The sequence below is a fragment of the Ruegeria sp. C10 genome (assembly GCF_056537805.1).
The window spans coordinates 285,768-343,438 of sequence record NZ_JBQFSC010000001.1 but is presented as its reverse complement, the minus strand read 5'-3'; the positions used below and the strand labels follow the sequence as shown (position 1 = coordinate 343,438).

Here is a 57,671-nt window from a genome sequence, read left to right as displayed (position 1 = left end):
GAGGCTACACCCAAGAGCAACCGTCCGCCCGAGAGCACATCCGCGCTCGCCGCCGCTTTGGCTACATGAGCGGGGTGACGCAATGGTAGGATCACGCTCGCAGTTCCAAGGGCAATTCGGTCCGTCACCGCAGCAAGCGCACCCAGATAGACAAATGGATCGAAAATCTGTCCTGCATCACCAAAGCTTGGAACGTTGAATGGCACGTCGCGCAGCCAAAGTGATGCAAACCCGAGGTTCTCCGCTTTCCGAGCCGCTTCCAGATGATCCCGAAGCGTCGGCTCTGCACCGACTGCATATGCTTCGAGCGGCAACACAAGGCCAACGCTCAGCCGTCCCGGTCGAAATACCCGGTTATAGGCCACGTTGATTTGGGCAAAATCAGCAGGCTGCATTTTATCCAACATGTCCGGCTCTCCTTTAATAGCGCACCAAGGTGCGGCTCTCGATGCTTTTGCGAATGGTGTTGACGTTTGAATCTTCGACCATATCAAGCGCACTATGCGCGATCGACGGAGCACCTTGATTGTCATAGATGTTGAAGATCGCGACCTCATCCGGCGTCATCTTCGATTGATAAATCCATTCATGCCTGGGGTTTCCTACCAGCCCCATTATTTGCCCATTGCGGTCGGGATAAATCAGGTCCAGCAAAATCCAATCAGACGGTTCAACTGATGACGGGCGAACAAAGCCCAGGGGTGCTGAGTTGATAGGATGATCCACAGGGCGCCACACATTAACAAAAGCATAGTGACTGCGCGCCCACTCCGCTGCGGCCTCGGCACCCAAAAGATCGACAAGCCGCTGTTCGGCTCCGTCCTTGCTATAGTCACTGTGGACGTTGCGCGCGGGTTTGCGCGTCGCTCCTGGGTCATCTATCCGAACCGTGTGATCAAAAACCACAACCTCGCGCGCACCTAACTTGTACGAGAGCATTGCCGTTAGTTCCGCATCGTATGTCGGTTTCCAGACCTCGCCGGTAAAATCTTGTACCTGCGTTTCCAGCAGCGCGAACTCAACAGCATCAGACGCAAATGTAACTGTGTTGCTCGTGGTGCGGGCATCTGTCAATGCAACAGCCGTGCTGGCCAGTTCGGGCGAAATCAAATTACCAGCAATCCCGCCTGCATCTAGTTCAAAGGCTTGCCGCCAGGGCTTGTGAACGTGGTAGTTGACTGTGGCTGTCCGCGTCATCTGCATCTCCTTCCCATGCCGAGTTGCATCCATGAAGGGGATTTAACGCTAATCTATTTGCGTATAAACTGCCCATTTATGGATTGATAATTCGGGTTTGCGATATAATGGGGCTTGATACAGACGCGCTGAGATTGTTTGTAGCGGCGGCAGAAAGGCTGAACATCAGTGCGGCGGGGCGCGCTTTGGGCATGGCTCCAGCTGTCTCGAGCGCAAAGCTTGCCAAGTTGGAGCAAAGCCTGGGTTCCGAACTGTTACATCGCACAACGCGCAAGGTGTCGCTGTCTGTTGAAGGTGCCGATTTCCTGCCCTTCGCCCGAGAGATTATTGCGCAGGAAGAGGCAGCACTTACGGCGTTGGGCAAACAAACAGCGACCATCCGCGGTACATTGCGCTTCGCTGCGCCCAGCACCTTTGCTCAGCTCTACATTGCTCCAATCCTGCCGAAATTTCTTCAACAGCACCCCGATCTGACGCTCGATTTGCGCCTATCGGATGTGCAGTTCGATCTTATCGAGGGGAGTTACGACCTTGCACTAAGAAATGCGCCGCTTGTCGACACCAGCCTGAAAGGCCGAAAATTGGCTGATGACCGACGCATACTGTGCGCCGCGCCGCACTATCTTGACACATACGGCACACCTAAAACACCTGCCGATCTGAAAAGCCACCACCTGATCGCTTTCCAAAATCGCCAATTGCGCACGCTAACGGGTAAGGCAGGTGAGAAAACCGCATTTGACCCAGCGATGGCTAAGGGTCAATTGATCATAGACGACGGCCAAAGCCAGGTCTGCGCCACTCTGGCCGGCGCCGGAATATCCCTAAACGCACTATGGAGCGTGTATGATTACCTGAAATCGGGCCGGTTGATGCAAATTCTGCCAGACTTTGAGGCTACGGAAGACAATGTTCTATGGCTTATCTATCCCAAGTCCAACGTATTATCTCCCAAAGTTCGGGTATTCATGGATTTTCTGATCACAGAGATTGGCTCAAATCCACCTTGGGAAACATGATCCCAATATTGGTCAAGCGCGCCTTAAGACATCACGGCGCCAGTTTGGAGAAATGCACGAGGCGGACACGCCTTTTACAATTGCAATAGCCTGATCTGTTCCGCGATTTTTGAGTTCCCGTGAATGCGGCCATCGCTCCCGTAGCGAGTGGCTAGTTAGACAGGCTGCATCGCAGCATCTAAACGGTTTATCCAAGGCCGGTTCCGGTCGTTCTTGCGTGAACCCAAAAGAGGGTTTCAAGACCTTAGTCGATCCAGCCGAAGCCGCGAGTGCAGGAAAGGTGTTTCTTATTCGCTCGCAGCGACGGCCTCGCCTGTCGAAAATAGCGCGGCAAGCATCGCCTCACTTCCAGCCAGAGCGCCCTTGCGCACGGTCGCAAGAACAAGTTTCCGAGCCGACGATTGTGGAAGACAAATACTTTTGACGTCGTCAGACCGATACCGCAAAACATCCGGGACAGGCAGAAGCGTAAAACCCAACCCTGCCGAAACACATTCCATAATCGCTTCAAGGTTATCAAGGACAATGGTTTCGGAACCCTTTGGTCTTTTGTGCTTAAGCATCTCTCCAGCAATGAGTTTTCCGATCCCGGTGTCGGGCATAAAGTGAAAGAAGGGCTGCGCATTCAATAAACCCGCGAGGCCGTCTTTCAGCAATTTCTCATGGGCTGCAAAGGCAAAGGGTTCCACTCGAAGCACCTTGTCCGCAAGCGTGTCAGGAACACCTTCTGCATCTGTAAGAAGGGCGGCATCAAGCTGACCGCTTACAACCTTTTCTTGTAGAACCTTGGACAGGCCGGTTTCGAATGAGAAGGACGCTTGCGGTGCTTGACGTTTTGCGTTGTTCAGGAAGTTCGGCAGCAAGCGAACGGCAGCAGTTGTGACAAATCCTATTCGGAAATGCCCGACAAGCGTGTCCGTCGGGCGACAGATATTGAGAAGGCTGTCTTCGTGCTGCAGGAGCGGGATCGATGCCTCGACGACGCTCCGGCCGATTGGCGTAAGTCGCGGTGGTCGTACGGTGCGGTCAAAGAGGTCGACGCCAAGCTCCGCCTCAAGCGCCTTCATCTGCATTGAAAGTGCAGACAATGTCATGTTTTGCTGCTCGGCCGCTTTCGCAAAGGAGCCGACATTCGAGACCCGTATGAGGGTTCTGAGAGAACGTGTCTGCATAACTTAAGGCATACTGGATTAGATATCCAATTTTATTCGATTGTGTTGTATTACTGCAAGCGTATTCTGTTAAGAAACAGAGACGAGGGACACGCATGCCGCATCCGCTTGTGAACGTTGCGAAAGAACTGGCCCCAGAATTTGAGAAACGTGCCGCAGATTGGGACAGATCACGCAGGTATTGCTGGCAGAATGTTGGCGAATTGGCCGATGCTGGCATCATGGGTATGACCATTGCAAAGAAATATGGTGGGCAGGGCGCGAGTTTTCTGGACGTCACCATGGTGGTCGAACAGATCGCGAAAGCCTGCACGCTGACCGCCCGCATCGTTGTCGAGGGCAACATGGGCGGCATCAGTGCGGTCATGGGGTACGGCAATGACGAGCAGAAGGCTTTTTTTGCTCAGCATGTCCTGGCAGGAGATAAGCCCGCGATCTGCATAACCGAACCTGACTCGGGAAGTGCCGCGACCGAAATGCAGACTACCGCGCTGAAACAGGGTCGCACATACATCCTCAACGGGTCCAAGCATTGGATCACTGGTGGAGGGGTCTCCAAGCTGCACCTGATCTTTGCCCGCGTGCTCGATGAGGCAGGCGTCGATCAGGGGATTGGCGGTTTCATTCTGTTTGCCGATCCGATGTCAGGTGATACGCCCAAGGGGTTCACCGTGGTGGGTCGCGAATACACGATGGGCCTTTGCGGTATGCCCGAAGCAGAATTGCGGTTCGAAAATATCGAGATCAACGAGAAATGGCTGGTCAAACCGCCTTCAGGATTGAAGCGTGGCTTTGCCGACCTGATGAACGCTTACAATTCGCAACGCGTCGGTGCGGGAGCAGTTGCTATGGGTGTTGCGGCAGGGGCACTTGAACGTGCAAAACGCTACCTCGTTCAACGTGAACAGTTCGGGCGCCCGCTTGCAGAATTCCAGGGGCTTCAATGGATGCTGGCCGATATGGACACGAAAGTTCATGCAGCTAGGCTGCTGCTCCATGAAGCGGCACGATCGCGTGGCCCAAACGGCAGTCAGTATCCCGATATGACCATGGCCGCCCGCGCCAAGCTTTTTGCGTCAGAGATGGCTATTAAGGTGGTCAGCGATGCACTGCAGATGTTCGGCGCGCGCGGCTACAGCGATCGTGAACCTCTGGAGCGGATGTATCGCGATGTGCGCATGTTCACTATCGGCGGCGGGACCGCACAGATTCTCCGGACCCAAATCGCCGGAAATATTCTAGGCATTAAAACACCACAGACGCGGGACGGATACACGCGCCTTGCCGACATGGAGCGTTACGCGGCTGAATAGAAGACCCTATGAAAATTGAAAAAGGACTTTCGGGCCGCCGACTTTCTTGTGCCGCAGCCCTACGCGGCTGCGTGCCGTCACGCCTTCGGCATGCTCGGCCGACGGTTTTTTCGCGTTAATCTAGTTGCCTATTTAGCCAACTTAGCTGCGCAAGAAAGGCGCTGCATTCATGCGCCAGAGAAGTTTGCGACCGAGCCAGCGAAACAAATGCAATTTTACGCTGCGTAAAATGGCTGAGCTATTTTTCGACAATCGTAAACTTACTAAATGAGATTTGCCTAGGCAGGCAAGTTTAGCGTGTACGCCAAGCAATTACTTCGATTCCCGAAAGGAAAGCTGCGATGAAAAAGTTCATTTTTGTTGCTCTCATCAGTCTCACCGCATGCACTCAGTACCCGATGCAGAAGCCACTGATGGTTGACGGAACCAGGAATGCGACCTTCTACACAGATGAGGCTGAATGCCGATTGATGGCCGCGAGTTTCAATCCCGGGCAGCGTAAAATGGATGCTACGTTCGGCGCTATTGATGGCGCGGTCACTGGTTGGGTTGTTGGCGAGAAGGAAGATGTCATCGGAGGTGCGATCGCAGGTGGCATAGTCGGATCTGTGCGCGGCCAGTACAATGACGAAATGGCGCGGCGTCATGTGCTTGTGAACTGCATGCAGGTGCGTGGTCACGGAGTGGTGGGCTAGTAATGGCTGCAGATTACTCAGTGGTTTATCGAAAGGGGCCTTGGCCGTGACTCAGAAAAGGGTCCGAACAGAGTTCGTAATTTGGGGCAAACTCTGACCAGAGAAGGAGTGCTCTGATGCCGAATAAACGTTTCAGTTGTAAAAGTTAAAGAAACCGGCCTGATTGGGTGGGTGAACTGTGTCGCGCAGATCTTCCGAAGACGCGTCTCGATTGCCTTGCATTTTGGCGCATCGAATTGACATATCCCACCCAGAAGCGCGCTTCTTTCAGGCTACAGGTAATCAACTTCCGCATGTTGAGCACCGATGAGCAAAGTGCTTTGCAATGCCGAAACTACGTAAAAGGCCGTCCCCAAAATGCGCCAACTCTGACAAACCATTCCAGACATGGACCGGCAGCGACCGTTGGCCCGCTTGCGTGAAAGCTAGAAAATCGAACGACGATCTGATGATTTAAAGTCAGCCATCTGACGTGGGTTGCTTATTGCTGCGTACAAGGGTGATGCGATTCCAGATAACAGTGAAGCCCACCGATGAATAGGTGTGCGGAAACTGGATAAGCCGGTCAAGAATCTGACAAACCAGCCTTCTGAAGGCTGGCCAACAGTTTCTCCTTAAAAGTGGCGTCAAGTTGCCAAATGGCAAGTATATCTGATGCAACAGATGAAAAATCTGGGCGTAGAACCAACAAGCTGCGTAGAGCCGCCTGGGCCTGTTCCCCATTTCCCAGTTTGCTGTGTAGCGCGGCCTGCCATAGATGGGTCCAGAAGAAACCTGGCATATCGATTTGTTCCAATTGTGCCAGCGCCGCTTCATAGTCGCCCCGGTCGAACTCGTAAAAAACCCGCGGAAACAGATACCACTGAGGATGCACAGGGTTCAGAGCGATTGCCCGGTCTACAATAGCAAGTCCTTTGTCCCATTCGCCACTGAACGCCAGACGCATCCCGTAATGGGCCAGAATGTCGGTGTCATTCGGATTCAGGTCAATCGCCCGTTGCCCGGCCTCGCGGAACCCGGCAAAATCGCCGAGCACGAACCGCATATTGGCCATCATCAGATGTCCCGCCGCCAGATTTGGGTCGATCTCGACCGCCCGGCGTGCTGCGGCATCGGCTGCGGCCAGAATCTGTTCGCGATTTCCGCCCAGCCTAAAACGTATCTGTTGCAGATACAGGTTCGACAGCACCGCCCAGGCCTCGGCATAATCCGGAGCCTTCTCGAGCGCGTTCAGGATGCAGGATTTGATTCCGGCATGGCGATCCAGATTGATGGTTACCTGATAGCTGTAATAACCAAGCACACAGTCATAAGCATCGCGATTGTTGGGTGGAATTCTATCGGCATCTCGCATCGCGCCAAGCGTCAGTAGCCCGTATTTCCCGGCCAGTTTACCCATTACATCTCGGATAATGCTGTCCTGTACCGCATAGATCTCCTTGGAGGTATCGCTGACCTCATAGCTTTGCGACCAGATATATCTTCGGTCTTTCAGATCAATGAGGCGTGCGGACAGGCGCAAGGTGTCGCCCCTGTCCATCACACTGCCTTCCAGCGCGAAATCAGCGTTGAATTCTGTACGCAAGCTCGCCGTATCAATCTCAGTTTCACCAGAATGCAGTGTGCTGCCAAGGGGCAAGACCCAGATGTCCCGGAACCGGATCAACTCGGTCGTCAACTGCCGGGTAAGACCATCGGCGAGGTACTCGGGGCCCTCTCCCAGAGTTTCAAAGGGCAGTACAGCCACGACGGGTCCTTTGGGCAAGCTGTGATTTGCCTGTTCCTCGGGCGTCCCTGAACGGGCCAATCCCCAGATCAGCCCAAACAATGCCAGGCCAAAGGCGACAGCCAGTCCAATCCCAGCGCGTCGTCGCCCTCTGAGCCCGGCATTGGGCCGGGCGTCAGCAGGTGCCGGAACAGGGCCGGGCAGTGAAGATTTTTCGAACCGCGGCGCGTATCCTCCTTTGGGCATGGTGAGGCGTATCGGATCGCCCCGACCGGGCCCGGCATAATAGGTGTCAATCTCCTGCCGTAGTCGCCGCGCCTCAAGTCGGACAATCGGATCGACCTGCTGGTCGAAGCTTTCGTCGCGGTCAAAGACCGACATGGCAATCGACACGCCTTTGATCTGATCTGAACGACCGGCCAGATATTCCTCGATGATATAGTTCAGAAATGCGCGGCGTTTGGGGCTGGCGGTGAAATCCGGATGATCCAGGATACGTTGCATCTGTACCCGAATTTCGCGCTCGGTAGTATCCACTTCAATATCCCTCTGCCTCGGGAAAACCAAGGAAAACCATTATGTTGGCCTCGTTGATACATGTGTTTTTCGACAGGTGGCAACATGTTTGCACTTCTCGGGAAAAATACTGCGGATAAGAGGGCCGCACTGCTGGTCGTACAGGCAGGCACCCGGCTTCCAAAAGATCGCGCATCTCGGCACTTCTGGACGTCAATGCACCGGCGGGACGAATTTCAACCTCGTGGTTCGTCCCGTCAGACCTCCTGCGCTGCGATCTCTTTTGAAGCGTTCATGATAGGAACCGATTATATATGCCACGTCGAACCACCTTACTCTTTACCGTCACCCTTTTGACGCTGACCTCAGGCCTTGCCGTCGCGCAGGATGATAGTCCTCAGCACTTTGACCCGAAGGGCAAGCTGCCCTCGGATTACACGATCGAATTCCAGCAAACCCAACGCAATAACCTGCCGTTCGATGACGAGCGTGACTTTGAAGAAAGCCGCAAGGGGCTAATTGCGGTTCCAGAATACCGCCAGATCAAAACCGAGGATGGCACCGTCGCCTGGGACATCGGCAGCTATGACTATCTGCTCGAGGGCAAAGAGTTCGACTCGATCCACCCGTCGTTGCAGCGTCAGGCGATCCTGAACATGAATTTCGGCCTGTACGATATTCTCGACGACAGCATCTATCAGGTGCGTGGCTTCGATCTGTCCAACATCACTTTTATTCGTGGCGATACCGGCTGGATCATCTTTGACCCGCTGGCCTCCAAGGAAACTGCCGCAGCAGCGCTGAAGCTGCTGAACGACACCGTGGGCGAACTGCCGGTCAAGGCGGTTGTCTATTCGCATTCCCACGCCGACCATTATGGCGGTGTGCGCGGAGTGATCACCGATGAGGACGTGGCCAACGGTGTGGAGGTGATCGCGCCCGAAGGTTTCATGGAACATGCGGTTTCCGAAAACGTCTATGCGGGCAACGTGATGAACCGCCGTCTGTTTTTCCAATACGGCGTATTGCTGCCGCGCAGCCCGTTCGGCCATGTGGATCAGTCCATCGGCAAGAACATCTCGACTGGCACCACGGGCCTGATCGAACCGACCCGCTATGTCTCGGACGCGTATGAAGAGATCATCGTAGACGGCGTGCGTATGATCTTCCAAAATACACCGGGTACTGAAGCACCTGCTGAGATGAATACTTATTTCCCCGACCTCAAGGCATTCTGGGCGGCGGAAAACATCACTGGCACAATTCACAACATCTATACCTTGCGTGGCGCACTGGTGCGCGATGCGCTGAGCTGGTCCAAGCATGTCAATGACGCGCTGTACAAGTTTGGGCAGGATGCCGAGTTGATGTTCGCCTCTCACTCTTGGCCCCGTTACAGAAATGAGCGCATTCAAGAAGTGATGCGTGCGCAGCGTGACACTTACGCCAATCTTAACAACGGGGTGCTGAATCTGGCCAACAAGGGCGTGACCATCAATCAGATTCACAACGTCTATGACGTGCCGGAAAGCCTGCAGCAGCAATGGGCCGCGCGCAGCTATCATGGCTCGGTCGAGCATAACAGCCGGGCGGTGATAAACCGTTATCTGGGCTACTGGGATGCCAACCCCACCACGCTCACACCTCTGTCGCCAGAAGACAGCGCGCCGCTGTTTGTCGAGATGATGGGCGGCGCCGAGCCAATCCTGTCGAAAGGGCAGGAATTGGTGGACACCGGTAAATATCTTGAAGCGACCGAGATTCTAAACAAACTGGTCTACGCCGAGCCACAGAACCAAGCCGCCAAGGACCTGTTGGCCGACGCGTTCGAGCAGATCGGGTATCAGAAGGAAAGCCCTTCGGTCCGCAACTCGTTCCTTGGTGCGGCGTTCGAACTGCGCAACGGTATTCCGCAGGGCGCTACCATCGAGACCACCGGTCCCGATACGATCAAGGCGATGCAGACCACGATGTGGCTCGACTTTCTGGCCATTCGCGTCAATAGCGCCAAAGCCGCCGATATGGAGTTCACCATCAACCTGTCGATCCCCGACCGGGACGAGAACATCGTTGTCGAGATGAGCAATGCCACTCTGACTCATATCGTCGATCAGGTGGCGGAAGACGCCGATCTTTCGATCAGTCTGAGCCGCACGGACCTGGAAAAGGTCATGACCGGTGAGCGCAGATTGACCGAGATGCTCGCTGATGGCACCGCGCAGTCTGATGGCAACGCCGAGATTGTAGCACAACTGGCCTCGACCCTGGATCAATTCGACTTGGGTTTCGAGTTGATGCCCGGCACCGGTGCGCAGGATTTGACACCACCCGCCAATGATTTTGCCCAGCCCGGGTTAGCAAACTCGAGTGGCGGCTGAGACGGGACCGTCCGATTGAAAGCTGGCTCAGGGTTTTGCTGCCCTGGGCCTCTCTCTTTCTGACTATTGGACCGGGAGAAGCTTTCGACCAGTAGTGCTGGTATCGGAGCAGCAGAATGCCCCGCCCGAACGACTGCTGGATTGTTACCGCCGTGCGTGGACTCTTTCATCCGTGGTGTCAATGCGGGATCAGAATCTTCAGCCTAAGAAAGCCAAAGCGCATGACGCAAAAATCAAACTGGGATGTTCTGAAACTTGCAATTTGTGAACATCAGCCAAGATATCAAACTACCTAGAGGTCCCGATCCGTAGATTTCAATTCACTCCAGGACCCCGTCCCGTACAACGATTCAAAGAACTGGCTGCTTAGCGCCGCGGGTCGGATGGGTATCTTCGAACTGGAGGAAGCTTCACAACCCAACTGTCGAATGTGAAGTGGTCAGACCTTAGCTGCGATATGCTATGATCGATTCCAAATTTCGATAAGACACTGTGTGTCGCAAATCGAAGTATTTAGTGTAATCATTAATGTCTTTGCGGAAACGGCAGCCTTCAAAAAGATCATACGTAAGACCGTTCTGAGAACTACCTTAGCGAAACGAATACCTCAACGGGCTGTTTGGTCAGCCCGAACCCATATCTTGCGACACTCCTCAAGTCGTGAGACGAAACTGTATTTCAGGTTCATTGGACCGAAAGTAGTAACCTGATGTTAGAACAGTGGGACGATTAACTGGGCCAGAAATGCTTGTTCTCTGAAGAAGCACCCGTCACACTGTATTTTTCTTCAAGCCAAGGTACTAAATTTGGGTTAGAACGCACATTCTAACCAACGCTTCGCGACATTCTACAAACAGGAAATTCCTTGCCAAGTGGACTAGCCCCTGCCGAACTGATCGCAATCCTAATCGCCGTGACTGATGATCAGCCGCGTGTCATGACCTTGCGTGGCGGTAACGCGCTACCTTCGGGACCGTTCGAATCTTCACACCGCAGCTTGCAAAGCGGCTTGCGGGCCTGGATTGAGGCGCAGACCGGCCATCCGGTGGGATATCTTGAACAGCTTTACACCTTTGCAGACAAGGATCGCGATCCACGCTCGGGTTATGCCGACAACTCTCAGCGTATCTCGATCAGCTATCTCGGTCTGGTGCGGGAGCAGGATACTACTGGTGCTGGACGTCCGGCATGGCGTAGCTGGTATCAATACTTCCCATGGGAGGATCATCGCGATCGCAGCCCCGAAGAACTACCACAAATTATCAAACGTATCTCAGCTTGGGCAGGGAGTGATCCGCTAAAACTGCAGCGTGTGGACTATCTGTTTGGTCTGAATGGGAAGACCTGGAACGAAGAGCTGGTTTTGCAACGTTATGAGCTTATGTACGAAGCAGGGCTTGTTGACACTCCTGAATTCGGTCGTCACATGGAAGCGGACAACCGTCGCATTCTCGCCACCGGCATATCTCGCTTGCGGGCCAAGATAAAATACTCTCCGGTTGTGTTCGAGCTCATGCCCGAAAGCTTCACCTTGCTGCAGTTACAGCGCACAGTTGAAGCGCTGTCTGGTCTACACCTGCACAAACCCAATTTTCGCCGCCAGATTGATCAGCAGGAATTGATTGAAGATACCGGCGAAATGTCCAGCGGCACCGGTGGTCGTCCGGCACGCCTGTTCCGATATCGGCCGGCCATTCTAGAGGCTCGCATGCTGTCGGGCGTCAGATTACCTCTCTCCCGGTCCTGAACCTCGCTTGACATAATCTCGAATCGAGAATAAGCATGACCTCAATATACTCGATTCGAGTATAAATGGAGAAGCCAATGAAAGATTTTCGCCTTCCAGACCTCTACGACCGGGTAAAGCAGATCATCCCGCAACCCGAATGGATGCTGTTTGAAGATGATCTGGAAGCCATCCTTGATCTCAAGCGTGAGAGGAATGCGGTCATCCTCGCCCACAATTACCAAACGCCGGAGATCTTCCATGGAGTTGCCGATATCGTGGGCGACAGCCTTGCGCTTGCGCGCGAAGCTGTCGAGGTTGATGCCGATGTCATTGTGTTGGCTGGTGTGCATTTTATGGCGGAAACTGCCAAGCTGCTGAACCCGGAAAAGACGGTGCTGATCCCAGATTTGGGGGCGGGGTGTTCACTGGCAGATTCCATCACACCCGAGGATATTGCGCTTCTGCGCGAAGCCCATCCCGGCGTTCCGGTGATCACATACGTAAACACGTCGGCAGCGGTGAAGGCGGCATCGGATATCTGCTGCACGTCGGGCAACGCAGTAAAGGTGGTGGAATCCCTCGGGGTGCCGCGCGTGTTGATGATCCCGGACGAGTATCTCGCCAAGAACGTCGCCAAAGAGACCGATGTCGAATTGATCGCATGGCACGGACATTGCGAGGTGCACGAACTGTTTACTCCAGCCGATATACGTGAAATGCGCGAAGCGTGGCCGGGTGTTACGGTCCTGGCCCATCCTGAGTGCCCGCCCGAAGTGGTTGCCGAAGCAGATTTTTCTGGCTCTACCGCAGTCATGTCGGATTTCGTCGGCGACAAAAAACCGACGCGGGTTTGCCTGTTGACCGAATGCTCGATGAGCGACAACGTGGCGCTGAACCATCCTGAGGTGGAATTCGTGCGCCCCTGTAACTTATGTCCACATATGAAGCGCATTAGTCTGCGCAACATTCGCAACGCATTGGAACTGGGCCATCACGAAGTCACTGTCGATCCGGCCATCGCCGAAGATGCGCGCCGCGCGGTAGAACGGATGCTGGCAGTGAAATGATCGGGCTCGAAGGGCTTCATGGTCGAACTGCCATCATCGGTGGCGGCATCGCCGGGCTGACGGCTGCGCTGGAACTGGCTCCACAACCCGTAGTACTAATCACCCGTGCAGGGCTGGGCCAGGAATGTTCCAGCGCTTGGGCTCAAGGAGGGATCGCCGCCGAACTAGGCACGGATGGTGATCCTGCGCAACACTTGGTCGATACTTTGCGGGCCGGCGACGGGCTGTGCGATGAAACCGTGGCGTCGGCCATTCTCTGCGAAGCGCAAAAGGCGATCACTGTATTAGAGAAACACGGCGCTCGTTTCGATAAAACCGCCGACGGCACATATGCCTTGGGGCGCGAGGCTGCGCATTCCCGCCGCCGAATACTGCATGCAGGCGGCGACCGCACCGGAGCCGAAATCACATCGGCCCTTGCGAGTGCCGTGTTGCAATGCCCATCGATCACTTGCTTGACCGGAGTCGAAGCCCGACGGGTGTTGACGCTAGACGGACACGTTACAGGCGTTCATCTGCAAAAAGATGCCCAAGCAGAGGTATTGCGCACATCTCAGGTCGTTATGGCGTCAGGCGGTTGCGGCGGTCTGTTTGGTGCAAGCACCAACCCTTCAGGTAATTTCGGCCAGGGCGTCATGATGGCCGCCCGCGCCGGGGCAGCCTTGCGCGATATGGAATTTGTCCAGTTTCATCCCACAGCGCTGGATATCAAGCAGACACCTCTGGCATTGGTCAGTGAAGCCGTCCGGGGCGAGGGCGCAATTCTGATCGACCAAACCGGCAAGCGCTTCATGTCGCATATTCCGGGGGCTGAACTGGCCCCGCGCGACGTGGTGGCTCGTGCCGTGCATCAGGTCATATTGGAAGGTGGGCGAGTGTTTCTTGATGTTCGTGCCGCGCTTGGTGCCGAATTTGTCCAGCGGTTCCCTGGCATCCATGCATTGTGCGCAGCAAGCGGAATTGATCCGGCGCGCGATCCCATACCGATACTTCCGGCTGCGCATTACCACATGGGCGGTATCGCCGTTGATGAGTATGGAAGAAGCACTCTGTCAGGCCTTTGGGCCATAGGTGAATGCGCGGCCACTGGCCTGCATGGTGCCAATCGCCTTGCTAGTAATTCACTGCTGGAGGCGGTGGTGATGGGATGCCGCGCCGCAAATGATGTTGCCAAGGCAGAAATGAGAAACCTGTCATTTGTTCCTACAGTTACCGCTCTGCCTCGTTCTGACCCTAGCTCTGTCCGGCCTTTGGCTACAAAATTTCTGGGTTTGATCCGCGACGAGGTGGGATTGCGTCAAGTCATTTCAAAGTTGTCTCCGTTGGTCGAAACCGCTGCCTGCGCTTCTGACCCGGCACTAGTCGCGCTTTCGATCGCGGTCTTTGCCGATCTGCGCCGAGAATCGCGTGGCGGACATTACCGAAGTGACTTCCCTAATCCTGAGGCGAACGCGCAATCTCTTTTGATGACTCTGACCGAAGTACTTGCTCATGCGAGTTTGACCAGTCAGGAACCCTTTTTGAGGACTGCTTGAGAAATGACTATCATGCCCCTAGCCCCGTTGCCCCGAACGATGCTGGAGCCGGTGATCCGCCGCGCACTTGATGAAGATTTGGGCCTCGCCGGAGATGTCACCTCCTCGGCTGTTATTCCTTCGGATCATGTTTCCGAAGTTGTGGCTTGCGCGCGTCAATCCGGATGTATTTCCGGTCTGGATTGTGCTGAATTGGCTTGTGAGCTGATAGATCCGGCGATCAAAGTAATCCGTCATGTCGAGGATGGTGGGACAGTCGCGCCCGGCACAGTGATCGCTACCTTCAAAGGACCATCGCGCAGTCTGCTGATTGCTGAACGTACGGCGCTCAACTTCTTGGGTCATCTATCGGGTATTGCAAGTGTGACAGCCGATATGGTTCGCCGCGTCGAAGGCACGCGTGCTGCCATCGTCTGTACCCGAAAAACAACGCCCGGTTTGCGGGCTTTAGAGAAATACGCTGTGCGATCAGGCGGCGGCATGAACCATCGCTACTCCCTAAGTGACGCGGTGCTGATCAAGGACAACCACATCGCTATAGCCGGGGGTGTCCGCCCAGCCTTGACGCGGGCCAAAGAGACAGTCGGTCATATGGTCAAGGTCGAGATCGAGGTCGACACGCTGGAGCAGCTGGCCGAAGTTCTGAAAATCGGTGTTGATGCGGTGCTTCTGGATAACATGGATCCAAGAACCTTAAGCGAAGCTATAGGCATGATTGATGGTCAAGCCATTGCCGAAGCTTCAGGCGGGATAACCCCAGATAATGTGCGGGCTGTGGCGAACACCGGTGTTGATTTGATTTCTATGGGCTGGATCACCCACAGTGCACACTGCCTCGATATTGGTCTGGATTTTGTGCTCTAACAGCACCAAGAGTAAACCAACAGTTACGACGCTCATTGCCCAAAATGTCGAAATCAACGGCCTTTCCAAAAGATTGCCAACGGCAAGAGCATCGCGCGCACCATAGGAATCAAGGCAATCAAAAGGTGCGCGGCGGCGCAGCCTGCCTGTTCAATCTTGTCACTCCGTTAGCCAGCTAAGCTGGGCAAGTTTTAAGTCGCATTCATTCGTCAGAGAGTTGGCGACCGAACCTTTCGTTCTCGCCCACACTCGATTTCTTATGCTGCTTAAATAAGCAGGCCATGACATCTCAATTCGGAGAAACCGCATCGTCGGCGTCATTGCCTCCGGACGTTTTACCCTCATGGCCGAAGAAAGTCGGATCAGTCTCAAAATCAGGCGCAAGGAACTCGGACATCTGGTCAGGGCTGTCTGTTTCTATATTATATATCAATAATTTATCCGGTTGGTCCTTAAAAAATTCGGGCACCTCCTGATGATGCCGGTCCCATTCTTCTGACCAATGATCAATTACCTGATCAACCGACTCGAAATTCATACCCTTACGATAACGCTCGGCATAAAACCCATTGCCATGGTTTCGGCGACTTGCGATCCACCTGTCTTTGTCTCGAGTGTTCAATATGAAATACGAATTGGGATAATATGCCGCGAGTTGACGAAAATAACGGCAACCTTCAATCACGCGTGACCCGCTCACCATCTGCATGTCGGTGTAGCCGACCCAACGGTCAATGCCATTGAGCGGCGCATAGCCATACTTAAGATTGTTAGCGAGCGCGCGGGCCAGATTGCCACGCTTGAAGTGAACCGTCGGAATGCCGTTGTTATCTAGAAAGGCGGAAATCGACCTTGTGCCGCACTTGTTGAAACCGACCTGAAATATCCGCCGCGTACGGCCTGCACGAGTAGACAGATATTCAGGATGGGTTTTTGATGATTGCGGCACGAAGGAAGGCTCCTACTCGGACTCTGCGGCGGCTTTCTGGTTCGCGCGCATGGCAACTGAAATAAGCTGACGGGCCGTATGCTCCGTCAGAGGTGTGGTTTGGCCAGCCATCATCAGGCGAGCAAAAAACGCGCGTTCAGGTTCTGACTCCAGAAGTTCCTTAAATCGCTTGTGCCGCCATTCGCAGGCCTTGTCATGTAGCTTCTTCAGTGTGGCATCTGATTTTAGCTCGGTAACCCGAGCAGCCCGTGCCGATTGGTAGCGGGAAATAGAGACGTCCTGATCGCTGTTAAAGTTGTAATCGACCCAATAATCCATGCCGATTTTCTCTTTGAAATGCACCCCACGTCCACGCGCACGTTTGAGCAGAAAGGAGTCCATCGCGCCCAAAGCATAATGGTTAAGCTGAACCCTCATGGTCGTATCTTGCGTATAGTTGGAAAATACCCGCTGGCGGCGATGATCGCCACCAAGCAAACGGCCTGATCCATCATACCAGCGCGCCTCATCCACGCGGGTCTGATCAGGCGAAATTGGCCGATGAATGCCTGGTTTATGGTAAATCCCGTTGTTGCGATAAAGCGTTTTGAACATCGAGGCGCGCCACGGCCAAAGGATGGGTTTGGGGGCGCACGAAGTGAACTGTTGGGTCACCGGCGCATCTTCAAAATAAACAATCCCTGCATTTCCGAATAGCCGCCAGGTGAGCGTGATCGCATCCGCCTCGGGGAGGCTATGGATGAGCGCGTTTAATGAGCCGTCGCCAATATGGATATTTACAAACTCATCAATATCGAGCGCCAGTATCCAGTCTGCTTCTTTCAATAGAGGATGTTTGGCGGCTTGTTTCATAGCCTGCCACTGTACGCTCTTATCGGGCTTGGCTTCATGGCTGACATGAGTGATTTGCCCCATCTCTTCGAGTCGGTGCAACATCAGATCGGTGCCATCCGCGCAATCATTCGAGAAGATCAGAAAATCAGTGAAACCAACCATCTGATGATGGGCGAGCCATTCCAACAGGAACGCGCCTTCATCTTTGAGCGTCAGGATCGCTAGCTTTCGTGTCATTCTATTCCTTTGATCCGACGCTTCAGTCTGGTGATCCGCCAGACCGTATGTCATGTGGTGCTCATTGAGAATAACGGTTTTGCAGATGTTCTGAACTGCGAATTTCGCGTAGGAACGAAAAAAGTACGGCGCGGCATCATGTTGCCAACTTGGGCGATTTCCAACTCGGTGGTAGGTGGATCTAAAAGGCTGAGAGTGAACCGGATAGATGCACTTATTGTTCAATTAGCCGTCTTAGCCCGACAGCTCCGTTTGCAAGTGCAGATCGGCGGTAAGACTTCAGTGCTACCTGCAGATCGCTGAGTTCTGCATCACTCGCCTCTGAAATGCGGGTCAGGCTTGCCTCCAACCCATTGTCAGCAATCAGCATTGGTGGTCGGTAACAGGCCTCTGACCAGCGGTCCATGACGATCGGCACACAGAATCCACCCGAAGAGGACAGGGCAGATGTGATCTTGATCCGTTGATATTGTTCATAGTCAAATGGCATGAGCGGATGTATCACCTGAGCGCCCGCCAGTGCGTCAAAATACGCGGCATGCCCGACCTGCCCGCTGTTGTCCAAAGGCAGGCACGTAAAGCGGGCGTCAAGCTTTCGGTCCTGGATCTCACTTTCAACCTTGGCGCGATCTCCGCCTCCTGACGGCAGGATGAAATGCAGATTCTGAAAGGCGTCCGGTCGATTGCCAAGAAGATCCAGCAGGCCAGGGTAATCACGTGTCCGCATGTTAACGTTGCCGGGGATCACGACCTGACGCGGCTGGCCCAACTTTGGTTCCGGATCATCGATCCAATAAAACGGCTCCAACGTCGCGATCCTGTCCATATGGGCTTTGCCCACCCGGCTGATCCATTCAGCCGTGACATGTGCACTCAGGCTGATGTAGCGCGCATTTGGCATCTGAAGCGTCTCGCGCAGGGGTACCATCTGGCTGAACTGATCCAGATTATGCAGGACCATGATCAATGGCTTCTTCACTCCATGCGCCCAGCTTGCCGCTTTTGGACGACTCAAAGAGGCCATAAGGACGAAGTCATGTTCGGCCGCTTCAATTGCTGCAATAGTTGACTTGATATGTTTTGGTGCATCCGCAGCCCGGTAATCCGGTGTGCTCAAAGGCACATACTCAACATCAAATTCCAATCCCGGCACCAAGGCCATGATATCTCCGCGCAGCTTTAAGATCCGGCGATGCAAAAAGATTCGTGGTCGGTACCCGTTGGCATTACAGGCGGCCACCAAGCTGGGGATGACTTCTTCATGGCGCGGTTCAAATTGTACAATTGCACAGCGCTTCATAGTTTCTTCCTGTTGCCTGGGTTGCCTCGGGCCTTCGTTTTCGGTTTGACCCTGTGGAAGTTGTCTATCGATAGCTACACTTGCCGTCTACATCCAACGCCGAACCGGTCGGCTCTCAGACCAGATTGTTTGAGCGGAGGTATCCGGTCTGATGGTATTTCCCAGCGTTGCGGTTTCGTTCACTATTCCGATAAAAAGCGGGTTTTAGCAGATCATCACAATCTGGGTCTGTAACTCCGTGGGTCTCGCGTAGATGACTGGCGTGTGATTTGGGGAATAAGGGCTCAAGACGCGCTATATGTGCGCCAGCCAACCAATATAAGTCAGACATATTCACCGCTCGATTTCGAACCGTAAATCGCGCTAGCAAGGTCCGTTTGCTGGGTCGGGATTTGCCGCAGGGTTGCTCTATCAAAGCTTGGTCGTAATGGGTTTGGGTTTCTGCCGAACAGAAACGGTTTAAGCCCTATCTTCTGTCGATTTGAAGCGAAAGATGAGGCGGCATTGTCAAAACGTGAAGCGAGAAGTTTCCAATCTCTTAGTTTACAAGCGGGATCTCAATGCAGTTTCTGCGCCTGCTATGTCGATTGCGAGCTGCGATGCGGGTGGGAAATCAATGGTTTCTGGTTTTGGGTCCACGTGTTTCGATGCGGCGTTTGCCTGCGATGTTGTAGTAGGGGATCTGGTCCAGATCGCAGAGAAAGGTGCCTGGAGCGGCAACGGCTTTCACGTCGCTTGCGATGGGTTGGAAATCCGCCCGGAAATGTGTGGTGCTTTTGACACAGATCACTGAATAGGATGTGGGATTCAGGCCGATATGGGTGAAATGAGCGCGGTCTAGGCATTGGTTGCGCACACTGGTGACGACCAAGTCTATCTTCGCGCCAGACTCTATCATCCTCAGAGCGGCCGTTTTGCCAAGCGTCGCGATGCCGCCTCCGTACATCTCACCTGAGTATCGGCAGATGCCATCTCCGATGGCCAGAACTTCGAACTTTGCCTCAACGGGGTGGTGCCCGGGCAGACCTGATTTTCCGCCGATGGCAAGGTTCAGTATTGCGCCTTGGCCTGCACGATGCGCTTTCTCTGCGCTTTCGGCGTCGTGGAAGAGACCCATCAAAACCTCCTGCGCGTCCCCCTCGATCAAAGCGGCCAGAAGTCCGGTGGTATCGGATGTGCCGCCTGCGCCTGCGTTGTCCTGTACATCCGCTAACACGAGCGGTTTGTCGCGATGCAAACGACAGGCCAGAACGGCTTCGTCCAACGACAACATAGAGCAGTCCACATCAGGTTCTCGGGCCAGAAAAAGGTCGACAATTTGATCTACTGCGGCGGTCGCTTGCGCGGCACTGGTCGCGTAGGCAACGCAGGACGGACCAGTATCGGGATAGTCTGCCGCTGTAAAACCCAGCGCGATTTCTGCATAGACATGGGCCTGTTCGAACCGGGTGGGCAACTGATAAATCTCATCAAACGGTGCGGCCCAGGTGTATTGCGCATGTAATGGGATCAGATAGGGCACCTGCCGGAAGGCTTTGTGCAGCTTCTCTCCTGCCAGTAGCCTTTGCAGAACCGGTACGCATCGCGCACCGGTTTCGCCCATATCGAGGTGCGGGTACGTGCGGAAAATTGCCAGATAGTCCGCCTGCGAGATCATCTGGTCAGAGATATTGGCATGCAGGTCCAGGCTCGCCACGACCGGAACATCCCGCCCTACCAGATCACGTACTCGGCGCAACAGCTCTCCCTCACCATCGGCAAGGCTTTCAGTCACCATGGCACCGTGCAGGTCGAGATACACTCCGTCCAGCGGTCCCGCGCCGCGAAGGCCATCCAAGATCATAGTACATATCTTCTCGAACGCGTGATCCGTGACATGAGCGCTAGGTTCTGCCGCACACCACAGGATTGGGAAAAGCTCGAAACCTGCCTGGTTCGCGGCGGAAGAAAACCCGGCGATGGGTAGGTTCATGCCTTTGGTGTCTGCGATGACACGCGCGCCATGCAACATTTCGGGCCAGGAATCTGCCATCTCGAACTCGGGCAGACCCGCTTTGGTCGCTCCGAAGCAGTTGGTTTCGTGTTGAAATCCGGCAATGGCAATGCGTTTGGCTGTCATTCTAAAATTCCAGTTCTTTTCTGGATTTGGTGGTGCCAAACACAATCTGACCTCGCCGGATGGTTGCAACAATCGATGTGTCGAGTAGCCGTTCAGGATCATCTAGGGGATTGCGAGAAAGGATGGCGAAATCTGCCAGTTTTCCGGGCTCAATCGAACCGCGCTGATCTTCTTTGAACACTTGCCACGCCGCATCGATGGTTTGTGCCCGTAGCGCAGACAGTACGCTGACCTTTTCCTTTTCACCCAGTTGCCGGCCGGATGCAGTCAGTCGATTCACCGCGCAATGCGCCAGATGGATTGGCCGCGTTGGCGTAACCGACGCGTCATTGTGGATCGTATAGCGTACACCGTATCGTTCCGCAGTTGCGGCTGGCGAAATCCGTTCAGCGCGTTCCGGGCCGAGGAAGGTATCGTAATGTCGGTCCCCCCAGAAATGCACATGTGCTGAAAAGAAGCTGACAGTTATTCCAAGCCGCGCCATGCGGTCCAGTTGATCGTCGCGCAGAACCTGGCCGTGGATGATTGTATGGCGGTGATCGTCTCGCGGATGCGCTAGCAAGGCCTTGTCCACCGCATCGATGAACATCTCGGCCCCGGCATCCCCGTTGCAATGGCAATGGATCTGAAACCCCATAGCGTGTAGGCGGAGAACCTTGAAATCCATGTCGACCTGCGTGGCATAGATCATGCCACAGGGGTGATCGGGGTCCAGCGACTTGTAGTAGGGCGCAGACAGATAGGCAGTCTGCAATTGGAATGCGCCATCGGTAAACAGCTTGCGCGCACCCAGCGTAAAATGTGGGTTGCCGGGCCAGTTATCGTCGATCCAGCCCTGGCTCAGAGCCGGTTCCAGATCGGCAATTGGCAACAATTCCAAATCAATGCCGGGATCCTGATCGGCAGGAAGGCTGGCAAAGTGGTCGAGCATAACCTGCGATGCCCAAGCGTTCTGTGCATAAGTCACTCCGTGGGACAAATACTCATCACGGCAGGCGTTGAACCCTTGCCAGAACCTGTCCTGGTCGATCAGAAAATCAGTGTCGCCCATTTCGCCCATGGCCGACAGCCCTTCGACCAGCCCCGTCAGGGCGCCGGTATCGGGGTCGCGGCCATAACGCCCTCCGGCCGGGTCCGGGGTGTCGCGATTGACGCCATGCAGCTTCAGCGCCATCGAATTGGCCACGCCATTGTGACCCGAAGCATGCAGAACCCAAATTGGATGCGCCGTTGAGACATCATCCAGTTCGGCCCGGGTAGGCATGCGGCCTTCTGCAATGGCGGTGTTGTCGAACAAAACGCCCATCACCCAATCGCCCTCGGGCGTCTCTTCGGCTCGGCAGCGCAGCTTTTCCAAAGCTTGCGCCATATCCATACACGCGCCGCGCGGAGGTGATGCAAGATCAACCCGAAACAGCTGGATGAAGCCGGGATCTGGGAAGTGGCCGTGTGAGTCGATGAAGGCTGGGATCAGGGTCTGGCCAGCTAGGTCATATACACCCGCATCGGATGACATCTGCCGCCGCAGCGTTGCTTCGTCCCCCACCGCATTGATGACATCGTCCCGCACCAACACCGCCTCGGGTCGGGAATTGTCGGCGTCCATCGTCAGGATGGGACCGCCGAAATAGAGTGTTTCCCTCATCCTTTAGTGACCCGGAGCAGGCGCACCCGACAAGGGTGCGAGACAGCGCAGCCCGTGGCCCGCCGCAACCTCCCATTGCGGTGTCTGTGTGCAGATGTCTTTGGCAAACGGGCATCTTTCGCGGAACTCACAGCCCGACGGGCGTTGCAAGAGGCTGGGCGGCTCACCTTTGAGCGCGATCCGTTCAAGGCGCGCATCGGGGTCCGGCTCGGGGTTGGCGCTTAGCAGGCAGCGGGTATAGGGGTGGCGCGGATCGTCGAAGATCGCCTCTGTCGTGCCTTCCTCGACCAGTCGACCCAGATACATAATGCCCATGCGGTCTGCCACGTGGCGCACCACGTTCAGGTTGTGGGTGATGATCACCATCGCCAGGCCCAGGCGTTCCCGCAGGTCATTGAGCAGGTTCAGCAGCTCACCCTGTACCGAAACATCCAGCCCTGCCGTTGGTTCATCCGCCAGGATCAGTTTCGGCTCCAGCGCCAAAGCGCGGGCAACACCAACCCGTCGTGCCTGGCCACCGGACAATTGATAGGGGTAGCGGTCCGCGAAATGCACCGGCAGGTTCACCATTTCCAGCAGACGCTTGGCTTCGGCATCCAGATCGCGATCTTTCATGCCCTGAATGCGATAGGGTTCCGTGATCAGGCTTCGAATTGTCAGGCGTGGTGACAAGCTGCCCACAGGGTCCTGAAACATCATCGCCATGTCCTTGCGCAGCGGACGCATTACACGTTCCGGCGCGCCTCGTATCTCTTGCGTGTCAAACACGACCGAACCGGCCTGCGCCGGGGCCAGGCCCGCAATCGCACGGATGACAGTTGTCTTGCCCGAACCGCTTTCGCCGACAAGCGCATAGGTTTCGCCAGCTTCGACCTCAAAGCTGACGCCCGCCAGCACGTTGACCGGTCCATAGCTGGTTTGCAGGTCTTGGACATTCAGCAGGCTCATGTCACGGCCTCCTCATGGTTCAGCCAGCAGGCGGCGTGATGCCCTTCTTTCAGACGATCCAAGGGCGGAACGTCCGTTGCGCAGCGTGGCATCGCCTGATCGCAGCGGTCGCGGAAAATACAGCCGCCGGGCAGGTTGGCCAGATCGGGCACTTCGCCCGGAATAGTTGGCAGAACCCGCGCGCGTTCCTTGATATGGCCGGGATCGCAATCAATCAGACGGCGTGTGTAAGGGTGCTTGGGATTGTGAAAAATCTCGCGCACCTCGCCGCTTTCGACCACGGCGCCTGCGTACATCACCACTACGCGATCACAGAGTTCCGCGATCACACCCAGATGGTGCGAGATGAACAGGATGGCGCAATCGAACTCGCGCTGCAGCTCTTGCAGGCGTTCGATGATCTGCACCTCAAGCGTCGCGTCCAGCGCTGTGGTCGGCTCATCCGCGATCAGCAGGTCGGGTTTCGACATCAACGCCATGGCAATCGCGATCCGCTGCCGCATCCCGCCCGAGAACTCATGCGGGAACTGCTTTAACCGCGCCTCTGGGTCCGGGATACCGACAGCCCCCAGCATCTTTGCCGCATTGGCCAGTTTTTCCTGCTTACTAGCCTTGGACCGGTGCTGAATATCGACCATCTGCTGGCCAATGGTCAGAACCGGATTGTGGGTCTGCATCGGGTCCTGAAAGATGATCGAGATATCGGCCCCGCGCAGATCCCGCATCCTGCGTTCAGGCACTTGCAACAGATCCTGCCCCTTAAAGCGTATTTCGCCTTGCCGGAACCGCGTGTTCGGTGCGGTCAGCCGCAGGATCGACGAGATCAAGGTTGATTTTCCGCAACCAGACTCACCGACAATACCCACGATCTCACCTTTGCGGATGTCAAAGGTGATATCCCGCAATGCCTTGAGATCTCCGCGTCCCGTTTCATAATCGACGCTGAGGTTCTCGATTTCCAGAAGAGTTTCGGTCATCGCTGTTTCCTCAGTTTGGGATCAACCACGTCGCGCAGCGATTCCCCTAAAAACGTAAAGCCCAGGGTTGCCAGAATGATCGGCAGACCGCCGCCCACCACCAGCCAAGGTGTCTGTCGGATCAGGGAATACCCGTCCTTCAGAAGTGCGCCCCAACTGGGGGTTGGGGGCTTCACGCCAAGCCCGAGAAAGGACAGCCCCGCCTCAAGCGCGATTACCGTCGGGATGTCCATAGCAGCCAGGACGGCCAAAACCCCCACGATATTTGGTAGCATGTGCACACCCAAGATGCGGGCCATGCTGGCCCCCATCGACCGCTCGGCCAGAATGAACTCGGAATTGCGCAACGTCAGGGTCTGCGTTCGCGCCACACGGCCATAGGTTGGGATCGAAGTCGCCATCACCACGAACACAACCGTTTGCAAACTGGGACCGACCAGGGCCACAACGGCCAGCGCGAACATCACGGTTGGGAAGGATCGGATGGTGTCAAAGAACAACATCAACAGGTTGTCGAGCCATTTTGGCCCATACCCCGCAATCATTCCCAAGGTTAGGCCAATTACCATCGCACCAAAGACCGCAGGCAAGGCGACTTTCAACGCAACCTGACCGCCGGCAATCACGCGGGAAAACGTATCGCGGCCAAGTTGGTCCGTACCCAGAAGGTGCTCGGCAGACGGGCCTTGCAACCGGGCTTTGATATCCATGGCCACAGGATCATAGGGCACAATCCAATAGGCGAAAATCGCACAGAAGACGATGGTGCCGACAATGACCAAACCAATCAGACCCAGAGGGTCGCGGGCGACGCCGACAATGATCTGACCAAGTTCAGAACGAGATTTTTCCATTTCGGCTTTCCTCAATGCGCTTGTCTAGCGCGTGGGTCGAGCCACGCATTGATCAGATCCGCCAGTGCGGTCGACACGACGAACAAACCGGTTGAGATCAGAACCGAGCCCATGACAATCGGGTAATTGCGGGTGGTTATGCTGTCGATCACCAGCTTGCCCAGACCCGGGCGCGCGAACACTATTTCGGCGAATACGGCCGAACTCAGCAGGAAACCCATGCCGACGCCGATCACCGTGACAACCGGAAGAATGGCGATACGCAAGGCATAAACCATCACCACGCGGCGCTCTGCGATACCGAAGGCACGTGCGGTCCGAACGTGGTTTTCGCCTAAGACTTCCAACATCGAGGCGCGCACCAACCGCGCGATGTAGCCCACCCAGCTTAGCCCGATGGCAAAGGCGGGCAAAACGAGGTGATCAATGCGACCCCAGAAGCCTTCGCCCGCGCCGATGGCTGGAAACCACTGAAGATGCACGGCAAAGACCAATAGCGACAGAAGTGCTACGACAAAGGCGGGTGCTGCAACAAAACTGACCGAAATCGCCGCCGCAATGCGATCGATCAGAGTGTTCGGATGGGCGGCGGCATATGCCCCAAGTGCAATTCCCAAAGTGGCGGACCACAGGATCGACGCAAAGATCAGTTCCAGAGTGTAGGGTAGCTGCTGAAACACGATATCTGTCACGGACCGGCCCGAGAATACGTCGATTCCCAGATCGCCACGGACCAGGTTTCCATAGAATATGACCAGCTGTTTCCAGATTGGTTGATCCAGCGCCAACGCAGCGGTGAGCTGGGCCTGAAGCTCAGGTGTTGCGCGTGGCCCCAACATGATCTGGACCGGGTCCCCGGGGACGGCGCGGATCATCAGGAACATGACGGTAACCGCCACGAACAGGATAAGCAGCGCTAGCCCGAAGCGGCGGGTTGCAAACTTCAACATGAAAAGCTGGCTCCTTTTGGATGGGTGGCGAGCTGTTTTGTCCGGCGGGCGTCAAACCCCGCCGGACGTAGCCGACCTTTGGGAGGTCAGGTCGCCTTGCCGAAGTACCGCAGCAGTGCCAGACCGTCGGGTCTTAGCGCGGGGGTGACACGCGCCGAATGAATCACCGGTGTCGCCTCGTGGGTGATAAAGCGGTAGGCACCACTTTCTTCCATCAGATCCTGCGCCCGCTGATACATCTCAGCGCGTTTGGCCACATCCGCTTCCTTGAATGCCGAGTTGTGAATTTCGTCAAATTCAGCGTTGCTGAACCGCTCCCAGTTCCAGATGCCGACCTGTTCGGTGGTGAACCAGGCCGTCGCATAATATGGATCGGGGGTCATCGAGAAGCGGTTCAGAACCAGTTGCAGGTTCTCGTTGTCTCCGCTTGCCCAGAATGCACCGGATTCCAGTACGTTGACTTCGACCGTGATCCCGATCTGCGCCAGAGTTGCCTGAATGATCTGAGCCGTCGTGGTGAAAGTGGTCTTGTTCAGCGTGTCCAACGTAAGCGTCACATTGGTCTCGCCAGATTCCGCCAGCAATTGCGCCGCTTTCTCGAAGTTTGCCGCCGGAGGGACCAGAGATTGCGGGCGGTGGCCCGCAAGGCCAGGTGCGATGATGCCTGTCGAGGGTTCAGCGGCTCCAAAATAGGCCGCCTCTAGGATGCTTGGTACGTCGACTGCATGTTGAATCGCCTGACGCAGTTTTGGGTTCTGAAGCTTGGGGTGATCCAGATTCATGCCCAACCAGACATAGAACAGTGAGGGTTTCTCGACCAAAGATCCGCCGTTCGGAACACCGGCCCGATAGCGTTCGACCGATCCCAGCGAAACCCGAGTCATGTCCAGTTCGCCCGCCTCAAAGGCGATCTCGGCGGTGTTTTCGTCGTCGATCGGCAGGATTTCGATTGTGTCCCATGTTGGTGCGTCACCCTTCCAATCCGGGTTGCGCTTAAGCACGGTTTTTTCTTTGGGTGACCAGCTGTCCCGCAGATAAGGGCCGGACTCAGCGACCGGATCAGCCCCGATGCGGCCCCCTGCGGCCTCGACCGCAGCTTTCGAGACGATGTTGCCGGTTATGTAGGGCAGGGCGATCGACCAAATCGGAGCAAACGGCTCGTTCAGAACGATGGTACCTTCGCGTTCGCTGCTCACTTCGACATGGCTGAACGGACCCAAATCGGGCTTGTTCGGGCTTTCGGTCGCATCGTCCACGATGCGCTCCATGCTGAATTTCACGTCTTCAGCGGTCATCGCACCGAAGCCATTGGTGAAACCGATATCATCGCGTAGGGCGAACTTGATATGGGTCGGGTCAACCTGCTCGATCATCGCCGCCGCATCCAGCTGCCAACCCCATTCCTCGCCGGGCTTGTATTGGATCAACTTGTTGTAAATCGAGGCATGCACTTCTTCTTCGACAACACCGACGGAATGTGCGGGGTCCATGTTCTGGGCATCACCGTAGGCGCGCACCCGCAACACCCCGTCATCAGCGGCGAAGGCGCGATTGGCCCAGCTTGCAGGCAGCGCGGATGCCGCCCCAAGCGCAGTTGCCCCTTTCAAGAAGCCCCTGCGCCCGACATTTGCTTTTGTCCATTCGATTTTCATGATGTTCTCCCTTGGGTCAGATCGTTTACAGAAGCCTGCGCGGGATGGTTTCGTTCCATTCCTTTGTCAGAACTTCTGTTTTGTCCGCGCCTTCGGTGGCGCGCAGTTTTCGATGCAGATAGAAATTCTCGACGTCACAGGTCATCGCGTTTTCGGTGCTGATCTCGACCTGCCATTCGTCCCTCTCGAACGTGAAACGCCAGCCCGCCGTGAATTGCGCGGTCGCTGGGTCATCGGGATGGATCGCATAGCGCATGGCGACGTGGCTTCCGACGATCAGGCCGTGGCCGGGGTCCTGTGCTTTGCCGTAGTCGTCGAATGTCTCAAGTATGACGGTTCCGTCCGCTTCGATGCGCCGTTCGGATCGGCCCGACGGCGCGCGCAGTTCGGTGCTTTGCAACGTCGGATAATCCTGCGCTGGTCCGGGATGTGCAGGATCAGCTTCCTCAGACATCGTCCGAACCGGCAAATACAGCGCCGAACCTTGCAGTTGCAACGTCACCTCTGCTGCTTCTGGCGCGGGCCAAACGATTGGCCAGTAAGATGTAGACAGCGCAAGACGCAGGATATGACCGGGTTTCACGCGATGCGCGCACTCATTTAGTGCAATTTCCGCACTGTAGACCTGACCGGGAACCAACGCTTCAGGGGTCTCGTGGCTCTTGTAGTGCGTCAGGTTCAGCGCCCGATAGGTGATCCGCTGAGAAACCCCATCTGAGGCGACATCACACAACCGCGCTATCAGTTGGGCTACCGGTCTGTCCACGGTGAAGGACAGTTTCAGTCGCGCCCGTCCAAGCAGTTCAAGCGGCTTGTCCAGCGGTGCCGTATCGAAACAAAGCGACAGTGCGTCATCGGCTGCTTGATCTTCGGCCAACTCATTGTCGATCCGCATGCCCGGGCAGAAATACCCGCCAGCCTGTCCGATATGGGCTAGATTCGATACGGTTGTCTCGGCCGTAATGGCGACGTCGGAAAATCCACCCAATCCTAAATGCCAGACTTCATCACTGACATTGGGCGATGGCCATTCTGTCTCGGCGATCCAGCGGCCCTGCCTGGGTTTGTTCTTTTTGCTCGGGCCAAAATGATCCTGCATATAGGTTCGGTAGGCGGGCAGGTCTTCGGCGCCATTCTGCTGCCCCTTCAGCCAGCGATCAAACCAGCCGATCACCTCGGAGTGGAAATCCCCAGCCTCTAGTTTCGAGATATGCGGATAGCGGTGCTCCCACGGTCCGATCAGCGCTTTTGACGGCACGGCCAGATTTGCTGCCAGCGCTGGCGGAGCGTTGACATATGCATCCGACCAACCCGTTATCGCAAGAACCGGAGCTTGAATCGCCGACCAATCCTCGCAAACCGAGCCATGTTTCCAGAACGCGCTGCGCGTTGGATGACGCAGCCAATCGGCTGCTGAGAATGGTACATTCTCAAGTCGGGCAAGCCAGTCTTCTCGCCAATCAGATCGCAGCTCGGGGTCTGCGGGCCGTGTCAAATAGGCGAACATCTGACTGCCCCAGTTGATATTGTCGCTTAACAGGCAGCCGCCCATGAAGTGTATGTCATCGGCGTACCGATCCACGGTCGAGGCGACACTGACCACCGCCTTGAGCTCGGGCGGATGGCGAAAGGCCAGCTGCAGCCCATTGAATCCTCCCCACGAGATACCGATCATCCCAATGTTTCCGTCGCACCAGTTTTGTGCGGCGATCCAACTCAGAACGGCTTCACCATCGCGGAGTTCCTGTTCCGAATACTCGTCGTCGAACTGCCCCTCGCTATCACCGGTTCCGGCAATGTCGACGCGGATGCAGGCGTATCCTGCCTCGGCAAATACTGGATGAGTGGTTGCATCTCGCGGCGCAGTTCCATCCCGTTTGCGATAGGGGAGGTATTCCAGAATGGCGGGTGACGGCCCGGTTTCGGGCAACCAAATTCGTGCAGCCAGTTTCCGACCATCCGGCAGGGCGATCCAGGTGTTTTCGATGATTTTTGTGGACATTCGGAGCGAGGTCCCGTTGTTGCGTTTGGTACAGCCAACCCGCATTCCGAAAATTATTGAACTGAGCTACTTTACGCGCTTTTATTCAATCTTTAGCATTATAGCGTCAAAACGCGAAAGAAATGACGCTTATGTCCGAAAGTTTTTCCGCAAATTTACGGTCTTTGTGCGCCGAGCGAGGCAATATCTCGCAAGTCTGTCGAGAAATCGGCCTGAACAGGCAGCAGTTTAATCGCTACCTCAACGGCGAAAGCTTGCCATCAGCCCACAACCTACGCCGTATCGCTCGGTATTTTGATCTGCCTGAGGCACAGCTTTTTGCGCCTCGGACGGAGTTTGAAGAAACATTAAAAGACTCGATCGTCCGTCGGAAAGAAACTCCTGCCAGCTTGTTTGTTAAGCCGTACAGTGATCAGGTGAAGAATCTCAGACGCTATGTGGGCTTCTATCATTCTTTCTTTTGCACCCCGTCTTGGCAGGGGCGCATTTTTTGTTCTCTGATTCGACTTAAGGAGGTGGATGGCGTCGTGACGATCCGCTCGCACGAAAACGCCACCTCCCCGGACAAAAGCGTTCGGCAGATTTCGCGCTACGAAGGGCTGGTTGCCCTGCGCGGTAACAGGATCTTCGCCACCGAACATGAATGCGGCAAGGAAGGAAGCATTGCGCAGACCATCCTTTATTCCGCGCATCGCCAACAGCTAAAATACTTGCGTGGCATGACAATGGGTGTGGCTTGGCGGCCGTTTCCACACCCTTATGCGGCGAAAACAATCTGGAAACGGCTTGATGAGCGCATTACCGCCCGTGAAGCGCTCACTGCCTGCGGTGTCTATTCAGAACAGAGTAAATCAATCGACCTGGCGGTCCGAAAGTACCTTTTGGGATCAGGCGATGCCCATTTTTCAGCGATACCAACAGAACTTGCCAATTGAGTGATGCATTTTGAAATCGCCGTTTAGTGGCGCCATTTTCGCACGGGGCGGATCCTGTTTGTAACTCAGAACCTTGTGACGACCGTCGCACCGATTGAGGTAAACTTATCCATCCCTATCAAGGCCTTGGGTGCGTCTTCCAGGCCGATTTTTTCCCCCACCAACCGCGCCGGATCCAACTTGCCATTTTTAATCATGTCGAGCATCGCGCCATAGCGATGCGCCTGCATCCCGTGCGAACCAAGCAATTCGATCTCTTGTCCTACGATCTTTGGCATGGGTACTGCTGGCGAAGCGTGCTCACCCAGCATCAGACCGACCTGAATGTGCTTGCCGCGCGGACGCAGGCAGAGGATCGAGTTGGTCATTGTGACGGGATGACCCAAAGCGTCGATTGACACATGGGAGCCGCCTTTGGTGATTTCGCGGATCGCTTCGGGAACATCAGCATCTGTACCGTCAATGATCGCAACTGCACCCAGTTCTTGCGCAAGTTCGAGTCTGGCTTCGTCTAGATCAACCCCGATGACATTGGCCCCGACGGCGGCAGCAATCATAACGGCTGACAGACCGACCCCACCGCAGCCATGTACGGCAACCCATTGACCGGCCGAGACCCTTCCTTGATCGACGATCGCGCGGAATGAAGTGGCAAACCTGCAGCCAAGGCTGGCGGCGGTTGCAAATTCCATGGTTTCAGGCAGCGCGACCAAATTAAGGTCAGCCTGATGAATTGGTACATATTCCGCGAAACTGCCCCAATGGGTAAAGCCGGGTTGCTCTTGATACAGACAGGTTTGCTGATGCCCTGCGTGACATTCGCTGCACGTTCCGCAGCCGCAGACGAAAGGCACGGTTACCTTGTCGCCAACTTTCCAGTTCTTTACATCCCGTCCGACGGCTTCGACCACGCCAGCCAACTCATGACCGGGTATGTGAGGCAGCTCGATATCACTGTCATGCCCCATCCACCCGTGCCAATCGCTACGACAAACGCCGGTGGCTTCGACCTTCAGAACAACGCCATGAGTATCGGGTGCAGGGTCGTCGACTGTGACAACCTTGGGGGTTTGTTGGAACTTCTCGAACAGGACAGCCTTCATAGTGTGCTCTTTCATTTTTTCGAAAAGTTGTGTGAACCTAAACCAACTCAGCCGAACTGATCCAGCCTTAGGGATGAACCCAGGTTGTGGCATTTTAGCACTATTTTAACCAAATCCAGTTTTAGACAAATTTAAGAAATCCACTCTCCTTAAACTTGCGCATATCTTTCTTTAGGTGGTGATGGGGAAATTCCCAAAAGCAATGTGTTGCTTTTGGGTGCAGCTCTTCTTTGCCGTCTGTGCTGGTGAATTGGGTTGTAGGGTCTCAAGGTGTCAAAGTTTTCAAACCTGCTGTTTGCGCTTTCTATTTTTCTATTTAATTCAACACCTTTGCTTGCCGCGCCGACCGCAGATTCAATTGTTGGAGACACTGTTAACAACCCTGTGACTGGTCTGGATACGACAGTCACCGCACTGATCGTGGATCCCGCTTCAACACCTACAGCCGGGACGACGGCTTTTGTTGAGACGGCGGATGGCTATGTGTTTCTCGTCAAAGATGCCGGCGATACAATTTACAACTCCGACAATCCCCCACTGGCATTTGAGATTGTATCCATAACGGGAACAACGGCTCAGATCAGTAATTCTGGTGCGACCGGAATGGCCAGCTTGTCCACTCAGCTGACCCTGTCTCAGTACAACAGCAACTTCAACAGTTCGGGTACTCCTGGCTCTGTCACCCCGCCGGTGAACGTCTCCGGACCTAACGGTGTGAGCCAGGTCGTTTACGGGCGAGATGGCAGCAATGGGCGCGATGGTGCGCTTGTTGTGCCACCAAGTTCAGGTGGAAACGGTGCCGATGGCCCAACCCAGACACAAACCCTGAGCGGGAATGTCAACGCAACCAGCAATGTTGGTTGGCAAGTGGGTAGCGTTGGCGGTGACGGTGGTCAGGGCGGCGACTCGTATCTGAGCTTTTGGGACGGGCGCGATGGCGGCGACGGCGGGGAAGGCGGCACGGTAAACGCAACACAATCCTCCAGCAGCACGATCCAGACATCGGGCGACGGCTATGACGGTATATTTGCGTTCAGCCGCAGCGGCGAGGCTGGTGATGGTGGCAGCGGCTTCGCGGCTCCGGGTGGGGGCACCGGTGGCCACTCGGCAGATGGTGGCGATGTAACCGTTACGCAGCGGGGTGACATTTCTACGTCCGGCGACTCGGCTGATGGCATCTATGCGCTGAGCGTTTCGAACAATGGCGGTAATGGTGGGTCACAATGGGGGCTGGTTGGCTCGTCCGGTAACGGAGGCTATGGCGGTAGCGGTGGCACCGTAACGGTAAACACGGCCTCAAGCGGTAGCATCTTGACGACCGGCGACTATGCGAACGGGATTTACGCCCAATCCATCGGCGGTTCGGGGGGGTCAGCGGGGACAAGTGGCAATTTGTTGGTTTCGCTCATTGGCGGGGCCGATAATGGCGGAAATGGAGGCAGGGTTAACGTCTCGCATGGTGGCGCGATTGAAACACAAGGTGATTTCGCGCGCGGTATTGTAGCCCAGTCCATCGGCGGCGGCGGCGGTTCGGGCGGAACTGCAGGCGGCCTGGTATCCCTTTCTCTTGGTGGCGTGGGCTCGAACGGCGGTAGCGGGGACGCGGTGAATGTCACTGTGCAAGGTTCGGGAAGCATCCTGACTTCGGGCATTGGGGCTGACGGTGTCATGGCGCAATCCATCGGCGGCAGCGGCGGAACCGGTGCAAATTCATATGGGCTTGTTGCGATTGGTGGCACAGGATCTCGGGGCGGAACGGGCGCTGCGGTGAGCGTCAGCAACTACGGGCGTATTGTAACCGAAGACGACAACGCCCGCGGGATTATCGCGCAATCCATCGGCGGCGGTGGCGGTGACGGCGGCTCGTCCGGTGGAATGGTCTCGGTCGGTGGCAATGGCAGCGGCGGTGGCAGCGGGTCCACAGTGACAATCGTGAATGACGGGATCATCACCACCTCGGGTGATGATGCGATGGGTATTCTGGCCCAGTCGATTGGTGGCGGTGGCGGCAATGGTGGTTCGTCTGGTTCGGTAGGTGCGTTTGTCGGGGTAGCCATCGGTGGTGATGGCGGGGCCGGAGGGACCGGTGGCAATGTCAACGTAACCTTATCCAACACCGATGGCAGCCAGCCATCGGCTATCCGGACTTCGGGCGCGCGCTCGGCAGGTGTATTTGCACAATCTGTCGGCGGCGGTGGTGGCAACGGTGGCGGAGCGGTCTCGGTTGCGGTTGGCGCATTTGGCGCGGCATCGGTCTCGGTTGGTGGGTCCGCTGGCAATGGTGGCAACGGTGGGACGGTCACACTTAGCGGCAGCGGTTCAGCTTCGGTGCAGACCGGAGGCGACGACTCGGTTGGGGTGATGCTGCAATCTGTTGGCGGTGGCGGCGGCAATGGTGGCTATGCGGTATCTGTCGCAGCCTCTGGAGGTCCGGTATCGGGTTCGCTGGCTGTTGGGGTTGGCGGTGACGGTGGTACGGGCGGCACGGGTGGTCCGGTCACGGTTGGCCAGTTCGATGGTAGTGGCGTCGCAATAGCAGCTGGGTTTGAAGGCACTGTCGTCACGACCGGAAACCGGTCGACAGGTATGCTGTTTCAGTCCGTCGGCGGTGGTGGTGGCAATGGTGGATTGGCGGTCGCCGCGACCGGAGGCGCTTCGGCTCTGTTTTCGGGCAACGTATCAGTCGGAATTGGTGGCAAGGCCGGCAGTGCGGGCAATGGTGGACTTGTTCAGGTCTATACCAATGCTGACGTGACCACGACTGGCACAAGCTCCAGCGCGATCATCGCGCAATCCGTGGGTGGCGGTGGCGGTAATGGTGGTGGAAGCATCGCGGCCGGTATCAGCGCAAGCGGAGGCGCTGCGGTCGGGATCAACGTCGGTGTCGGCGGAGATGGTGGTGGTGCCGGTATCGGTGGCAACGTCACTTTGCGCGCCGGTGGGACCTCAATCGAAACCAGTGGCGCATTCTCCAGCGGTGTCGTTGCGCAATCCGTTGGCGGCGGCGGTGGTAATGGTGGATATGCCATCGGTGCCAGCGCCGATATTGCGGGCGGCGCTGCCGGGTCCATCAGTGTAGGCCTCGGCGGCAAAGCTGGCGGTGGAGGTGCGGGCGGCACAGTGACGGCCCAAGTTGATGCGGATGTCACCACCCGTGGGGATGATGCCGGTGCGGTCGTGGTTCAATCCATCGGCGGTGGCGGTGGCAATGGCGGCTTCAGCGTCGCTGCTGGCTTGGCGGCCGGCGGTGGCGGTGCCGGAACGATTGGAGTCGGACTTGGCGGCGACGGAGGCAGCGGCGGCATAGGCGGTACGGTAACCGGCGTGCGCGTCAACGGCGACGTTCGGACCGAAGGTGCACGCTCGACGGCTGTCGTTATTCAATCCATCGGCGGTGGCGGTGGTAATGGTGGTTTCAATGTCACTGCCGGAGTGGCAGCGGCAGGAGCCGGTGCTGGGTCAATTGGCGTCGGGCTCGGCGGCAACGGCGATACAGGCGGCAATGGCGGCGTGGTTGAAGGCCAGGTTGCAGGAAACGTCACAACAGTGTCCGAAGGTTCAGGCGGCGTAGTTTTCCAATCCATCGGCGGCGGTGGTGGCAATGGTGGCTTCAACGTGACGGCCGGTGTTGCTGGTGCGGGGGCAGGTGGCGGTGCCGTCACCGTAGGCCTTGGTGGCGACGGCTCAGGAGGTGGAATCGGTCAATCGGTGACCGGTCGAGTCACAGGCACCGTAAGCACCGGTGGCGCGGACTCAACTGCCGTTCTGGCACAGTCCGTTGGCGGCGGCGGTGGCAATGGTGCTTTTAATGTTAGCGCGTCACTTGCAGGGGCTGGGGTTGCGAGCGGTGCAGTTTCAGTTGGCCTTGGCGGCGACGCAGGTACGGGCTCGACGGGTGGCACAGTCAATCTGACGATTACAAATACGATTGTAACTGTCGGGGACCGTTCTTCAGGCGTCGTCGCCCAATCCATCGGCGGTGGTGGCGGCAATGGTGGGTTTAATATCTCGGGGACTGGGGCCGGTGCAGGTACTGCAAGCGGTGCGGTCAGCGTCGGGCTTGGTGGAACGGGCGCAGGTGGCGGTAATGGCGGGTCGGTTACGCTAAGATCTAGTGGGACAATTCTGACGCAAGGCGACTCGGCCACTGCATTCCTCGCACAGTCCATCGGCGGTGGCGGCGGTAACGGAGGTTTCAACGTCAGCGCATCGGTTCAGGGTTCGGGCACCGCTGGGGCGGGCGTTTCGGTCGGCTTGGGCGGCGACGGCGGCGGAGGTGGTGATGGGAGCACGGTAATTGCTACGTCGAACAACGCGGTCGAAACCCGGGGGGATCAATCCTCGGGCGTGGTTGCGCAGTCCATCGGCGGCGGTGGCGGCAATGGTGGGTTCAACGTAGCCCCGGTCTTGTCGGGTGCAGGAACAGCCAGTGGCGCGGTGAGTGTCGGCCTCGGCGGTTCGGGCGATACTGGCGGCAATGGCGGCACCGTCACGCTGACTTCGAACGGTACCATCCTGACGGATGGCTTTGCTTCAAGCGGGTTTGTTGCGCAGTCTCTTGGCGGCGGCGGTGGTAACGGAGGGTTCAACGTTTCGCCAACCGTTTCGGGGGCTGGAACGGGTGCGGCATCGGTTTCGGTCGGGTTGGGCGGCTCAGGATCTGCCGGGGGTGACGGCAGTCTGGTAACGGCCAGCACAACAGCTAACGTGGTAACCCGAGGGGATGCTTCGGTGGGTATCCTCGCGCAGTCCGTTGGTGGCGGTGGTGGTAATGGTGGCTTCAATGTCTCACCGGCTTTGGCTGGGGCCGGCACCGGATCGGGCGCGATCAGCGTTGGCCTGGGTGGGTCCGGTGGCAGCGGCGGCACTGGGGGTGTTGTTGGCCTGACGGTTGCCAATAGTGTTCAAACCGAAGGTGCGCAGTCCAGCGCAGTTGTGGCGCAATCAATCGGCGGCGGCGGCGGCAATGGCGGGTTCAACGTTTCTGCTTCCGTCGGTGGCGCAGGTACGGGTTCTGGCGCTGCGGCAGTTGGCTTGGGCGGTCGTGGAACTGGCGGCGGTGACGCCTCGGCGGTCACGGCGAATGTAACCGGGAATCTGATCACGCAAGGTGAAACCTCCAGCGGTCTCTTGGCACAATCTGTCGGCGGTGGCGGCGGTAATGGTGGCATGAACGTCTCGGTTGCAGTGGCCGCGGCGGGCACCGGCTCGGGTGGGGCATCCGTGGGTCTTGGTGGGGCGTCCGGTACCGGCGGCAACGGAGGCACAGTTGAAGCCACATTGAACGGAAACGTCTCGACACAAGGCGATGAATCCGGCGGGGTGATCGTGCAAAGCCTTGGCGGCGGTGGGGGCAATGGAGGCATGAATGTTTCCGCCACAGTCACTGTCGCAGGAACCGGCAGCGGTGGTGCGTCTGTTGGTCTTGGTGGCAGCGGTGGCGACGGGGGCGACGCGGATACGGCCGAAGGCACGGTCGTTGGCAATGTTACCACTACCGGTGACAATTCTGGCGGCGTCTTGGTGCAATCTGCTGCGGGTGGCGGCGGCAATGGCGGGCTGAACGTATCAGCAGCCGTGAACATCTCGGGGACCGGGGGCGGCGCCGTCGGGGTTGGCATCGGTGGCTCGGGTGGCGATGGCGGTGCTGCGAGCGCGGCGACGGGGTCGGTCACCGGCGATGTCACTACAAGTGGTGAGAACGCGGCGGGCGTTCTGGTCCAATCCGTTGGCGGCGGCGGCGGTAATGGCGGCGTCAACATCTCGGGCGCTCTGAGCATCGCACGCACTGGATCGGGTGCGGCAGGTATCGGCGTGGGCGGCTTCGGCGGCAGTGGCGGGACCAGCGGGGTAGTCGACAACACGTTCTCGGGCAATGTGAGCACCTCGGGTCCGCGGTCGGCAGGTATTATTGCACAAAGCCTTGGCGGAGGTGGCGGCAATGGCGCCACAAACATTTCCGGGGCCATTTCTGTAGCCAGCAACTATTCCGGCGGTTTGGGGATCGGCGTCGGCGGCTTTGGCGGGGACGGTGGTGCGGCAGATAACGTCACGCAGCGGGTCACCGGAGATGTCATGACAACCGGTGATGACTCGGTCGGAATTCTGACGCAAAGCCTCGGCGGCGGTGGTGGCAACGGCGGCACCAACATTTCGGCAGCGTTGTCTCTGTCCCGATCAGCCAATGCGGCGGTCGGCATCGGTGTGGGCGGTTTTGGCGGCGGCGGTGCTGATGCCGGAGCGTTGGTGCAATCGACAATCACCGGTGGAGTAACCACAACAGGTGATCGCAGCACCGGGATTCTGACACAGAGCCTTGGCGGCGGTGGTGGCAACGGCGGCACTAATATCTCGGCCTCGTTGGGTATCAGCCAGGAAAATGGCGGCTCGGTCAGTCTGGGCGTTGGCGGCTTCGGTGGCGGGGCGGGTAACGCTGGTGAAGTGAACAGCACATTGCGCTCAAGAACGGACAGCAGTGGCACAACTTCGGTGGTAACCACTGGCGTAGACAGTATTGGTGTCATGGCCCAGTCGGTCGGCGGCGGCGGCGGTAACGGCGGTCTGAACGTTTCTGGCGCTGTCAATCTCACCGGCAAATCCGGTGCAGCGGTTGCCCTGGGACTTGGTGGCTTTGGTGGCGGTGGTGGCAATGCCGATGCGGTCACGTTGGATGTTCAAAGCGATGTAGTGACGGCGGGTGACGGATCGCATGGTCTGTTTGCGCAAAGCCTTGGTGGCGGTGGCGGCACCGGGGGCGTGAATATTTCGGGCACTCTGGCGCTGACCAAACCATCGGGGTCGGACACGATCTTTTCGGTTTCAGCGGGTGTTGGCGGCTTTGGCGGGGCCGGTGGTGATGCAAGCGATGTCGATCTGGACTATACCGGCAATGTACAGGCCGTACCGATGGTCGAGCAATCGGATGGCACTTTCGCCGTTGATGAAAGCAAAGGGGCCAGTGGCATCATTGCCCAGTCGCTTGGTGGCGGTGGCGGTGACGGCGGCACGAACGTCTCGGGTGGCCTCGCGATAAGCGGCAAACCCGGTGCGGGTCAGACGGACAGCAGTAAATCCTATGCGGTTGTCGTGGGCGTTGGAGGTTTTGGCGGCGGCGGTGGAGATGCCGGAAATGTCGATGTGAACATTGGCGCAGGCAGTACGATCACAGCTCACGGCACTGGCCAATCCGGCCTGCTGGCCCAATCCGTTGGCGGCGGCGGTGGCAACGGTGGTCTGAACGTGTCAGGCGGGATCGTATCCGACAGCTCTCTGATCGTGGGCGTCGGTGGTTTCGCAGGCGATGGCGGCCAGGCCGGAGACGTCACGGTCACCTCGCAAGCGGATATTACGGTTACAACGAACCCGGACGATATATCGATCCCCAACACAACGACCTTCGAAGACAAACTGCGCGATTTCCTGGGCGACTCGATCGTAGATGAGACCGAGGAATTGGCGTCGAACTTCGGGTTGGAACGCCTGTTCATCGACATGGGTGTCTTCAACGAAGAAAAACCCGATACCGATGGCTCGGCGGGTCTGCTGGCACAGTCCATCGGCGGAGGCGGCGGCAATGGCGGTCTGAATGTCTCGGGCGGTATTGCGCTCAGCAAAGATGGCAAGATCCCTTCGGTTACGTTTGGCGTCGGAGGCTTTGGCGGTGACGGCAATGTCTCGGGCAATGTGGGCGTCAATCACGCGGGAACTGTGTCAGTCGCCGGCAACTGGAAACATGGAGTTTTGGCCCAGTCGATCGCAGGCGGCGGTGGCAACGGTGCTTTGAACGTGACCGGGCAGCTGAACTATGGCGACTCCAACAACTCGGACGGCAAAACGGATCTGAGCATTGTGGGCGGCCTTGGCGGCCACGGAGGTACTGGTGCGGATGCGGGTGACGTGTCGGTCACTCAGACCGGCAACATCGCAACAAATGGCTATCACGCGCGCGGAATCTTTGCCCAGAGCATCGGCGGCGGCGGTGGCACTGGCGGCATCAATGCAACCTTTGTTGGTACTAAGGACAGCTCACCGATCGCGATGGGGATCGGCGGCTTTGGCGGCGGTGGCGGCGATGCGGGTGACGTGACCGTCGCGCGTGGCACAGCGGCCCTTGCTGCGGGGACAATCACGACCGATGGCGTTGGATCGCACGGTATCGAGGCGTCGAGCATTGGCGGCGGCGGCGGCGATGCCGGGATCAACGCAGTTGTGGGTATCAGCAAGACCACCGGCAATCAAAGTAACGGCGGCACCGGCGATTCCACGGATCGCAAGACACCGACCAATACCGGCGTCGATGACTCGGTCATCGCCAACTACAACGCGGTTTTGGATGAGCTTGAAGGCAAGGTGAACCCTGCAGATTCCTCGGGCAACAAAACCGGAGTGTCGGCGGTGGTTGCCATCGGTGGCGATGCAGGTACGGCAGGGGACGGTGGCGAGGTCGATGTTGACCACTATGGTGATATCGTCACCTTGCAAGATGGCAGCCACGGTGTGTTTGGGCAATCCATCGGCGGTGGCGGCGGCAACGCCGCCTTGAACCTCGGCATGACCTATGAGCTTGCCTCCGACGCGACCAACAAAGGCTTTGGCTTGGCTATTGGCGGCGGCACGGGTGAGGGCGGCATCGGTGGTTCGGTGGATGTGCGCAATACAGGCGACATCGCGACCTCGGGCGCAGATTCCCATGGTCTGTTTGCGCAGTCAGTTGGCGGCGGCGGCGGCAATGCTGGCTACAATTCGGCATCGACGTCGGTTGATGGCGGCAATGTAAACATCCAGATCGGCCGCACGGGTGGAACCGGGGGCAGCGGTGGGGACGTCTATGCCAGCTCGAACGGCGCGATCAGCACGACGGGCAACCGGTCTTATGGCTTCTTTGCACAGTCCATCGGCAATGGCGGGGGTAACTCGTCATCAACTTCGGTCAGCATCGGCACCCCGAAATCCGGCGACAGCAAAGGCAACAAAGCCAGCCTGTCAGTCGGGCTTGAAGGCGGTACGGGTGGCGCAGCAGGCGATGTGACTTCTGTGGTGGCGGGCACTGTTGTCACGCAGGGCGATGACGCACATGGCGTATTTGCCCAGTCCGTTGGCGGCGGTGGCGGCAATGGTGGCAAGGCCAGCAACTCGGCTGGCAAGGGCACTTCAATTGCCTTGTCCATCGGTGGTACCGGCGGCACCGGAGGCGTTGGTGGCACGGTGGACGTGACCAACACTGCCCAGATCGCAACGTTAGGAGATCGCTCGATTGGACTGATGGCGCAATCCATCGGTGGCGCAGGCGGAACTGGCGGCATGGTACAGGCCGGACAATCGAACCTCGATACCATCAAAGCTGTGGTCAACCCGTCCACAGTCGGCACCACAGCATCGATCAACATAGGCGGTACCGGTGGGGACGGTATGACCTCGGACATCGTTACCGTAGTGAGTGACGGAATAATCAGCACTGCAGGCACCATGGCCCATGGTATCTTCGCGCAGTCCGTCGGAGGCGGCGGTGGCATGGGTGGTGTCGTGGAAAACCGCATCATCAGCCTTCGTAAAGAGATTGGAAACACCGCGACCTTGTCCATCGGCGGCAACGGCGGCTCGGGTGCGATGTCGGCGGCGGTATCTGTGACCAACCGGGACGTGATCCTGACCACGGGCGACAAGTCGGTTGGTATCTACGCGCAATCGGTCGGCGGTGGCGGCGGTGATGCACAGCAGGTTCGAAACATTATTCTGGGCCGGTCCTCGGAGGGGTCTACGACAAACGCGATCCTTATTGGTGGCACCGGCGGCACCGGTGGTTCTGGCAGTACAACCACTGTTGTGAACGAAGCCGATGGTACGATCGTGACCAGCGGAGCCGAAAGCCACGGTATCTTCGCGCAGTCTATCGGCGGTGGCGGCGGCAATGGCGGATCGACAATCTCGGTTGATGGTCGCTATGGCGGGGCCGAGGCGAGCACTCGGCGGGCGTTGCAGTTTGGCCTGGGTGGCTCGGGTGGTTCCGGTGGAACCGGAGGCAACGTGGCCGTCACAAATGCGGGTACGATCATCACCATTGGTGCAGGTGCGCATGGCATCTTTGCTCAATCCGTTGGTGGCGGCGGCGGCAATGGTGGGAGTTCGATTACTGGGACGCTGCGGCTAAAGACTGGGGACAACAGCTCTCCGACCGCGCAGTTGAACATCGGTGGTTCGGGTGGCAGTGGCAATGCTGCCGGAAACTCGGTTGTCACCAATACCGGCGACATCCGCGTTGATGGCGAAGGTGCCTACGGTATCTTCGCACAATCCGTCGGTGGCGGTGGTGGCAATGGTGGATTGGCCGTTGCGATGGATGTGAATGACCTCAAAAACACAATGACCGGCAAGTCATATTCGAAGATCGCCATTGGCGGTTCTGGTGGCGACGGGGCGGATGGTGGAGATGTCACGGTCAACCATACCGGTACGATTGTCGTGAACGCTGATAACGGGTTCGGTATCTATGCCCAATCCGTTGGTGGCGGCGGCGGTAATGCGGGATATTCGGTATCGTCGCCCTTGGTCTCGGCGCTGGACTACACGATCTCTCATGTGTTGGGCGCGCGAGAAGGGACCACCGGATCGGTGGGAACCGCGACTGTCAATTCAACCGGTGACATTCTGGTGAATGGTGCAGGCAGCGAGGCCATCTTCGCACAATCCGTCAATGGCGGCGGCGGCAACTCCGAAACATCGGTCGACTTTACGACCGCGACGGCAAGCGCGGGTGGAACCGGCACTGTTTATATCAGTGACATCTCGCTGGGCGGTGATGATGTTTCGGGCACGGCGGGCAGCCAGGTTGCCCAGTCGCACGTCGGTAACATAGCGACCACCAGTGACCGCTCGACAGGTCTGATGCTGCAGAGTGTTGGCGGCGGTGGTGGCACATCGGCCAACAACATCAGCCTTCAGGATGGCGACGGTATCGAGATTGATGCGCGCCTGGGCGCGATTGATACGAATGATGCAGCAGGTGGCGATGTGTTCGGCAGCCGGACTGGCGATGTCGGCACTGATGGTGCGTTTTCCTCGGCAGGTACGGCGCAATCTATTGGCGGCGGCGGCGGTAAGCTGGTGCTCAACAGCACGGGCACGGCTGATACCAACAGGTTTGCTTCGGTAATCCTGGGGTCCGATCCAAGCTTCCGCAACAACGGCGGTGATATCGATCTTGATCTGAATGGAGATGTCTTCACCAGCGGTGACCGGTCCTTTGGCCAAAGCGTTCAAAGCATCGGCGCGGGCGGGGGTGAAGCTGTCGTTGCTGGTCTTGGAGGCGTCGATGTGACCCTCGGGGCGCAGGACGATTCAACTGGAGATGGCGGCAACGTCGATTTCACCAATACCGGTGACGTAAACACAAGTGGTACCGGATCGCATGCGTTCGTGATCCAGAGCATCGGCGGCGGCGGTGGTCTTGTCACGACAGACCTGGACCCCAGCCAGGTGACCGTAAATCTGTCAGCTGCAAATGGCGGGGACGGCGGGGACATTCTGTTCTCGCAAACTGGTAACACGGTCACCAGCGGAGAGAACGCGATCGGTGTCGCCGCGCAGTCGTTGGGTGGTGGTGGCGGCATCGTCGATTCCATATTCCGGGGTGCCGCAGGTGGCGCCGGGTCGGGCGGTGCTATCGACATGACCCTGACCGGCAATGTGTTGTCGGTCGGCGACGGTGGCATTGGTGTCTTTGCACAATCCGAAGGCCGTGACGGTGCAGACGCCATTGTGCTTGGGTTCGATGGTGTTGTCATGGGTGGCACCGGGCAAGCGAACTCGGTTGCCTCTATCATTGTCGAAGGAGGAACCGACAACACGCTGACCCTATCAGAAGACACGGTGCTGATCGCGGGCAATAACCAACTGGTGAACGGCGGCGATGGCAATGAACAAATCACGCTGTCCGGACGCGCGCTTGGGAACCTGAACCTTGGTGACGGGACGAATGGCCTGACCGTGGAAGATGGTGCAACCTTCTATGCATTGGATACCGTGAATCTGGGCGACGCCGGGCTCATGCAGGTGGATGGCAACTTGGTTCTGGGCGCAAATTGGGGCGTCGACGGAGGCCTGACGGCTGCTGTTCAAGCGGATGATTTTTCCTTCACCGAGAATGTTAGCCAGACCACGAACGTGACCGGAAGTCTGGCCTTTGGCGGCACTGCGACTTCAACGTTCGACGTGTATTTCCGAACCACTGGCATATCGGGTGGAGACAGCGATCTGATCAATGTCACCGGGGATGCCACGATTGGTGGTACATTGGTGCCGGGGTTGAACACGCTCGAACGCGCATTGCCGCTTGTCATCATCAATCCCGATGGAACGGCCGCAGATGCTGGCACGACCATCCAGGACACTGTGGTTCTTGATTACTCCATTGGTTTGAACGGGGCGACGTCGGACGGCAGTTCGATCGATCTGGTGATCACACCAGACTATTCGACGCCTAGGATGAACTCCAACCAGACCGCGATCGGTGACTATATCAATGATGTCCTGAACGGGCGGGGAACGTCCGAACAGGGCGAGCTTTTGGCGCTGATCGGGAACATGCAATCCGAGACCGATGTGATCGCGGCCATTGAGAGCTTGTCGACAGCGGACTACGCCGCAGATGCGGTGGATGCGTATTTTGGCACGCGGGTATTCGCGGATACGCTGCAAAACTGCGAACGCTACACCAATTATCAAGCCGGGGATGATCCGCGTAACTGTATCTGGTTTACCGGCGGCCGCTATTTCTTCGACCGCGAGCAGACCGGGATTTACAACGATCTGAACGTCAATAACACCAATTGGTCGGCGGGTGTCCGTCTACCGGTGGGGGATGAGTTGTATGCAGGGTTTGCCCTGGGCTACGACCAGATCAGCCTGCAGAACGGATCGCAATACAATGCATCCGGCGATCGGTTCAATCTGGGTGCATCGCTGACCAAATACACAGGCGCGTGGGAGTTTGCGGCCATGCTGTCGGCAGGTTGGTCAAACTACGATACAAGCCGTGCAGGTGGGATCCGGGGCGTTTTGCCCAATGGCACAATTGTGGACACCGTTGGTGTCAGCGAGATCAAGCACAAGATGAACCACCAGAACCTGCGGCTCAGCCTGGCGTATGATCAAAGACTTGGCGCTGGTGGAGCGTACCTGCGCCCCGAACTGGCCGTCGATGCGACGCGGTTGGCGACGGAAAGCAATGGCGATGCCACTTTGTCAGGTATCGTCTTGCAGGACGACAACGAGATGATCTATTCGCTGACGCCGTCGATTGAGATCGGGACCGAGCAGATCCTGAGCGCCTCGCAGAAACTGCGTGCGAGCCTGCGCGCCGGTGCCATCCTCTCGTCTGACGACACGGTGTCGGTAACCGCTGGCTTCAGTGGGGCCAGCGCCGCCGATGGAGGGTTCGTGAATACCAGCTATATCGGTGACGCCCACGGCGTCGTGTCCGCGCGGTTGGGATTGTTTGCTTTGGATGACAGCAGCTTTATCAACCTGAGCCTGGACCATATGTTTGGAGACTCAACCGAAGCCCTGCAGGTTGGCATTGGCCTTGGGATACAATTCTAGTTTATGAGGAACAGCAGTATGAAAACTTGGATCTACGCTTTGGTGGCGTCGTTCGGTTTGACAACTCAACTTGGCGCACAGGAAAACGAAGCGCCATTGTGGTCGGTCAACTGCAGCAATCAGGTCAACGGAACTGAATTGATTTGTGAAATGACCCAGACCATTATCTTAACCGAGAACAATCAAAGGCTTGCCTCGATTGCGTTCGTCAAACCTGCCGGCAGAGACGAGATCGAAGCGGTGCTGACACTGCCATTTGGCCTGCTGTTCTCTGAAGGGCTGATTGCTAAAGTGGATGATGCCGAGATCGCGCGGCTGGATTTTCTAACCTGCGAAGCACAGGGTTGTTTTGCCCGTTCTCCTGTTTCTCAGGACTGGATGTCAAAGATGCGCGCTGGCAATCTGTTGAGTATTGAAAGCGTAAACCGGGTCGGCGATCCGATTTCCTTTGGTTTCGATCTGGCGGGATTTAGCAGAATATCCGATATGCTGCCGTGATTGCCTGGCCTTCCTTCCAGAAGGCCGCACAGGCCTTCTTGGTTAGCAACGCGTAGAAGGGTCTGACCAGAGCGTTCATTTTGTGATTGCACTCGCAACGAGCGGAGGCTGCGGCGTAGGGCTATGTGATGGCTTTGGATTTCCGAAATGCGATCGTTCGCGCCGACTAGTTCTCAGAGACACTCCCGGTCGGCGATGTCGAGGGTGCGGTCCAGAATCGCCAGCCCTGTCATCAGGTCGTCTTCACTGATGTTGAGCGGTGGGGTCAGGCGGATCACGTTCGAGAAGAAGGACAGGTAGAGGCCTTCGTTCATCGCAAAGCTCATCATCTCGCTCATGGGTCTGGCGTCTTCGCCTTTGGCAGCAAATGGCACCAGCGGTTCGCGAGTGTCGCGGTTCTTGACCAGTTCGATGCCGTTGAACATGCCCTTGCCGCGAATATCCCCGATCGAGGGGTGTTTCTTTGCCAGCTTGTGCAGCTCTGCGCGCATCTTTTCCCCCATCGCGGTGGCGTGGGCCAGCGTGCCTTCTTCCTGCATGGCTCGGATCGCGGCAATGCCAGATGCGCAGGCCAGCGGATGGCCGGCATAAGTCAGGCCTCCGGGCAATGGGTAATCGCGCAGCCAGTCATGCAGCTCGGTACTGACGGACATGGTGCCAAGCGGCACGTAACCCGAGTTGATGCCCTTGGCCGAACAAATGATGTCCGGCTGAACACCCCACTGATCGACGGCGAACCATTTTCCGGTCCGGCCAAACCCGGCCATGACCTCATCCGCGATCAGTAGGATGCCGTATTTTTCGCAGGTTGCCTTAATAGATTGCAGATATCCGTCGGGTGGCACGATGATCCCGTTTGTGCCGACAATAGGTTCCAGAATGACAGCGGCCACGGTGTTGGGGTTTTCATACATCAGGATTTCTTCCAGATGCGGCCCGCCTTGGGCGACCGGGCACTGGGCCGGGTCTTTGTGGCCCGTTGGTAACCGATAGACGTAAGGATCAAGCATCCGCACGATGCCCGGCATATCGGCGCGGGTCAGATGGTGACGTGGATCGCCCGTCAGCGACAGCGTGCCTCCGGTTGCTCCGTGATAGGAACGGTAGCGGGCAATGATCTTTGTCCGACCGGTGTAATGCCGCGCCAAACGGATCGCGGTTTCATTGGCGGCGGACCCTCCTGTTGTAAAAAAGGTTGATGAGATGTTGGCAGGCGTGATCTCGGTCATGATTGCCGCGAGTTCTGATCGAACATCCGAGCCCATGGCCGGGCCGATATAACAAAGCTTGTCCGCCTGATCCTTAATCGCTTGTACGATCTTGGGGTGCTGATGACCCATATTGGCGTTCACAAGTTGGCTTTGGAAATCGAGGTAGCGTTTACCTTCGCTGTCCCAGAACCAGCTGCCCTGCGCGCCGGTGATGACACGCGGGCGGCTGCCCTGTTTAGACCAGCTTTGCAGATAATGATCCGCGTGCATGTCTTTGACCCATTCGGGATCATGGGAGGGGTAGGCGTTGCTGAAGTCTTCCATAACAGGCCTCTTGGCGTGCGGGGTTGGGATCAATCGATGATGGTTACTGGCTGGCCCAAAGCGTCTGCATCAGGCGTGACGCCAAGGCCGGGGCCTTCGGGTGGGGCGATGCGGCCGTTCCGGCGGCTAGGTGCATTCGGATCGAGACGCGGTTTGACATAGTGGGACAAATCGCAGGTATTCATGATGCCGCGCGCTGGGGTTGAGGCTGCAAGATGCAGCGAGGCGGCCGTCGTAACATCGCTGCCCCAAGTGTCCTCGATGCACATCTGCGTGCCAAGCGACAGGCAGAGATCGCGGATTTGACGCATCGTCGAAAGGCCGCCCATCTTCGACAGTTTCAGCGCGGCAGCATCCATGCAGCCAGCGCGGTGTCCAGCCAGTATCGAATGAATGTCACAGGCACTTTCGTCCAGCTTCATCGGCAGACCCGTGGCTGCTCGTACATGGGCGCATTCCTCGATCGTGGCGCAAGGTTGTTCCAGCATTATGTCCAGATGCGAGACAGCGCGGCCAACTCGTGTGGCGGTCAGCGTATCTGACCCGCAGTTCCAGTCTCCATAAACCAACGGGCCATCACCCACAGTCTCGCGCACCTGAATCAAACGAGCAACGTCGGCTTCCCAGTTGTCGTCCGCGCCCAGCTTCACCTGAAACTGTCGCATGCCCTGATCAAAGGCATCGCGCGCCATGCGCGCCATTTCCTCTGGTGTGATACAGGTGATCGAGTGATACAGCGGCAAATCCGCGACCGCCCGCCCACCGAGCAAAGCGTAAAGCGGTAGGTCGGCTGCCTGTGCGGTCAGGTCCCAAAGCGCTGTATCGATCGCTGACTTGGCGTAGCCATGCCCGATCAGATGCTTATTAAGGCGCTCCATCAGCGCTTCGGGACCAACCGGGTTAGCGCCGATGAGAACGGGTGCCATCTCTTCAAGTGCTGGAACCACGCCCTTGGCATAGGCGGGTAAATAATGCGGGATCGGACAAACCTCTCCCCAGCCCGATGCGCCGGTGTCGGTATCCAGGCGGACAACCACTGAAACCGTCGTATCGCAGGTCTTGCCCTCAGCCATGTAATAGGTGTCATGCGAGGTCAACGGGACTTCCCAGGCGGTGATGCGGGTTATCTTCATCAGGCGGTTTCCATCAGGCGCAGGATTCGTAGGTTGCGACAGGTGGGCCAAGGCTGTCAAAGTCCGGCGTCACCCCAAGCCCCGGAGTATCTGTGGCATAGAGTTTACCGTCCCTTACTGTGGGGCCGCCAATCCCGGTGTTTTGTGTGTTGTAGTTCATCAGATCGGTCGAGTTGATCAGCATCTCTTGGGGTGTTGAGGCCGCAAAATGGGCGACCGCAGCGGTGGTGATCTGCCCGCCCCATGTGTCCTCGGAGACAACCGGAATACCGTGATCAATCAGGAAATCACGCACCCGGCGGGCTTTGGACAGCCCACCAAGGTTTGAAATCTTCAGACAGCAAATTTCGGCACCCCGATCGTTTACAATACGCCGGGCCATGTCGATCCCGGTCACACATTCATCCAGCTTCATCGGTTGCTCGGCTACGCGGCGCACCTGCTGGCATTCGTCATAGCTGTGGCAGGGTTGTTCAAGGATAAAGTCCAGATCTCGGGTTGCCCGGGCCACACGGATGGCGTTGTCAACGCGCCAACCCTGATTGGCGTCTGCCATCGCCTTTTCACCGGGCTTCAGCAGGGGCACGCCTTCGCGGATACGGTCGATATCGGTCACCCAGTCGCCACCTACCTTGATCTGGAACTGCCGGTATCCCGCTGCGCGGTGCTGCCCCATCTCGGCGATGGTTTCTTCCAAGACAGGCTTCTGCGGCACAACCCGGTACATCGGCGCACCATCGGTGAGTTTGCCGCCCATCAGCATCCAAACAGGTTGTCCGGTGGACCGTCCCAGAATATCCCAACACGCTGCATCAAAGGGCGCTTTGGCGTAGCCGTGACCTTGGACCGTGCCATCCATCAACCGTTCGATCTTGGACAGCTGGCGGGGATCTTCCCCCAGCAAGCGCGGGGCGACGAGGCGGGCAAAGGCCTCGACGCCTTCGGAATGGGCGATCATGTAGTTCTCGCCGCATGGGGCAAACTCGCCGCAGCCCTGTAGACCCGCATCCGTGTCGATCACCACTACCGAAGACATCGACGTTGTGATCGCGTTGCCCGCGCCCCAGCCGTATGATCCGCCGACATAGGGCAGGGGGGTTTTGAACACACGGATACGGGTTATCTTCAAGGCGTCACCATTGGGCTTCCGCGATGGCCGATGCTCTGGTTTTCAGATCACGCCAGTTCACGAACTGCGTCCGTGCGTGGGCGTTCGGATTTCGGATCATAGGCTGCTTCGCCGAGGACACGCCCTTTGCGGGGTACACCAGCGATAACTACTTCGATCTCTGTGCCCGGAACATTCACGTGTGGCTTGACGTAAGCAAAGGCGAGGATTTTGCCGACGCTGTGGCCATAGGCGACCGAGGCTATTGCACCGACAACCTCGCCTTTGATCCGAATAGCCTCGCCCCCATGACCATCTTCGACCCCATCCGGTTCGATCTCCAAATAGGCGCAAATCCAAGGCATCTCGCCCGCCTCAGACTGAGCGGCACTGGCGCGCGTTGCTTCGACACCTAGATATTCTTTGTCCAGCTTGAAGAACCGGCTGACATTGGCCTCTGGCAGCGTGACCTCGTTGGTCAGTTCTCCAACACCGGGGAATGCTTTTTCCATGCGCAGGCTGTTCATCGCAAACGAGCCGTAGTTTTCGATGCCAAATTCCTCGCCGGCAGCCCACAGTGCGTTGTAGACGTCAACGCAGGCTTCATCCGGCATGTGGAATTCCCAACCCAACTCGCCCGCATAGGACATGCGAAAGGCCCAGACCTTGTGCCCCGCGATGGTGATTTCCTGAGCCGACAGCCAGCGGAACCCGGCGTTGGACAGGTCCGCGTCGGTGCATCTGGCCAGCACCTCGCGGGAATTTGGCCCGTTCAGGGACAAAGCCGACCAATCTTCGGAGAGCGTTTTGACAAAGACTGTCTCTCCCGTGAGGTTCTGGTTCAGGTGATCGACAAGGCGTTGTTCGAAGAAGGCGGCACATACAAGGTAGAACCGATCTTCAGCCATGCGAACGATGGTCGTCTCAAGCTCGATCCTGCCTCGGCGATTCAAAAAGTGGGTCAGCGTGATCGAGCCGTCTTTCTGCGGCATCTTGTTGGCCGTCAGATGGTCAAGATAGGCATAGGCATCGGGGCCTGAAACTTCGACTTTGGTGAACGCGGTCACGTCCATGATACCAACACGCTCACGCACGGCTTGGCATTCCAGCGCAACCATGTCGAAGACTTCGTTGCGGCGGAACGAATAGTGGTCACGCTGTTCAACACCATTGCGCGCGAACCATCGCGGGCGCTCGTGGCCAAAAACCTCTTCATAGACCGCGCCCTTTTCCTTGAGGATTTCATAAAGCGGCGAGGGTTTGATCGGACGCCCTTCAAGACGATTGAAATGCGGAAAGGGGATCTCGTGCCGTAGCTTGTAATCCTCATGCGCCTTGATGACCTGCCAGTCTTTCTTGGCATAGCTGCCAAAGCGGCGCGGATCATAGTCACGCATATTGATATCAGCAGCACCGTGTACCATCCATTTGGCCAGTTCACGGGTCAGACCAGGCCCCCAACCGATGCCGATCTGCGTGCCACAGCAGCACCAGTAATTCTTTACGCCCGGTGCGGGGCCGACCATTGGGTTGCCATCTGGCGGATGGCTGATTGCTCCATGGACTTCGCGGGTGATGCCCAGTTCAGAAAAGATCGGCATCCGTTCCAATGAGTTTTCCAGCCAAGGCATGACACGGTCATAATCCGCCTCGAACAGCCAGTTTTCGTACTCCCATGGGCATTCATCATGCCAGACAGAGTTCGAGTTCTCCTTTTCATAGATCCCGATCAGGCCCTTTTTCTGTTCCATGCGGATATAGCCCGAAACCATCTTGTCATCGCGGATCACCGGCAGCTCAGTTATCAGGTCTTTGAATTCAGGCACATCTTCAGTGACAAAATAATGATGGGTCATCGAGGTCATGGGTAATTGCAGGTTCGACCATTCGCCCATCTGACGGGCATAGGTGCCGCCTGCATTAACGACGTGTTCGCAGGTGATGGCGCCTTGTTCGGTTTCCACCACCCATTCACCTGCATCGTTCTGGGTAATGTTGGTCGCGCGACAGTGGCGGAAAATCTTCACACCTTTCTGACGGGCGCCAGCGGCCATGGCCATAGTCACGTTCGAAGGATCAACGTGACCGTCATCTGGCGTATAAAGCGCGCCAATGACACCGTCGAGGTTATAGTAGGGGTGCATTTCAGCTATGAAGTCAGGCCCTACCAACTCGATGTTGAACCCCAGCGCTCGGCCAACTGATAATGTGTGGCGCAGCCAGTCCATCTCATCCTCGGTATAGGCCAGACGGAATGAACCGCAGCCGTGCCACGTGACCGCTTGACCGGTTTCTTCCTCAAGTGTCTTGGAATAGAGGCCAATGTTATAGTCGACCATCTTGCCCAACCCGTAGGAACTGGTGGAGTGAGTAATCTGACCAGCGGCATGCCAGGTGGAGCCCGAAGTTAACTCGGCCTTTTCCAACAGCACCGTGTCTTCGCCCCAACCTTCATGGCCCAGGTGATAGGCCAGTCCGCAACCCATGACGCCACCGCCGACAATGACGACCTTTGCGCGTGCAGGCAGTTCCTTTTTAGACATCGCAACTTCCTGTTTCCGAGACATGGAATTCTGTGGACTTCCTATTGCTACATATGTACCACTGTCAATTAAAAATGGCACAAATGTACATACCGAGGTAAGCAATGTGCGGTACAGATGTTTCAAGTGGTATTCTGACGCGTACGGATGTTACGAATCCTGACGCGATCTTTTTGACTGAAACACCAGCTCGGCTTGTATCAGGAGAAAAAATATGACTGTCCTGCCAACCCACTCGCTCGAGGCCCGGTACTATACGGATCCTGACATATTCGACAAAGAGATGAACGGCCTGTTGTGCAGAACTTGGCAATACGCAGGTCATGCGGCAGATATCCCAAATGTAGGCGATTACTTTGCGTTCGAAATCGCTGGTCAGAACCTTTTTGCCATTCGCGGACGCGACAATCTTGTCAGGACTTTCTACAACGTGTGCCAGCATCGTGCGCATGAAATGGTGACCGGAACCGGGAATACCCGTGTAGTGGTTTGTCCCTATCATCAGTGGACCTATGAGCTTACCGGCGGCCTGCGGTCTGGACCGAACATCAAGAAAGTTCCCGGTTTTGATCGCGCGAAAATTTGTCTGACCGAAGTACGGACCGAAGACTTCCTCGGGTTCATCTTTGTCAATTTGGACGATAACGCGGCAACGATGGACGAATGGTATCCCGGTGTCCGGGACGAGTTGTCTGAGTTCGTGCCGAACACTAACGCTCTGGCCCCCTTAGAGTGGGTGGAAATTCCCGAAAACTGCAATTGGAAGGTTTCGATCGAGAATTACTCGGAATGCTATCACTGCCCAACTAATCACCCGACCTTTGCCGAAGGCGTGATCAAACCGGAAACCTATGACATTCAGCCCGATGTGTCGGGAGGTTACGTGCTGCGTCACACGACCGAGTGCCAAAGCCTCGAAAAGATGACCTATCCGATTGATCTGGAAAGCAACATGCACGCGGGCGACTATCAAAGCTGGTTCCTGTGGCCGATGTTCTCGTTCCAATGCTATCCAGGAAATGTTCTGAACACCTATCATTGGCGGGCAAATACAGTGGACAGCTGTACCGTCTGGCGCGGGTGGTACACAGAAGGCGGTCATGAAAGCGACGTGATCCGTGGCCTTGCCACTCAGGATCGCGAAACGACTGTGGCCGAGGATATTCGGTTAGTGGAATCCGTTCACCGCGGCCTGAAATCCAAAGGGTACAAACCGGGACCGCTTGTGCTTGATCCGGCCTGTGGCGTCATGAGCGAGCATTCCGTTGCGAAGCTTCAACAATGGATGCGCGAGGCGATTGAATAACGTTACGTGCTGTGGATGGGCCAGATAAGACATCACCGAAGCCAACGCTGTGCCAAAGGGCACACCCGACCACAACGACGCGATCGAGCCCCTTGCCTTCGGTGGTGGGGCTGGTTGTAAGACAGGGGCGGCGGCTTTAGCGGTATATCGAGCCAGGACCGACTAAGTTGCAGATCGGTCGTTTCACCTGAGGAGAGAATGATGGACGATAACCTGTTTGAACATGGCCTGAAGCAGCGCAAGTCGACGCTGGGCGCCGAGTATGTTGAGAAGAACCTGGCAGCGGCGGATGATTTTACCCGCTCATTCCAAGAGAACATGACTGCTTGGTGCTGGGGCTTCGGCTGGGGGGATGACACGATCGATCACAAGACCCGTTCGATGATGAACCTCGCTATGATTGGGGCACTCGGCAAGATGCATGAATGGGAAATCCACTGTAACGGCGCGTTGAACAATGGTGTCACCAAAGAGGAAATCCGATCAATCATTCATGTGATTGGCATTTATTGTGGCGTCCCGCAATCTCTTGAATGCTTCCGTGTCGCGCGCAAAGTCCTGACCGAACGTGGGCTGCTGGACTGACCTGATCCCTTCGCGAGATCTTCAGAAGGAACGACACAATCAGCGAGATTGCGCGTCTGCAGTTCGCGCGGTCTGCTGACACCTGCCTAAGCCGGGTCTGGCACCTCACCTTGCCAATGGTCCCCCATCGCGACGATGCATGAAGTGCCGTTGGCGTAGTTCTGAACGATCATCCAGTCTCCGCTTGTGCGTTTGACCCAAACCTCCAGCATCGTTTCGGGATCGCGCAAACCCATGCCCTGACGTTCGGCCCCCAGAACCTGTTTCAGTGTCTGTGCCATCCGCGCGCTGTCATCACAGCTGACATCCACCATTTTAGACTGCGCAGTAGAAGGCACCACAAGGCATAGAAGAAGAAGGCTGGCATGAAGACGGGTCATAGGTGAAGGTTAGTTCTTTCTGCGCTCAAGCGTAACAGTTTTATGACGCCCTGTGGATAAAACTCGCGCAGAGTCCTGCGAGAAACGCCACACACTGCAGAACTAGGCAATCATCGCGCCTGTCACAAATCTTTCGCGTAGATGTAAACGAAACGATTCAAAAGCGTCACGAAGCTTTTGTTTTGACGTTCTATCCGCCTCGCAACGATGGGGGCGATATGCTGAGAATTGAAAAGCTAACCAAAAAGTTTGGTGACAAACGGGCCGTGGATTCGGCGAATATCGTTGTCGACAAGCCAACCATGATCGGGATTATAGGCAGCTCCGGGGCTGGAAAATCCACGCTTTTGCGCATGGTCAACCGTCTGAGCGATGCAACGACCGGCACAATTACTTTTGAAGGCGAAGAGATCTCTGCGCTTCGCGGTGCTGCCAAACGCGAATGGCAATCGCGCTGTGCGATGATCTTCCAGCAGTTCAATCTTGTACCGCGCATGGATGTCGTCTCGAACGTTTTGCATGGCACGCTGAACAGGCAATCGACCTTTTCGACGATGTTCAACCTGTACCCGCGGTCGGATATTCATAAGGCGATTGAAATTCTGGATCGGCTAGGCATTGCCGAGCAAGCACCCAAGCGAGCCGAAGCCTTATCAGGCGGCCAGCAGCAACGCGTCGCCATCGCCCGCGCATTGATGCAGGACCCGAAGATCATTCTGGCGGATGAGCCGATCGCCTCGCTGGACCCAATGAATGCACAGGTTGTGATGCAGTCGCTGCGGGCCATTCACGAAGAAGACGGCCGTATGGTCATTGCTAATCTGCACACATTGGATACCGCGCGTCGCTACTGCGACCGGGTCATCGGAATGCGTGATGGTCGGATTGTGTTCGACGGCACCCCTGCGCAGCTGACCACGGGCGTAGCGCGCGACATCTACGGTGCAGGCGCAGACTTTTCCGAGGCCGCAACCTCGACCGAGATCGAAACACTGGACAGGCCCGAGGTCCGCGAAGCGGAAGCCTACGTCTGAGCCAGTTTCCCCCCGCGTCCGTCGCGGGCCACCTTCATCTAACCGAACGGAGAAAATGATGAAAAAGACCCTCGCACTGGCGTTTGCCGCCACGACTGTATTGAGCACTGCTGCTTTTGCCGAAGAAATCACCGAGTTTCGCATTGGCATCCTCGGTGGCGAAAATGCCCAGGACCGCATGAACTCGTACCAGTGTCTTGCAGACTATACCTCTGAGGCGTTAGGCGTTGAGACCAAGCTATTCGCCCCGGCGGACTACAACGGTGTGATACAGGGCCTGTTGGGCGGTACACTCGACATGGCATGGCTGGGTGCCTCTTCTTACGCGGCCACCTATCTGCAAGACCCCGAAGCAGTTGAGCCCGTTCTGATCAAGGTCAATGTGGATGGTTCAATCGGGTATCACTCGATCGGGTTCGCCCGTAAGGATAGTGGCGTCACCTCACTGGACGACATGAAAGGCAAAGTGTTTGGGTTTGGTGATCCGAACTCGACCTCAGGTTATCTGATCCCGTCGATCGAAATCCCGCAATACAAAGAAGGTATCACCATGGAGTCGGGTGAGTATTTCGGTGAGGTCAAATTCACTGGTGGCCACGAGCAGACCATCGTCGCTGTGAATAATGGCGACATTGATGGTGGTGTGACCTGGGCCGATGGTCAGGGCAACTGGGAAGATGGATACAATTCTGGTGCCCTGCGCAAAGCGGTTGACGCAGGTCTTGTCGACATGAACGACATGGTCCAGATCTGGAAATCGAACGTTATCCCCGAAGGCCCTGTGGTTCTGCGCAAGGCGTTGCCTGCCGATGTCCGTGCGACCATGACAGATCTTGTCGATGGTCTGCACGAGCGTGACCCCGATTGCGCTTATGGTGTGGCGGCAGGCGAGACGCTGGGTTTCCAGCCGGTATCGCATGACACCTACATCTCGATTGTTGAGGCCCGCAAAGCCAAAATCGGTGGCTAACGCGCGCACATGACGTTTCCGGCAACCCATTGGGGTTGCCGGTCTTTATTCATTCGGGGCTCGGGATGGCAGATTTATCAATCGGTGCGGCGCCAGGCGGCGTTGAGACCATTCAATCCAGCTATATGGCACAAGTTCACAAGCGCAGGCTTTATGGCGGGCTGACGCTGCTGATCTTTGTGGTCCTGATGGTATCAGGTTTCAACATTGCGGATTCCCGAAACGCGGGTGGGTTCTGGGACGGATTGCATCAGATCGGTGATTACCCGGCGGATGTGCTGTCTGAAGCTTGGGAAAAGCGGGCCGATCTGCCTGGCCTGATCGTGAAGTACTTCCCTGCACTGGTTGAGACGGTGAACATTGCCGCAGTTTCCACGTTGATCGGGGCCATCGGTGGCCTGATCCTGTCGCTTCTCGGCACACGCGGGCTGGCGAAATGGCCGCGATTGATCCCGGTCTTCCGGCGTATCTCGGATGTTATGCGCGCAGTGCCGGAAATCGTTATCGCGCTTGTGCTGATCTTTGTCCTTGGCGGCGGGCCGGTGCCGGCGATGATCGCCATCTCAATCCACACCGCTGGGGCGCTTGGCAAAATGTTCTCGGAAGTGTCCGAAAACGCGGATCTGAAACCGGTTGAGGGGTTGGCTTCGACCGGGGCGACTTGGTCGAAACAGATGATGCTGGGTATCCTGCCACAGGTCGCGCCAAACTATATCAGCTACACGTTGCTGCGATTTGAGATCAATATTCGCGCCTCTGCCATCCTGGGCTTCGTCGGCGCGGGAGGGTTGGGTTACGAACTGCGCAATGCCATGGCTTGGGGTCCGGGTCGTTTTGACGAGGCCGGCGCGATTTTCATCCTGCTATTCAGCACCATCGTATTCTTCGATCAGGTGTCCAGCCGCTACCGCAACCGTCTGACCGAAGGGCAGGGCCAATGACCACTATTGATTGGAACTTCGGGCTGGACGGGGCCAAGCTTGACGCCGAAAAGCTATTTCAGCGTAAACGATTGATCGGCTTTAGCATCCCTGTCGTGATCCTCGTTTATCTCACCTACATCTTCTTTGCCTTCGACCTGCCGGGCCTTGCGCAACGTGCCAATCTGGACAACGCCGTTACACTGGCTTCTGATAGCTGGTCACACAAAGTGCATGTCACACGCAATAATCGGAGCGGTGAGGTGACCTATGCTGTTGAAGGCGAGCGTAAGGGCACTTATCCCGAGGGTAAACGTCCCGACTGGGTATCGGGTGAAGAGGTGACG

Annotated in this window: 38 protein-coding genes (2 of these 38 cut by a window edge); 17 read left to right on the top strand and 21 right to left on the bottom strand. The window is 56.9% G+C overall.

Annotation, left to right across the window (positions count from 1 at the left end; translation table 11 throughout):
* Positions 1–407 carry the 5' end (the start) of an LLM class oxidoreductase gene (locus tag ACR0DE_RS01540; protein WP_480751344.1) on the bottom strand. It extends 559 nt beyond the left edge of the window, so only the first 407 of its 966 coding nucleotides appear in the window; the start codon lies at positions 405–407; its stop codon lies off the left edge, out of view.
* A gap of 13 nt (positions 408–420) precedes the next feature.
* On the bottom strand, positions 421–1,197 hold the full coding sequence (locus ACR0DE_RS01535; protein ID WP_480562111.1) for a CmcJ/NvfI family oxidoreductase: 777 nt from the start codon (positions 1,195–1,197) through the stop codon (positions 421–423).
* A 107-nt stretch (positions 1,198–1,304) separates the two neighbouring features.
* Here ACR0DE_RS01535 and ACR0DE_RS01530 point away from each other — a divergent pair, with 107 nt between their 5' ends.
* A complete protein-coding gene (locus tag ACR0DE_RS01530; RefSeq protein WP_480751341.1) occupies positions 1,305–2,216 on the top strand; it encodes a LysR family transcriptional regulator in 912 nt (303 codons plus the stop codon).
* Between the two features lie 287 nt (positions 2,217–2,503).
* Here ACR0DE_RS01530 and ACR0DE_RS01525 read toward each other — a convergent pair whose 3' ends face one another.
* Positions 2,504–3,388 carry a LysR family transcriptional regulator gene (locus tag ACR0DE_RS01525; RefSeq protein ID WP_480751338.1) on the bottom strand — a complete coding sequence of 295 codons (885 nt, stop codon included), beginning with the start codon at positions 3,386–3,388 and terminating at the stop codon, positions 2,504–2,506.
* 95 nt (positions 3,389–3,483) lie between these two features.
* On the opposite strand from ACR0DE_RS01525, the gene acdA reads away from it, so the two are divergent.
* Positions 3,484–4,701, top strand: a complete 1,218-nt coding sequence (gene acdA, locus ACR0DE_RS01520) for a 3-sulfinopropanoyl-CoA desulfinase (RefSeq protein ID WP_480751336.1) — start codon at positions 3,484–3,486, stop codon at positions 4,699–4,701.
* 341 nt (positions 4,702–5,042) lie between these two features.
* Positions 5,043–5,396: a hypothetical protein gene (locus ACR0DE_RS01515; RefSeq protein ID WP_170394225.1), complete on the top strand. Its 354-nt coding sequence runs from the start codon at positions 5,043–5,045 to the stop codon at positions 5,394–5,396.
* Positions 5,397–5,961: 565 nt separating this feature from the next.
* Here the strand turns inward: ACR0DE_RS01515 and ACR0DE_RS01510 are convergent.
* On the bottom strand, positions 5,962–7,659 hold the full coding sequence (locus ACR0DE_RS01510) for a tetratricopeptide repeat protein (protein WP_480751332.1): 1,698 nt from the start codon (positions 7,657–7,659) through the stop codon (positions 5,962–5,964).
* Positions 7,660–7,952: 293 nt separating this feature from the next.
* Between ACR0DE_RS01510 and ACR0DE_RS01505 the strand changes: the two genes are divergently transcribed.
* The 5 genes from ACR0DE_RS01505 (at position 7,953) to nadC (ending at position 15,211) form a co-directional block, all read left to right on the top strand.
* Entirely contained in the window at positions 7,953–10,016 is a 2,064-nt protein-coding gene (locus ACR0DE_RS01505) for an alkyl/aryl-sulfatase (protein WP_480751329.1), read from the top strand.
* Positions 10,017–10,881: 865 nt separating this feature from the next.
* Positions 10,882–11,763, top strand: a complete 882-nt coding sequence (locus ACR0DE_RS01500; protein ID WP_170561666.1) for an NUDIX hydrolase — start codon at positions 10,882–10,884, stop codon at positions 11,761–11,763.
* 77 nt (positions 11,764–11,840) lie between these two features.
* Positions 11,841–12,812: a quinolinate synthase NadA gene (gene nadA, locus ACR0DE_RS01495; protein WP_170512078.1), complete on the top strand. Its 972-nt coding sequence runs from the start codon at positions 11,841–11,843 to the stop codon at positions 12,810–12,812.
* Positions 12,809–14,347, top strand: coding sequence for an L-aspartate oxidase (locus tag ACR0DE_RS01490; RefSeq protein ID WP_480751325.1), 1,539 nt, complete (start codon positions 12,809–12,811; stop codon positions 14,345–14,347). The genes nadA and ACR0DE_RS01490 overlap by 4 nt, the downstream gene beginning before the upstream one ends.
* A gap of 3 nt (positions 14,348–14,350) precedes the next feature.
* Positions 14,351–15,211, top strand: a complete 861-nt coding sequence (nadC, locus tag ACR0DE_RS01485) for a carboxylating nicotinate-nucleotide diphosphorylase (protein WP_480751322.1) — start codon at positions 14,351–14,353, stop codon at positions 15,209–15,211.
* A gap of 289 nt (positions 15,212–15,500) precedes the next feature.
* Here nadC and ACR0DE_RS01480 read toward each other — a convergent pair whose 3' ends face one another.
* The 11 genes from ACR0DE_RS01480 to ACR0DE_RS01430 all read right to left on the bottom strand — a co-directional run bounded on the left by ACR0DE_RS01480 (position 15,501) and on the right by ACR0DE_RS01430 (position 29,678).
* Positions 15,501–16,160 carry a sulfotransferase gene (locus ACR0DE_RS01480; RefSeq protein WP_170407560.1) on the bottom strand — a complete coding sequence of 220 codons (660 nt, stop codon included), beginning with the start codon at positions 16,158–16,160 and terminating at the stop codon, positions 15,501–15,503.
* 12 nt (positions 16,161–16,172) lie between these two features.
* Positions 16,173–17,456 carry a glycosyltransferase family 2 protein gene (locus ACR0DE_RS01475; RefSeq protein ID WP_480751319.1) on the bottom strand — a complete coding sequence of 428 codons (1,284 nt, stop codon included), beginning with the start codon at positions 17,454–17,456 and terminating at the stop codon, positions 16,173–16,175.
* A complete protein-coding gene (locus ACR0DE_RS01470) occupies positions 17,446–18,531 on the bottom strand; it encodes a hypothetical protein (RefSeq protein ID WP_480751317.1) in 1,086 nt (361 codons plus the stop codon). Before ACR0DE_RS01470 ends, ACR0DE_RS01475 begins: the two co-directional genes overlap by 11 nt.
* Before the next feature lie 613 nt (positions 18,532–19,144).
* Positions 19,145–20,650: a M81 family metallopeptidase gene (locus tag ACR0DE_RS01465; protein ID WP_480751315.1), complete on the bottom strand. Its 1,506-nt coding sequence runs from the start codon at positions 20,648–20,650 to the stop codon at positions 19,145–19,147.
* A gap of 1 nt (position 20,651) precedes the next feature.
* Positions 20,652–22,295, bottom strand: a complete 1,644-nt coding sequence (locus ACR0DE_RS01460; protein ID WP_480751313.1) for an amidohydrolase — start codon at positions 22,293–22,295, stop codon at positions 20,652–20,654.
* Positions 22,296–22,298: 3 nt separating this feature from the next.
* Positions 22,299–23,243, bottom strand: a complete 945-nt coding sequence (locus tag ACR0DE_RS01455; protein WP_480706300.1) for an oligopeptide/dipeptide ABC transporter ATP-binding protein — start codon at positions 23,241–23,243, stop codon at positions 22,299–22,301.
* Positions 23,240–24,220: an ABC transporter ATP-binding protein gene (locus ACR0DE_RS01450; protein ID WP_480751310.1), complete on the bottom strand. Its 981-nt coding sequence runs from the start codon at positions 24,218–24,220 to the stop codon at positions 23,240–23,242. The genes ACR0DE_RS01455 and ACR0DE_RS01450 overlap by 4 nt, the downstream gene beginning before the upstream one ends.
* Positions 24,217–25,074, bottom strand: coding sequence for an ABC transporter permease (locus ACR0DE_RS01445; RefSeq protein WP_170394253.1), 858 nt, complete (start codon positions 25,072–25,074; stop codon positions 24,217–24,219). The genes ACR0DE_RS01450 and ACR0DE_RS01445 overlap by 4 nt, the downstream gene beginning before the upstream one ends.
* Positions 25,075–25,085: 11 nt before the next feature.
* Positions 25,086–26,024 carry an ABC transporter permease gene (locus ACR0DE_RS01440; protein ID WP_170422950.1) on the bottom strand — a complete coding sequence of 313 codons (939 nt, stop codon included), beginning with the start codon at positions 26,022–26,024 and terminating at the stop codon, positions 25,086–25,088.
* An 86-nt stretch (positions 26,025–26,110) separates the two neighbouring features.
* Positions 26,111–27,676 carry an ABC transporter substrate-binding protein gene (locus tag ACR0DE_RS01435; protein WP_170509482.1) on the bottom strand — a complete coding sequence of 522 codons (1,566 nt, stop codon included), beginning with the start codon at positions 27,674–27,676 and terminating at the stop codon, positions 26,111–26,113.
* A gap of 25 nt (positions 27,677–27,701) precedes the next feature.
* Positions 27,702–29,678 (bottom strand): CocE/NonD family hydrolase, encoded by a 1,977-nt coding sequence (locus ACR0DE_RS01430; protein WP_480751307.1) that lies wholly within the window; start codon positions 29,676–29,678, stop codon positions 27,702–27,704.
* Between the two features lie 131 nt (positions 29,679–29,809).
* On the opposite strand from ACR0DE_RS01430, the gene ACR0DE_RS01425 reads away from it, so the two are divergent.
* Entirely contained in the window at positions 29,810–30,613 is an 804-nt protein-coding gene (locus ACR0DE_RS01425; protein WP_170422944.1) for a helix-turn-helix transcriptional regulator, read from the top strand.
* A gap of 65 nt (positions 30,614–30,678) precedes the next feature.
* Here the strand turns inward: ACR0DE_RS01425 and ACR0DE_RS01420 are convergent, their stop codons facing one another.
* On the bottom strand, positions 30,679–31,716 hold the full coding sequence (locus ACR0DE_RS01420; protein ID WP_480751304.1) for a zinc-dependent alcohol dehydrogenase family protein: 1,038 nt from the start codon (positions 31,714–31,716) through the stop codon (positions 30,679–30,681).
* Between the two features lie 270 nt (positions 31,717–31,986).
* On the opposite strand from ACR0DE_RS01420, the gene ACR0DE_RS01415 reads away from it, so the two are divergent.
* Positions 31,987–45,312 carry a hypothetical protein gene (locus ACR0DE_RS01415; RefSeq protein WP_480751301.1) on the top strand — a complete coding sequence of 4,442 codons (13,326 nt, stop codon included), beginning with the start codon at positions 31,987–31,989 and terminating at the stop codon, positions 45,310–45,312.
* Between the two features lie 18 nt (positions 45,313–45,330).
* The gene (locus ACR0DE_RS01410) at positions 45,331–45,810 is read left to right on the top strand and encodes an invasion associated locus B family protein (protein ID WP_170407630.1); all 480 of its coding nucleotides are present in this window, start codon (positions 45,331–45,333) and stop codon (positions 45,808–45,810) included.
* Between the two features lie 173 nt (positions 45,811–45,983).
* Here ACR0DE_RS01410 and ACR0DE_RS01405 read toward each other — a convergent pair whose 3' ends face one another.
* From ACR0DE_RS01405 to ACR0DE_RS01390, 4 genes are read right to left on the bottom strand one after another with little or no spacing between them, the layout of a single operon-like run.
* A complete protein-coding gene (locus ACR0DE_RS01405; RefSeq protein ID WP_480751297.1) occupies positions 45,984–47,345 on the bottom strand; it encodes an aminotransferase class III-fold pyridoxal phosphate-dependent enzyme in 1,362 nt (453 codons plus the stop codon).
* Between the two features lie 29 nt (positions 47,346–47,374).
* Positions 47,375–48,478: a mandelate racemase/muconate lactonizing enzyme family protein gene (locus tag ACR0DE_RS01400; protein ID WP_170422940.1), complete on the bottom strand. Its 1,104-nt coding sequence runs from the start codon at positions 48,476–48,478 to the stop codon at positions 47,375–47,377.
* A 13-nt stretch (positions 48,479–48,491) separates the two neighbouring features.
* Positions 48,492–49,607, bottom strand: coding sequence for a mandelate racemase/muconate lactonizing enzyme family protein (locus tag ACR0DE_RS01395; RefSeq protein WP_480751294.1), 1,116 nt, complete (start codon positions 49,605–49,607; stop codon positions 48,492–48,494).
* Between the two features lie 47 nt (positions 49,608–49,654).
* Positions 49,655–52,129: an FAD-dependent oxidoreductase gene (locus ACR0DE_RS01390; protein WP_480751292.1), complete on the bottom strand. Its 2,475-nt coding sequence runs from the start codon at positions 52,127–52,129 to the stop codon at positions 49,655–49,657.
* A 214-nt stretch (positions 52,130–52,343) separates the two neighbouring features.
* On the opposite strand from ACR0DE_RS01390, the gene ACR0DE_RS01385 reads away from it, so the two are divergent.
* Positions 52,344–53,435 carry an aromatic ring-hydroxylating oxygenase subunit alpha gene (locus tag ACR0DE_RS01385; protein ID WP_170509504.1) on the top strand — a complete coding sequence of 364 codons (1,092 nt, stop codon included), beginning with the start codon at positions 52,344–52,346 and terminating at the stop codon, positions 53,433–53,435.
* Positions 53,436–53,633: 198 nt separating this feature from the next.
* Positions 53,634–54,020 carry a carboxymuconolactone decarboxylase family protein gene (locus ACR0DE_RS01380; RefSeq protein ID WP_480436495.1) on the top strand — a complete coding sequence of 129 codons (387 nt, stop codon included), beginning with the start codon at positions 53,634–53,636 and terminating at the stop codon, positions 54,018–54,020.
* Positions 54,021–54,106: 86 nt separating this feature from the next.
* Here the strand turns inward: ACR0DE_RS01380 and ACR0DE_RS01375 are convergent, their stop codons facing one another.
* The gene (locus ACR0DE_RS01375) at positions 54,107–54,400 is read right to left on the bottom strand and encodes a hypothetical protein (protein WP_480751287.1); all 294 of its coding nucleotides are present in this window, start codon (positions 54,398–54,400) and stop codon (positions 54,107–54,109) included.
* A 218-nt stretch (positions 54,401–54,618) separates the two neighbouring features.
* Here ACR0DE_RS01375 and phnC point away from each other — a divergent pair, with 218 nt between their 5' ends.
* From phnC to phnE (ACR0DE_RS01355), 4 genes are all read left to right on the top strand, one after another.
* Positions 54,619–55,434 (top strand): phosphonate ABC transporter ATP-binding protein, encoded by an 816-nt coding sequence (gene phnC, locus ACR0DE_RS01370; RefSeq protein ID WP_170394291.1) that lies wholly within the window; start codon positions 54,619–54,621, stop codon positions 55,432–55,434.
* A 58-nt stretch (positions 55,435–55,492) separates the two neighbouring features.
* Positions 55,493–56,404, top strand: a complete 912-nt coding sequence (gene phnD / locus ACR0DE_RS01365) for a phosphonate ABC transporter substrate-binding protein (RefSeq protein ID WP_480751285.1) — start codon at positions 55,493–55,495, stop codon at positions 56,402–56,404.
* Positions 56,405–56,469: 65 nt separating this feature from the next.
* Positions 56,470–57,345: a phosphonate ABC transporter, permease protein PhnE gene (gene phnE, locus ACR0DE_RS01360; RefSeq protein ID WP_170635883.1), complete on the top strand. Its 876-nt coding sequence runs from the start codon at positions 56,470–56,472 to the stop codon at positions 57,343–57,345.
* Positions 57,342–57,671: the 5' end (the start) of a phosphonate ABC transporter, permease protein PhnE gene (gene phnE / locus ACR0DE_RS01355; protein ID WP_480751283.1), read on the top strand. It continues 996 nt past the right edge of the window; 330 of the gene's 1,326 nt are visible here — the first part of the coding sequence; it begins with the start codon at positions 57,342–57,344; its stop codon lies off the right edge, out of view. The genes phnE (ACR0DE_RS01360) and phnE (ACR0DE_RS01355) overlap by 4 nt, the downstream gene beginning before the upstream one ends.

Excerpts from the sequence above, each read along its gene's own strand:
- ACR0DE_RS01535 (WP_480562111.1), bottom strand. The coding sequence starts at position 1,197 with ATGACGCGGACAGCCACAGTCAACTACCACGTTCACAAGCCCTGGCGG.
- ACR0DE_RS01530 (WP_480751341.1), top strand. The coding sequence starts at position 1,305 with ATGGGGCTTGATACAGACGCGCTGAGATTGTTTGTAGCGGCGGCAGAA.
- ACR0DE_RS01525 (WP_480751338.1), bottom strand. The coding sequence starts at position 3,388 with ATGCAGACACGTTCTCTCAGAACCCTCATACGGGTCTCGAATGTCGGC.
- acdA (WP_480751336.1), top strand. The coding sequence starts at position 3,484 with ATGCCGCATCCGCTTGTGAACGTTGCGAAAGAACTGGCCCCAGAATTT.
- ACR0DE_RS01515 (WP_170394225.1), top strand. The coding sequence starts at position 5,043 with ATGAAAAAGTTCATTTTTGTTGCTCTCATCAGTCTCACCGCATGCACT.
- ACR0DE_RS01505 (WP_480751329.1), top strand. The coding sequence starts at position 7,953 with ATGCCACGTCGAACCACCTTACTCTTTACCGTCACCCTTTTGACGCTG.
- nadA (WP_170512078.1), top strand. The coding sequence starts at position 11,841 with ATGAAAGATTTTCGCCTTCCAGACCTCTACGACCGGGTAAAGCAGATC.
- ACR0DE_RS01490 (WP_480751325.1), top strand. The coding sequence starts at position 12,809 with ATGATCGGGCTCGAAGGGCTTCATGGTCGAACTGCCATCATCGGTGGC.
- nadC (WP_480751322.1), top strand. The coding sequence starts at position 14,351 with ATGACTATCATGCCCCTAGCCCCGTTGCCCCGAACGATGCTGGAGCCG.
- ACR0DE_RS01470 (WP_480751317.1), bottom strand. The coding sequence starts at position 18,531 with ATGAAGCGCTGTGCAATTGTACAATTTGAACCGCGCCATGAAGAAGTC.
- ACR0DE_RS01465 (WP_480751315.1), bottom strand. The coding sequence starts at position 20,650 with ATGACAGCCAAACGCATTGCCATTGCCGGATTTCAACACGAAACCAAC.
- ACR0DE_RS01460 (WP_480751313.1), bottom strand. The coding sequence starts at position 22,295 with ATGAGGGAAACACTCTATTTCGGCGGTCCCATCCTGACGATGGACGCC.
- ACR0DE_RS01455 (WP_480706300.1), bottom strand. The coding sequence starts at position 23,243 with ATGAGCCTGCTGAATGTCCAAGACCTGCAAACCAGCTATGGACCGGTC.
- ACR0DE_RS01450 (WP_480751310.1), bottom strand. The coding sequence starts at position 24,220 with ATGACCGAAACTCTTCTGGAAATCGAGAACCTCAGCGTCGATTATGAA.
- ACR0DE_RS01445 (WP_170394253.1), bottom strand. The coding sequence starts at position 25,074 with ATGGAAAAATCTCGTTCTGAACTTGGTCAGATCATTGTCGGCGTCGCC.
- ACR0DE_RS01440 (WP_170422950.1), bottom strand. The coding sequence starts at position 26,024 with ATGTTGAAGTTTGCAACCCGCCGCTTCGGGCTAGCGCTGCTTATCCTG.
- ACR0DE_RS01435 (WP_170509482.1), bottom strand. The coding sequence starts at position 27,676 with ATGAAAATCGAATGGACAAAAGCAAATGTCGGGCGCAGGGGCTTCTTG.
- ACR0DE_RS01430 (WP_480751307.1), bottom strand. The coding sequence starts at position 29,678 with ATGTCCACAAAAATCATCGAAAACACCTGGATCGCCCTGCCGGATGGT.
- ACR0DE_RS01425 (WP_170422944.1), top strand. The coding sequence starts at position 29,810 with ATGTCCGAAAGTTTTTCCGCAAATTTACGGTCTTTGTGCGCCGAGCGA.
- ACR0DE_RS01420 (WP_480751304.1), bottom strand. The coding sequence starts at position 31,716 with ATGAAGGCTGTCCTGTTCGAGAAGTTCCAACAAACCCCCAAGGTTGTC.
- ACR0DE_RS01410 (WP_170407630.1), top strand. The coding sequence starts at position 45,331 with ATGAAAACTTGGATCTACGCTTTGGTGGCGTCGTTCGGTTTGACAACT.
- ACR0DE_RS01405 (WP_480751297.1), bottom strand. The coding sequence starts at position 47,345 with ATGGAAGACTTCAGCAACGCCTACCCCTCCCATGATCCCGAATGGGTC.
- ACR0DE_RS01400 (WP_170422940.1), bottom strand. The coding sequence starts at position 48,478 with ATGAAGATAACCCGCATCACCGCCTGGGAAGTCCCGTTGACCTCGCAT.
- ACR0DE_RS01390 (WP_480751292.1), bottom strand. The coding sequence starts at position 52,129 with ATGTCTAAAAAGGAACTGCCTGCACGCGCAAAGGTCGTCATTGTCGGC.
- ACR0DE_RS01385 (WP_170509504.1), top strand. The coding sequence starts at position 52,344 with ATGACTGTCCTGCCAACCCACTCGCTCGAGGCCCGGTACTATACGGAT.
- ACR0DE_RS01380 (WP_480436495.1), top strand. The coding sequence starts at position 53,634 with ATGATGGACGATAACCTGTTTGAACATGGCCTGAAGCAGCGCAAGTCG.
- ACR0DE_RS01375 (WP_480751287.1), bottom strand. The coding sequence starts at position 54,400 with ATGACCCGTCTTCATGCCAGCCTTCTTCTTCTATGCCTTGTGGTGCCT.
- phnC (WP_170394291.1), top strand. The coding sequence starts at position 54,619 with ATGCTGAGAATTGAAAAGCTAACCAAAAAGTTTGGTGACAAACGGGCC.
- phnD (WP_480751285.1), top strand. The coding sequence starts at position 55,493 with ATGAAAAAGACCCTCGCACTGGCGTTTGCCGCCACGACTGTATTGAGC.
- phnE (WP_170635883.1), top strand. The coding sequence starts at position 56,470 with ATGGCAGATTTATCAATCGGTGCGGCGCCAGGCGGCGTTGAGACCATT.